This is a genomic window from Leptolyngbya sp. AS-A5, from assembly GCF_039962495.1.
Classification (GTDB): domain Bacteria; phylum Cyanobacteriota; class Cyanobacteriia; order Leptolyngbyales; family Leptolyngbyaceae; genus Leptolyngbya.
Map to the genome: position 1 here is coordinate 285,026 of NZ_JAMPLL010000001.1, position 57,671 is coordinate 342,696.

General features: G+C 49.1%; 54 protein-coding genes (1 of these 54 cut by a window edge). 36 read left to right on the forward strand and 18 right to left on the reverse strand.

Annotation, left to right across the window (positions count from 1 at the left end):
- The first annotated feature begins 69 nt into the window (after positions 1 to 69).
- The gene (locus tag NC980_RS01475; protein WP_190378904.1) at positions 70 to 294 is read left to right on the forward strand and encodes a Calvin cycle protein CP12; all 225 of its coding nucleotides are present in this window, start codon (positions 70 to 72) and stop codon (positions 292 to 294) included.
- A gap of 100 nt (positions 295 to 394) precedes the next feature.
- Positions 395 to 1,207, forward strand: coding sequence for an ATP-dependent sacrificial sulfur transferase LarE (gene larE / locus NC980_RS01480; RefSeq protein WP_190378700.1), 813 nt, complete (start codon positions 395 to 397; stop codon positions 1,205 to 1,207).
- A 354-nt stretch (positions 1,208 to 1,561) separates the two neighbouring features.
- Here the strand turns inward: larE and NC980_RS01485 are convergent, their stop codons facing one another.
- Entirely contained in the window at positions 1,562 to 1,852 is a 291-nt protein-coding gene (locus NC980_RS01485) for a protealysin inhibitor emfourin (RefSeq protein WP_190378701.1), read from the reverse strand.
- Between the two features lie 22 nt (positions 1,853 to 1,874).
- Positions 1,875 to 2,945, reverse strand: coding sequence for a M4 family metallopeptidase (locus NC980_RS01490; protein WP_190378702.1), 1,071 nt, complete (start codon positions 2,943 to 2,945; stop codon positions 1,875 to 1,877).
- Positions 2,946 to 3,511: 566 nt separating this feature from the next.
- Between NC980_RS01490 and NC980_RS01495 the strand changes: the two genes are divergently transcribed.
- Both NC980_RS01495 and NC980_RS01500 read left to right on the forward strand, forming a co-directional pair.
- A complete protein-coding gene (locus NC980_RS01495) occupies positions 3,512 to 6,916 on the forward strand; it encodes a phycobilisome rod-core linker polypeptide (RefSeq protein ID WP_190378703.1) in 3,405 nt (1,134 codons plus the stop codon).
- A 92-nt stretch (positions 6,917 to 7,008) separates the two neighbouring features.
- Positions 7,009 to 7,263 carry a hypothetical protein gene (locus NC980_RS01500; protein WP_190378704.1) on the forward strand — a complete coding sequence of 85 codons (255 nt, stop codon included), beginning with the start codon at positions 7,009 to 7,011 and terminating at the stop codon, positions 7,261 to 7,263.
- Between the two features lie 35 nt (positions 7,264 to 7,298).
- On the opposite strand, the gene NC980_RS01505 is transcribed toward NC980_RS01500, so the two are convergent.
- Together NC980_RS01505 and miaE are read right to left on the reverse strand one after the other, a co-directional pair.
- Entirely contained in the window at positions 7,299 to 7,775 is a 477-nt protein-coding gene (locus NC980_RS01505) for a GNAT family N-acetyltransferase (protein WP_190378705.1), read from the reverse strand.
- A complete protein-coding gene (gene miaE / locus NC980_RS01510; RefSeq protein ID WP_190378706.1) occupies positions 7,775 to 8,371 on the reverse strand; it encodes a tRNA isopentenyl-2-thiomethyl-A-37 hydroxylase MiaE in 597 nt (198 codons plus the stop codon). Before miaE ends, NC980_RS01505 begins: the two co-directional genes overlap by 1 nt.
- Before the next feature lie 9 nt (positions 8,372 to 8,380).
- Between miaE and NC980_RS01515 the strand changes: the two genes are divergently transcribed.
- The gene (locus tag NC980_RS01515; RefSeq protein WP_190378707.1) at positions 8,381 to 9,244 is read left to right on the forward strand and encodes a DMT family transporter; all 864 of its coding nucleotides are present in this window, start codon (positions 8,381 to 8,383) and stop codon (positions 9,242 to 9,244) included.
- A 136-nt stretch (positions 9,245 to 9,380) separates the two neighbouring features.
- Complete coding sequence (locus NC980_RS01520) at positions 9,381 to 10,319, forward strand: phosphodiester glycosidase family protein (protein WP_199298676.1); 939 nt, start codon at positions 9,381 to 9,383, stop codon at positions 10,317 to 10,319.
- A 386-nt stretch (positions 10,320 to 10,705) separates the two neighbouring features.
- Here the strand turns inward: NC980_RS01520 and NC980_RS01525 are convergent, their stop codons facing one another.
- The 3 genes from NC980_RS01525 to NC980_RS01535 form a co-directional block, all read right to left on the reverse strand.
- Entirely contained in the window at positions 10,706 to 10,924 is a 219-nt protein-coding gene (locus NC980_RS01525; RefSeq protein WP_190378708.1) for a DUF4926 domain-containing protein, read from the reverse strand.
- Positions 10,921 to 11,256: a DUF6883 domain-containing protein gene (locus NC980_RS01530; protein WP_190378709.1), complete on the reverse strand. Its 336-nt coding sequence runs from the start codon at positions 11,254 to 11,256 to the stop codon at positions 10,921 to 10,923. The genes NC980_RS01525 and NC980_RS01530 overlap by 4 nt, the downstream gene beginning before the upstream one ends.
- Before the next feature lie 135 nt (positions 11,257 to 11,391).
- Positions 11,392 to 12,309: an endonuclease NucS domain-containing protein gene (locus tag NC980_RS01535; protein WP_190378710.1), complete on the reverse strand. Its 918-nt coding sequence runs from the start codon at positions 12,307 to 12,309 to the stop codon at positions 11,392 to 11,394.
- Positions 12,310 to 12,943: 634 nt separating this feature from the next.
- Here NC980_RS01535 and rplC point away from each other — a divergent pair.
- From rplC to NC980_RS01650, 23 genes are all read left to right on the forward strand, one after another.
- A complete protein-coding gene (gene rplC / locus NC980_RS01540) occupies positions 12,944 to 13,582 on the forward strand; it encodes a 50S ribosomal protein L3 (protein WP_190378711.1) in 639 nt (212 codons plus the stop codon).
- Between the two features lie 3 nt (positions 13,583 to 13,585).
- Positions 13,586 to 14,221, forward strand: a complete 636-nt coding sequence (gene rplD / locus NC980_RS01545; RefSeq protein ID WP_190378712.1) for a 50S ribosomal protein L4 — start codon at positions 13,586 to 13,588, stop codon at positions 14,219 to 14,221.
- Entirely contained in the window at positions 14,211 to 14,510 is a 300-nt protein-coding gene (locus NC980_RS01550) for a 50S ribosomal protein L23 (protein ID WP_190378713.1), read from the forward strand. Before rplD ends, NC980_RS01550 begins: the two co-directional genes overlap by 11 nt.
- A gap of 18 nt (positions 14,511 to 14,528) precedes the next feature.
- Positions 14,529 to 15,392 (forward strand): 50S ribosomal protein L2, encoded by an 864-nt coding sequence (gene rplB, locus NC980_RS01555; RefSeq protein WP_190378714.1) that lies wholly within the window; start codon positions 14,529 to 14,531, stop codon positions 15,390 to 15,392.
- A gap of 20 nt (positions 15,393 to 15,412) precedes the next feature.
- The gene (gene rpsS / locus NC980_RS01560; protein WP_058997466.1) at positions 15,413 to 15,691 is read left to right on the forward strand and encodes a 30S ribosomal protein S19; all 279 of its coding nucleotides are present in this window, start codon (positions 15,413 to 15,415) and stop codon (positions 15,689 to 15,691) included.
- A gap of 5 nt (positions 15,692 to 15,696) precedes the next feature.
- Positions 15,697 to 16,056 carry a 50S ribosomal protein L22 gene (gene rplV / locus NC980_RS01565; protein WP_190378715.1) on the forward strand — a complete coding sequence of 120 codons (360 nt, stop codon included), beginning with the start codon at positions 15,697 to 15,699 and terminating at the stop codon, positions 16,054 to 16,056.
- Positions 16,057 to 16,067: 11 nt separating this feature from the next.
- The gene (gene rpsC, locus NC980_RS01570) at positions 16,068 to 16,820 is read left to right on the forward strand and encodes a 30S ribosomal protein S3 (RefSeq protein WP_190378716.1); all 753 of its coding nucleotides are present in this window, start codon (positions 16,068 to 16,070) and stop codon (positions 16,818 to 16,820) included.
- Positions 16,821 to 16,910: 90 nt separating this feature from the next.
- Entirely contained in the window at positions 16,911 to 17,339 is a 429-nt protein-coding gene (gene rplP, locus NC980_RS01575; protein ID WP_026148407.1) for a 50S ribosomal protein L16, read from the forward strand.
- A 3-nt stretch (positions 17,340 to 17,342) separates the two neighbouring features.
- Positions 17,343 to 17,549, forward strand: coding sequence for a 50S ribosomal protein L29 (gene rpmC / locus NC980_RS01580; protein ID WP_190378717.1), 207 nt, complete (start codon positions 17,343 to 17,345; stop codon positions 17,547 to 17,549).
- 5 nt (positions 17,550 to 17,554) lie between these two features.
- Positions 17,555 to 17,800, forward strand: coding sequence for a 30S ribosomal protein S17 (gene rpsQ / locus NC980_RS01585; protein ID WP_190378718.1), 246 nt, complete (start codon positions 17,555 to 17,557; stop codon positions 17,798 to 17,800).
- A gap of 17 nt (positions 17,801 to 17,817) precedes the next feature.
- Positions 17,818 to 18,183 (forward strand): 50S ribosomal protein L14, encoded by a 366-nt coding sequence (gene rplN, locus NC980_RS01590; RefSeq protein ID WP_058997474.1) that lies wholly within the window; start codon positions 17,818 to 17,820, stop codon positions 18,181 to 18,183.
- A complete protein-coding gene (rplX, locus tag NC980_RS01595) occupies positions 18,184 to 18,534 on the forward strand; it encodes a 50S ribosomal protein L24 (protein WP_199298678.1) in 351 nt (116 codons plus the stop codon).
- Between the two features lie 49 nt (positions 18,535 to 18,583).
- Positions 18,584 to 19,129: a 50S ribosomal protein L5 gene (rplE, locus tag NC980_RS01600; RefSeq protein WP_190378719.1), complete on the forward strand. Its 546-nt coding sequence runs from the start codon at positions 18,584 to 18,586 to the stop codon at positions 19,127 to 19,129.
- Positions 19,130 to 19,153: 24 nt separating this feature from the next.
- Positions 19,154 to 19,555 carry a 30S ribosomal protein S8 gene (gene rpsH, locus NC980_RS01605; RefSeq protein WP_190378720.1) on the forward strand — a complete coding sequence of 134 codons (402 nt, stop codon included), beginning with the start codon at positions 19,154 to 19,156 and terminating at the stop codon, positions 19,553 to 19,555.
- A 19-nt stretch (positions 19,556 to 19,574) separates the two neighbouring features.
- Positions 19,575 to 20,123, forward strand: a complete 549-nt coding sequence (rplF, locus tag NC980_RS01610) for a 50S ribosomal protein L6 (RefSeq protein WP_190378721.1) — start codon at positions 19,575 to 19,577, stop codon at positions 20,121 to 20,123.
- Between the two features lie 3 nt (positions 20,124 to 20,126).
- Positions 20,127 to 20,492, forward strand: coding sequence for a 50S ribosomal protein L18 (rplR, locus tag NC980_RS01615; protein ID WP_190378722.1), 366 nt, complete (start codon positions 20,127 to 20,129; stop codon positions 20,490 to 20,492).
- A gap of 12 nt (positions 20,493 to 20,504) precedes the next feature.
- On the forward strand, positions 20,505 to 21,032 hold the full coding sequence (gene rpsE / locus NC980_RS01620; protein WP_190378723.1) for a 30S ribosomal protein S5: 528 nt from the start codon (positions 20,505 to 20,507) through the stop codon (positions 21,030 to 21,032).
- 13 nt (positions 21,033 to 21,045) lie between these two features.
- On the forward strand, positions 21,046 to 21,489 hold the full coding sequence (gene rplO / locus NC980_RS01625) for a 50S ribosomal protein L15 (protein ID WP_190378724.1): 444 nt from the start codon (positions 21,046 to 21,048) through the stop codon (positions 21,487 to 21,489).
- Between the two features lie 94 nt (positions 21,490 to 21,583).
- Entirely contained in the window at positions 21,584 to 21,970 is a 387-nt protein-coding gene (locus tag NC980_RS01630; RefSeq protein WP_190378725.1) for a mCpol domain-containing protein, read from the forward strand.
- Positions 21,967 to 22,479, forward strand: coding sequence for a hypothetical protein (locus NC980_RS01635; RefSeq protein ID WP_190378726.1), 513 nt, complete (start codon positions 21,967 to 21,969; stop codon positions 22,477 to 22,479). Before NC980_RS01630 ends, NC980_RS01635 begins: the two co-directional genes overlap by 4 nt.
- Before the next feature lie 800 nt (positions 22,480 to 23,279).
- Positions 23,280 to 24,230: a MoxR family ATPase gene (locus tag NC980_RS01640; protein ID WP_190378727.1), complete on the forward strand. Its 951-nt coding sequence runs from the start codon at positions 23,280 to 23,282 to the stop codon at positions 24,228 to 24,230.
- A 2-nt stretch (positions 24,231 to 24,232) separates the two neighbouring features.
- A complete protein-coding gene (locus tag NC980_RS01645; RefSeq protein WP_190378728.1) occupies positions 24,233 to 25,537 on the forward strand; it encodes a DUF58 domain-containing protein in 1,305 nt (434 codons plus the stop codon).
- Between the two features lie 61 nt (positions 25,538 to 25,598).
- The gene (locus NC980_RS01650) at positions 25,599 to 26,048 is read left to right on the forward strand and encodes a hypothetical protein (protein WP_190378729.1); all 450 of its coding nucleotides are present in this window, start codon (positions 25,599 to 25,601) and stop codon (positions 26,046 to 26,048) included.
- Position 26,049: 1 nt separating this feature from the next.
- On the opposite strand, the gene dapB is transcribed toward NC980_RS01650, so the two are convergent.
- Positions 26,050 to 26,871, reverse strand: coding sequence for a 4-hydroxy-tetrahydrodipicolinate reductase (gene dapB / locus NC980_RS01655; RefSeq protein ID WP_190378730.1), 822 nt, complete (start codon positions 26,869 to 26,871; stop codon positions 26,050 to 26,052).
- A gap of 99 nt (positions 26,872 to 26,970) precedes the next feature.
- On the opposite strand from dapB, the gene bchI reads away from it, so the two are divergent.
- Positions 26,971 to 28,068: a magnesium chelatase ATPase subunit I gene (bchI, locus tag NC980_RS01660; RefSeq protein ID WP_190378731.1), complete on the forward strand. Its 1,098-nt coding sequence runs from the start codon at positions 26,971 to 26,973 to the stop codon at positions 28,066 to 28,068.
- A 43-nt stretch (positions 28,069 to 28,111) separates the two neighbouring features.
- Here bchI and NC980_RS01665 read toward each other — a convergent pair whose 3' ends face one another.
- Positions 28,112 to 28,651 carry an orange carotenoid protein N-terminal domain-containing protein gene (locus tag NC980_RS01665; protein WP_190378732.1) on the reverse strand — a complete coding sequence of 180 codons (540 nt, stop codon included), beginning with the start codon at positions 28,649 to 28,651 and terminating at the stop codon, positions 28,112 to 28,114.
- Positions 28,652 to 28,837: 186 nt separating this feature from the next.
- On the opposite strand from NC980_RS01665, the gene NC980_RS01670 reads away from it, so the two are divergent.
- Entirely contained in the window at positions 28,838 to 29,206 is a 369-nt protein-coding gene (locus tag NC980_RS01670; protein WP_190378733.1) for a hypothetical protein, read from the forward strand.
- Here NC980_RS01670 and NC980_RS01675 read toward each other — a convergent pair.
- Positions 29,186 to 30,619: a hypothetical protein gene (locus NC980_RS01675; RefSeq protein WP_190378734.1), complete on the reverse strand. Its 1,434-nt coding sequence runs from the start codon at positions 30,617 to 30,619 to the stop codon at positions 29,186 to 29,188. The genes NC980_RS01670 and NC980_RS01675 overlap by 21 nt on opposite strands.
- A 102-nt stretch (positions 30,620 to 30,721) precedes the next feature.
- Positions 30,722 to 31,231: a transcriptional regulator NrdR gene (gene nrdR, locus NC980_RS01680; protein WP_190378735.1), complete on the reverse strand. Its 510-nt coding sequence runs from the start codon at positions 31,229 to 31,231 to the stop codon at positions 30,722 to 30,724.
- Between the two features lie 340 nt (positions 31,232 to 31,571).
- Here nrdR and NC980_RS01685 point away from each other — a divergent pair, with 340 nt between their 5' ends.
- Complete coding sequence (locus NC980_RS01685; RefSeq protein WP_190378736.1) at positions 31,572 to 34,925, forward strand: response regulator; 3,354 nt, start codon at positions 31,572 to 31,574, stop codon at positions 34,923 to 34,925.
- 92 nt (positions 34,926 to 35,017) lie between these two features.
- The gene (locus NC980_RS01690; RefSeq protein ID WP_190378737.1) at positions 35,018 to 36,118 is read left to right on the forward strand and encodes a hypothetical protein; all 1,101 of its coding nucleotides are present in this window, start codon (positions 35,018 to 35,020) and stop codon (positions 36,116 to 36,118) included.
- A gap of 44 nt (positions 36,119 to 36,162) precedes the next feature.
- Here NC980_RS01690 and NC980_RS01695 read toward each other — a convergent pair whose 3' ends face one another.
- Positions 36,163 to 38,727, reverse strand: a complete 2,565-nt coding sequence (locus NC980_RS01695) for a M1 family metallopeptidase (RefSeq protein ID WP_190378738.1) — start codon at positions 38,725 to 38,727, stop codon at positions 36,163 to 36,165.
- A 328-nt stretch (positions 38,728 to 39,055) separates the two neighbouring features.
- On the opposite strand from NC980_RS01695, the gene NC980_RS01700 reads away from it, so the two are divergent.
- A complete protein-coding gene (locus tag NC980_RS01700; RefSeq protein WP_190378739.1) occupies positions 39,056 to 40,258 on the forward strand; it encodes a hypothetical protein in 1,203 nt (400 codons plus the stop codon).
- A 59-nt stretch (positions 40,259 to 40,317) separates the two neighbouring features.
- Here NC980_RS01700 and NC980_RS01705 read toward each other — a convergent pair whose 3' ends face one another.
- The 4 genes from NC980_RS01705 to NC980_RS01720 all read right to left on the reverse strand — a co-directional run bounded on the left by NC980_RS01705 (position 40,318) and on the right by NC980_RS01720 (position 48,251).
- Positions 40,318 to 45,696 carry an ATP-binding sensor histidine kinase gene (locus tag NC980_RS01705; protein ID WP_190378740.1) on the reverse strand — a complete coding sequence of 1,793 codons (5,379 nt, stop codon included), beginning with the start codon at positions 45,694 to 45,696 and terminating at the stop codon, positions 40,318 to 40,320.
- Between the two features lie 107 nt (positions 45,697 to 45,803).
- Positions 45,804 to 46,667 carry a M48 family metallopeptidase gene (locus NC980_RS01710; RefSeq protein WP_190378741.1) on the reverse strand — a complete coding sequence of 288 codons (864 nt, stop codon included), beginning with the start codon at positions 46,665 to 46,667 and terminating at the stop codon, positions 45,804 to 45,806.
- Between the two features lie 85 nt (positions 46,668 to 46,752).
- Complete coding sequence (locus NC980_RS01715; RefSeq protein WP_190378742.1) at positions 46,753 to 47,670, reverse strand: histone deacetylase; 918 nt, start codon at positions 47,668 to 47,670, stop codon at positions 46,753 to 46,755.
- Between the two features lie 203 nt (positions 47,671 to 47,873).
- The gene (locus NC980_RS01720) at positions 47,874 to 48,251 is read right to left on the reverse strand and encodes a BON domain-containing protein (RefSeq protein ID WP_190378743.1); all 378 of its coding nucleotides are present in this window, start codon (positions 48,249 to 48,251) and stop codon (positions 47,874 to 47,876) included.
- Positions 48,252 to 48,489: 238 nt separating this feature from the next.
- On the opposite strand from NC980_RS01720, the gene ilvN reads away from it, so the two are divergent.
- Positions 48,490 to 49,008 carry an acetolactate synthase small subunit gene (ilvN, locus tag NC980_RS01725; protein ID WP_190378744.1) on the forward strand — a complete coding sequence of 173 codons (519 nt, stop codon included), beginning with the start codon at positions 48,490 to 48,492 and terminating at the stop codon, positions 49,006 to 49,008.
- 128 nt (positions 49,009 to 49,136) lie between these two features.
- Here the strand turns inward: ilvN and NC980_RS01730 are convergent, their stop codons facing one another.
- Together NC980_RS01730 and NC980_RS01735 are read right to left on the reverse strand one after the other, a co-directional pair.
- Complete coding sequence (locus tag NC980_RS01730) at positions 49,137 to 53,516, reverse strand: PA14 domain-containing protein (protein WP_190378745.1); 4,380 nt, start codon at positions 53,514 to 53,516, stop codon at positions 49,137 to 49,139.
- A 663-nt stretch (positions 53,517 to 54,179) separates the two neighbouring features.
- On the reverse strand, positions 54,180 to 56,558 hold the full coding sequence (locus NC980_RS01735) for an endonuclease MutS2 (protein ID WP_190378746.1): 2,379 nt from the start codon (positions 56,556 to 56,558) through the stop codon (positions 54,180 to 54,182).
- A 162-nt stretch (positions 56,559 to 56,720) separates the two neighbouring features.
- On the opposite strand from NC980_RS01735, the gene sppA reads away from it, so the two are divergent.
- Positions 56,721 to 57,671: the 5' portion of a signal peptide peptidase SppA gene (gene sppA / locus NC980_RS01740; RefSeq protein ID WP_190378747.1), read on the forward strand. It continues 852 nt past the right edge of the window; the window shows 951 of its 1,803 coding nt (coding positions 1-951); the start codon lies at positions 56,721 to 56,723; its stop codon lies beyond the right edge, outside the window.

Sequence of the window (57,671 nt, forward strand, 5' to 3'; positions counted from 1 at the left end):
AGACAGACGATCGGTTCTACTCTCTCGCACAGAATTCTGTTTTGAAAATTAAGGACGAATCCTATGGCAATGAGCGATATTCAAAAGCAAATCGAAGTCGAGCGTGAGAATGCTCGTAAAGCCTGCGATGTTAGCGGGTCGAATTCGGGCGAGTGTGCTGCGGCATGGGATGCCGTGGAAGAGTTGCAGGCAGAAGCGGCTCACCAACGCCAAACCATAAAGCCGAAAAACTCGCTTGAACAATATTGTGATGACAACCCCGACGCGCTAGAGTGCCGCGTTTACGACGAGTAAGCATTGAAACCGTCTCATCTCTAGAGTAGAAGCAAGCAGCGATCGTTGCTTGCTTTTTTGTGTCATAACGGAGATTACCCCTGATTCCTGGTTCCCTGCAATGTACGAGAAATTAGACCAGTTAAAAGGCTTATTTGTAGACCTCGATCGCGCCTTGATCGCTTATTCCGGCGGGATTGATAGCACCTTAGTCGCGAAGGTCGCGTTTGATGTATTGGGAAATCGTGCGGTGGCGGTGACGGCTGAATCGCCCTCGCTGCTGCCCGAAGATCTCGAAGATGCCAAAATTCAGGCGGCTGAGATCGGAATTGTGCATAAGGTCGTGCAGACGCATGAACTCGATAATCCGAACTATGCGTCGAATCCGGTGAATCGCTGTTATTTCTGCAAGAGTGAATTGCACGATACGCTCAAACCACTGGCTCAGGCGTGGGGTTATCCGTATGTGATTGATGGCGTGAATGCTGATGATTTGCACGATTATCGACCGGGAATTCAAGCGGCAAAAGAGCGGGGCGCACGATCGCCGTTAGCGGAGATTGGGATTAGCAAAGCGGAAGTGCGGGCGATCGCCAAGCATTTAGGCTTGCCGTATTGGGATAAGCCTGCTCAGCCTTGTTTGAGTTCGCGCTTTCCGTATGGCGAAGAGATTACGATCGCGAAACTGCAGCGAGTCGGACGGGCTGAAGTGTATTTGAGAAAGCTTGGCTGGCAGAATATTCGAGTGCGATCGGAGGGTGACACGGCTCGAATTGAAGTGCTGCCGGAACAGGTAAAAGAGTTTGTGATTCAGACCGATTTGCTGAAACTCACCGAAGCGTTTCAGTCTTATGGATTCCTCTATGTGACGCTGGATTTAGAGGGCTACCGGAGCGGCAAATTAAATCAAGTGCTGCAATTTAAGTCGGTCTGAGGAGCGATTGCCACTGCTAATGCAGGAGGTGGGCGATCAAGGTCAGTCATAAAAATACTCGCCGTTGAGCCACAAATACTCAAGCGTGAGCCGTAAATACTCGCCGTTGAGCCATAAATACTCGCCGTTGAGCAATCAACACTCAACGATGAATCATAAATACTCAATGGCGAGCCGTAAATACTCAATGGCGAGCCGTAAATACTTAACGAAGAGTCATAAATACTCAACGAAGAGTCATAAATACTCAACGAAGAGTCATAAATACTCAACGAAGAGTCATAAATACTCAACGATGACAAATCGATCGTGATTCACCATTGCAGCAAACTCTTTCTCTAAACTCATCGCCAATTAACGCGCTCGCGCCTGCACCCATTTCACAACCGATCGCACCGATTCGGGCATATTCGTTTCACTCATCTCGATCGAATGCGTCCGCCCTTCCATCTCGACCGTCAGTACATACTGAAATCGATCGGGCTGTGGAAAAGCTTCCACGACCGAGGTTACTTGAAAGAAATTGGAGGATTGAATCATCTCTTCTAACTCTTTGGCTTCAGATGGGGAGAGATTCTGAGTGTCGATCGTTTTTGTGATCATCAATCCCGCAAAGCCTCCACTTTGTTCAAGCGTGACACGCATCAATCTCTCCCCCTTTCTTTAATTAGCTAACACCAACTGTTTTCCAGGCGTTCTGAACCGCTTTTTGTTCAGCACTGTTTGCACCGTATAGCTCAGCCGCGATCGTCGAAGTGACTCGTGCAGCACTGCGGAAATTAGACGAGGGGCGTAACCGCTCTGTAAGTGCGATGTACCAGATCTTTCCGGCTTTCTCCCACGCGTAACCCCCGATCGCCGTTGCAGTCAAATAGAACGCTCGATTGGGAATGCCGGAATTGATATGCACACCCCCGTTATCCGCTCTGCCTGTGTAGATCTTACTCATGTCCCCAGGTTGCGGATCTTTCCCCAGTACCGGATCGTCGTAAGCGGTTCCAGGAGCTTTCATCGATCGCAGCGCAACTCCATTCACTTTAGAAGTCAGCAAGCCTTCGCCGATTAACCAGTCTGCCTGATCAGCCGTCTGATTCAAAACTCTCTGTTTAATCAAACTGCCAAACACATCCGAGAAAGACTCGTTCAACGCGCCCGATTGTCCTCTGTAAATCAATGCAGCTTCGCTTTGGGTCACACCATGCGTCAGTTCATGCCCAATTACATCGATCGAAATCGTAAACCGATTAAAAAGTTCACCATCTCCATCGCCGTAAACCATCTGGCTGCCGTTCCAGAAGGCGTTATTGTATCGCTCTCCATAATGAACCGTAGAATCTAAGCGCATTCCAAAACCATCGATCGAGTTTCGCTGGAAGATTTCCTCAAAGAAATCGTAAGTCGCTCCTGATCCGTCATACGCTTCATTCACGGCAACATCCTCGACTGCTGCCGCACCTTCACCGCGCACAATTTTCCCCGGCAAGTCGGTATCGTTTTCTGCGGTGTAAATCGTGCGACGTTTTTCGTTAGCGGCAGCCATGAAATGAACGGCTCCCACGGCTTCTCGTCGTCCTCGAAACTGCTCTGAAGCCCGCAAATTCTGTAATGCCCAGTCACGCTGAGCTTCGTTGCCGTTAACGATAATGCGATCGGTGACATGCGGCGGCACAATATGACAAATCGGGCAAAAATCCTTGCGATTGGGACGACAATGGTTTTGACGGCGGGCTTTTTTCATAGGTCGCTCCGGTGATGACAGACTGAATTGTCTTTCTGGTGACAGTTCATCTATCAGCCTATAAACGAGTTCGTTCTTACCCACGGTTTCTTTAGAAATTGTTGGGAAAGGTGTGAGCCAAGCGCGCTTAAATTCTAAACTCTGCTGCGATCTCTATCTTTAGTCAGTCGTTCTTTAGTCAGTCGCACCTTGTTTCTAAACCTCGAAAAACAGAACGATCGTTGATTCCTACAGTGCATCAGAAGCCTGATGCACAATCTGCAACGCTCAAGTTTATGATGCAATTTGTTACAAAACTTATAGTGCTTCTCAGAAAAACAATTCCCGTCTTTTATGATGAGAAAGCACTAAACACGATCGGCTTCGTCACACTTTTTAATAATTCAAGTGTAAGAACCCGAAACGTTTTAATCTAAGAATGAACTGGTTGACCCTGGGCAAATCGTTTAACAGTGCGAAGGCTGATGCGCCTCGGTGCGCTTTGGTTCTCAAGAAATAACGTGCCAGGTGACGCTCTGGTCAGATTTAACACAGTAACGATCCGTAAATGGGAGCTTTAGAATCCAATGAGTGTTAAGGCAAGTGGTGGAAGCTCGGTTGCACGCCCGCAACTATACCAAACCGTACCAGTTGCTACGATTTCACAGGCAGAGCAACAAGACCGCTTTTTGGGGCGGGGCGAACTCGATGAACTCGTGCAGTATTTCAAATCCGGACAAAAACGTCTGGAAATCGCTGAAATCCTGACGCGAAACTCAGAACTGATCGTCTCTCGATCGGCAAACCGCATCTTTACCGGCGGCTCACCGATGGCATTCCTCGAAAAGCCTGCTGAAGAACCTGTGAAAACGGTAGCAGGCACAACGCTGAATACCGAAGAAGGAATGAAACTGGGTACGGTCACTTATGCGGAAGGCTCCGGTGGCGGATTGTTCGGCGGCATTCGGAACTTCTTCTTAACTCCGAGCGCGGGTGCAGTTCCTCCCGGTTTTCGTCCGATTAACGTCGCTCGCTATGGTCCAAGCAACATGGCGAAGTCGTTACGTGACTTAAGCTGGTTCCTACGCTATACGACTTATGCGATCGTCGCCGGAGATCCAAACATTATCTCGGTGAATACCCGCGGCTTGCGCGAGATCATCGAACGCGCCTGCTCGACCGATGCCACGATCGTCGCATTGCAAGAGATGAAAGTTGCCGCGAGTAACTACTTCCGCAACGATGCCGACGCGAAAACGATCGTCGATCAATACTTCGATGTGCTGATCACCGAGTTCAAAGCGCCGACTCCTTCGGATAAAGTGCGTCAGCGTCCCTCGGGAGATCTTCAAGGTCTGCAACTGCCGCAAATCTACTTCAACGCCGCAGAACGCCGTCCGAAGTTCGCGATGAAGCCGGGACTATCAAGCAGCGAAAAGAACGATGTCGTGAAGGCTGCTTATCGTCAAGTCTTTGAACGCGACATTACCCGCGCTTACTCACTAGGGATTTCGGATCTCGAATCCAAAGTGAAAAACGGCGATATTTCGATGAAGGAATTCATCCGCCGCTTAGCAAAATCGCCTCTGTACCGCAAAAATTTCTTTGAACCGTATATTAATAGCCGCGCTTTAGAATTGGCGTTCCGTCATATTCTTGGTCGCGGGCCTTCTTCGCGCGAAGAAGTGCAGAAGTATTTCTCGATCGTCTCGGCTGGAGGTCTAAGCGCCCTCGTCGATGCGCTCGTCGATTCCAAAGAATACAGCGACTACTTCGGCGAAGAAACCGTTCCGTATCTGCGCGGTTTAGGTCAAGAAGCGCAAGAATGCCGCAATTGGGGACCGCAACAAGACCTGTTTAACTACAGCGCTCCGTTCCGCAAGGTGCCACAATTCCTTACGACCTTTGCTTCCTATGACCAACCGCTACCGGATCAGCATCCTTACGGTTCTGGAAACGATCCGCTCGAAATTCAATTCGGTGCAATCTTTCCGAAAGAAACCAAGAACCCCAGCGCCAGCCCTGCTCCATTCGGTAAAGATACTCGCCGGATTCTAATTAATCGCGGTCCGGGTATCAACAACCAAGTGAGCAATCCGAGTGCGCGTGGCGCTGCTCCCGGATCTTTAGGCCCGAAAGTCTTCAAATACGACCAAAGCCCCAGCTTTACGGGATCGTTTGCAAAGAAATCTTCGGGCACAAAGGGCATCAGCACCAAGTTCTCAGAAAGCTCGACCCAAGCGGTGATCAAAGCGGCATATCTGCAAGTCTTCGGTCGCGATGTCTACGAAGGACAACGGCTCAAAGTTGACGAAATCAAGCTGGAAAACGGCGAAATCACCGTCAAAGAGTTCGTGCGTCGTCTGGCAAAATCGCCCCTGTTCCGCAGCTTGTACTGGGAAAAACTGTATGTGACGAAAGCGATCGAATACATCCACCGTCGCTTACTGGGTCGTCCGACTTACGGTCGTCAAGAAATCAACAAATACTTTGATCTCTGCTCGAAGAAAGGCGTTTTTGCCGTCATCGACGCAATTCTTGACACCGAAGAGTACAACAAAACCTTTGGAGAAGATACCGTTCCGTATGAGCGCTATCTCACTCCTGCGGGCCTGTCATCCAGAACCGTTCGTGTAGGTTCGATCCAAGATAAAGGCACGAAGGTCACGAAGGAAGAAACGCCTCGCTTCGTTGAATTGGGCACCGCTAGCGGAATCCGGACACAACCTGATATTGATTTCCGAATCAATCAAGGAGTTAGCAAGAAGCGCGAACAAACCAAAGTGTTCAAGCTGACGCAACTCAACGACAAGACGAATCTCAAGACCGTGATCGGAGCCGCTTATCGTCAAGTGTTCGAGCGCGACATCGCACCTTATGTCGCTCAGAATGAATTTTCTGCTCTCGAAAGTAAGCTTGGCAATGGTGAAATCAACCTAAAAGAATTCATCATCGGCTTAGGAAGCTCCAGCCTGTACATCAAAGAGTTCTACACGCCCTATCCGAACACGAAAGTGATCGAACTGGGAACTAAGCACTTCTTAGGACGTGCCCCACTGGATCAAGCTGAAATTCGCAAATACAACAAGATCCTTGCAGCTCAGGGCTTGAAAGCATTTGTGACCGAAATGGTGAACAGTGCGGAATACGCTGAAGCATTCGGTGAAGACGTAGTTCCTTACAACCGCTTCTTAACCCTGCCTGCGGCGAACTTCCCGAACTCTCAAACCCTGTACAACAAGCTCACCAAGCAAAACAACAAGCTAGAGGTTCCGAGCTTCTCGCCTGCACGATCGCGCATGGATGTGGCACAAATGCCGTTGACCGCAGCCGCGATTGCAGACCTCGCCATCCAAGAGCGCAAGCCTGATGGTAGCCAGCCCCGATTTATTCAACTTGGCAAATCCTACACCAACGGTGACGGTCAGTCAGTTGAAGAAGGAGTCGGAACTAGCCGCCGTAAACCTGCTCGCATCTATCGGATGAATCCGGGCATGACGCAGGGCGAAAGCGAACTGGTAATCAATGCCATCTACGTGCAAGTGATGGATGTGTTCAGCGGACAGGTGCCGAGCCAGTTTAGACGCTCTGACCTTGAAAGTAAACTTCGCAACAGTGAAATCTCTGTGCGTGAGTTCGTCAAGTCTTTGGCAAGCTCAGACATCTATGTCCGTCGCTTCTATGCCCCGTACCCGAATACGAAAGTGATTGAATTCTTGTTCCGTCACTTGCTGGGTCGTGCGCCCGCAACTCAAGGCGAAATCCGCGAGTACAACAAGATCCTGGCGGATCAAGGCTTGAAAGGTGCGGTTGAGGCGATGGTTAATAGTGCAGAATACACGCGCTACTTTGGCGAAGATGTGGTTCCGTACAAGCGCTTCCCCTCGCTGCCTGCTGGAAACTACCTCGGTAGTGTGAAAGCAGATGCGGACTTGGTGAAACAGTCGTGGTCGGATCTGTCGCCCTCGTATGTGACGGGTCGCCTCAGCTAAGTTGATTTGATTGAATGAAAGCAGCCCTCGATCGCTGAGTATGCGATCGAGGGCTGTTTTTATAATTGAAAAACCTTTGTAGAGGTGCGATTATGCCAATTCCAGAGGTTCAAGCCAGCGTAAAATATGTCACGAATGCAGCAGGCGAAAAAACTGATGTGCTAATTCCGGTTGAACTTTGGAAAGAACTGATCAAGCTCCTGCAATTAGAGGAAAGTGGGCTTGATGCGATCGACGAAAACGATGCAAGCGGACAGATTTTAGCTGACCTACAAGAAGCCATTCTTCAAGGAAGAGCGGGAGAGACGTTCCCAATTTCAAAGTTATGGGACGGGATTGATATCTAACGCTGTAATTCGTGAAGCTTGCGTTAGATAAGAAGCTATCTCAAATACTTGACGTAAACTCGATCGCACCGCAAAGTCTCAACTCCGGTACTCGGCTCATATCCATTACGTTCATACAGTTGAACCGCTTCTTTCAAAACGCTGGCAGTCTCTATCCAAATTTGATCGAATTCTTTTTTAGCGATCGCACTTTCCAATTCAGTTAATAAGAACTTTCCTAACCCAACACCTCGTGCTTCGGGCAATAGATACATCTTACGAATCTCGACTGCATTCTGACCGCGTGAAATTGGATAGTAAGCTCCGGTTCCAACCAATTTGTTGTCTCGCTCAATCACCCAAAATTCACCGTTCTGTTTCTGATAGAAATTCTCAACTTCTAATACATCGCGATCGGCTCCCTCTGGTTCTTGCGTCAGTCCATATTCTGCCAACACAGAACCAATCAGATTGAATGCGTTGATTCGATCCGAGAATTGCCAATGCCGAACGAGAAAGTCTTGATACTGCATCAACTATGAATTCTAGGTTGAGGATGTAATATTGATAGAATCTTGCTTTCGATCGCGCCTAATTCCTCTAATCGTTGTGTAATCTGCGACCGCTCAAAATAAGTATCTGCTAACGTCCAATACACGCCATAGTGTCGCGCTTCTGATGCCATCAATGCACGATAGAATTTTGCCAGTTCTTGATCCCCGCAATGTTGCGCCAACAATCCTAAGCGCTCATGACTCCGAGCCTCGATCAGTCCTGACACCAGCAGCGAATCTAACAGCCGATCGGGTTCTTCGCGGCGAATCTGTTTATTCAAGCTAGCTCCGTAAGGCGGTGGGGCAAGTGGCGCAAGAGGGATAGCGCGACGCTCCAAAATTTGGTTTACTTGCTCAAAGTGTTCTAGCTCTTCTTGGGCGATCGCGGTTAACATCCGTACTAATTTCGCACTAGAAGGATAACGGAACATGAGATTTAATGCGACTCCTGCAGCTTTTCGCTCACAGTGAGAATGATCGAGCAGAATTGTGTCCAAGCTTGCGATCGCTTGATGAATCCAAGCTTCAGAAGTTGGCTGCTGTAAAAAGCGAATCGTCGGAAAAGAAGAAACCACGGAACCCTCATGATTTGGTTAGTATTTGCAATTTTAACGGCTTTTTTTGAGTCTTTGAAGGATGTTTCCAGCAAACACAGTCTCAGAAATCTAGATGCTTACATTGTTGCTTGGGTTGCAAATATCTTTGCTGTTATCTTTTTAGTTCCACTATTGTTGCTAACCGGAATTCCAAAGATTGATCCTCAGTTTTGGATAGCCTTGTTAATCGGGGGTAGCTTGAATGTCATTTCCTTTGCCCTCTACATTCGCGCCCTTCAAATTGCAGATTTATCACTGACAGTTCCCTTAGTAACATTGACCCCCCTGTTTCTCTTAGTTACATCGCCGTTGATCGTGCAGGAAAGTTCGACTTCTGCAGATGCGATCGGTATCTTCCTGATTGTTGTTGGCTCATATGTTCTAAACTTACGTGAACGCCGGAATGGTTACTTTGCACCCTTGAGAGCTTTGTTTCGTAATCGAGGTAGCCGCTTTATGTTAATGGTTGCTTTTATCTGGAGCATTACTGCTAACTTCGATAAAGTGGGCGTAGTACATTCTTCGCCATTGTTCTGGTCAGCTGCTTTGTATAGTTATTTAGCAGTGGGAATGTTCCCGATCGCATGGTTTAACTCACGTCGTAAGTTCAATCAAATTCTGCCTAACCTGAAACCATTGATGGTGATTGGATTGTTTCATGCGATCGCCATTACCTTTCAGATGATTGCAGTAACCTACACTTTGGTAACACAAGTCATTGCAGTGAAACGCATGAGCGCTCTAATCAGTGTATTGTTCGGGCATTTTCTGTTTCACGAAAGAGGATTACGAGAACGTCTGACCGGAGCCGCAATCATGGTGTTTGGAGTAATCGTTATCACTTTATTCTAATCCCTCTACATTCATTGAATCTTTTGCGGATTGTCTCTGATAGTATTTGCACTTAGAGAAATTACAGATTTTTAAGTATCTTCTGAAAAATTGATACACAAGGCATGATCATCAAAGTTTCTCATGCAAGCGCTTCATGATTCGTCGATTATCCTCGCTTCCTGGTAGCATTTCAGTTACTGCAACCTGTGCACTATTTACTTGTGCAATGATCTTTCCCCAAGTCTCAACGACTCCACAAGCACCGCATCGCACTATGGCGATCGCCCAGTCTGAACGTCCTCGAATTGCCCACCCAATTTCATTTATCGAAGGCACGATCAAAGGTGTCCCGATTCGACTTGCAACGATCGATCTGAATGATCCCAAAACTTTTATCAGCATTGGACTTGCAAACCAAGCAAGTCAGGCGAATAGTGCACGATCGACTCGTGGAGACGAAGCTTTTCAAGCAATGGTACGCCGTAGCAAAGCTGCGCTAACTATCAATGGAACATTCTTCAGCATGGATGACCAGAAGCGCGTGATGGGAAACATGGTTGCAGGCGGGCGCTTCCTGAAGTTCAGTCCTTGGGAGAACTATGGCACAACATTAGGCATTCGTCGCGGTAATCGTCCTGAGATGATCACAGCCCGCACTGAAGGTAAACCGCACTGGAACCAACACTGGTTCTCGCTCACCGCTGGCCCTCGATTGCTTAAACAAGGCGAGATATCTATCAATCCTCAGCAAGAGGGCTTTAGCGATCCGGCTGTTTCCGGTGTGGCAGTACGATCGGCGATCGGCTTTCCCAAAAACGCGAATCGCCTCTATTTCGTCACATTCCACCAGCCTATTACACTAGAAAAAGAAGCAGTAATTATGCGATCAATTGGTGCTTACGAAGCGATGAATCTCGATGGTGGAACTTCGGTTGCATTAGCAGTCGGCGATCGGATTGTGCAATCTCCGGGACGTGAGCTAACCAATGTGATTACGGTGTATGATTCGCGCTTTTCTGCACCAGAGGGATTGAAGCGATCGTGGTACGACTTTCAGCAAAACAATCAAGTTGCACTACAACCCGGAAAGTAGCAATTTACCAAATTTTTGCCATTTGCAGGACAAATCCAGGCAACTCTGAATCACCGCTCACTGCTTCAGAATGCTCTAAAATTTCAGGTGATCGATCCAAACGATTGGCTTAGCAAACCTCATAAAACGGTTCATCGGTCATCTGCATGATCGTAGGAAAGCTAACAACCAAAGGAAATTGCTCAGTTTGAATCAGCAAAGTTGTCATTTGTCTCGCTCCTGAGCGGTTCAGTGCCTTAACACGATTGTAGTTCTATTGTCGATTTGAGATGTAGGTGAGGAGCGATCGCTCCCCCAACCCCAAACGCTACAAACTGCATGAGCGATCGTGCCTACGAGTTTCAGAAAAGCAATTAAATTGCACCACAGCTTGAAAGGTGAAGGTTTTAGTGAGTAAATGTACCAATCGGTGTAGTGACTGCTTCGATTTGAGATTCACTAACCTCGATTGTATCGTTTGGAATCAATCCTTCTAAGCTATAGCCGTTCTCCTCACCATTTGACATCTCGTAAACTTCAACAACTATGGCAATGCTGCCTTTCTTCACGCCAAACTGTGGCAAATCTTTCTTTAGAGCAACCTGGGTGAATAGCTGAAACTTCATGGTGCTTCCTCCTTTTGATTTGGGAACAAGGTGACAAAGCGAGTTACCCCTGCTTGAACAATCCAAATCGTTGTAACCGCGATCGAGATTTCATTCACTCCTGTCAACTCACCACTAATGCCGTACTTCTGACCATACCGAGTTAAAAGAGTAGGTGTCGCTTCTAAGGGAAGGATTTGCGATCGCAAATCCTGCTCTAGCTGTTGCCAATTTTCTAGAGTGTAGCCTGCTCTGGCAAGAAACTGCGATTTATTATCTTTACGCAGGGGAACTAATAAATATTCTGTGAGCTTTGAAGGTGAGATTACAGCATTGCGATCGAGGTACGGCATTCAGTTGAAAACAATCAAGCTCAAATAATAATCTCATGTCGTTATCGTATCGATGAGAGTTATTAAGCTAACGATCGCTCCCCCAACCCCAAATGCTACAGACTGTTAGAGCGATCGTATCCCCAAGCTGTGCATTCAAATTCGTTCGATCCAATTCTCAAGCGCAATCTCGATGAATAGCTCAAGGTCATCAAGTCGATCGGGATTTTGAATCAGCTTGGCATACTTCCTTGCGCCGTATGAGTCTTGAAAATATTCCCACTCCTGAAGCGCTTTCACCATCAAATGTGGAGACTCCCCTTGAAAATCATACCGCCTATTATTGGGGTAATAGCCCATACGCTCTAGTTTCCTTAAGCTCTCAGTATTCCAAATCAGCATTCGACCAATGCACTTTCTTGTAAGGTGAGGAAGCCACAAAAATAAATTGGATTTGGATCTTGAGCCGCTCAGAGAGCCGAATTTCAATTCTGCACATAAAGCGGTTTTTCCTTTCCCATACACGATCGAGGATGATAGGGAGGTTTCTTTCATTCGCTTGTCAAAGCTTAGAATCTTTTGACGAATCTGCAAAATCCGCTCCCGTCTAGCTTCTTCTACGTCTGATAGTCGATTAATTAACTTTCGAGGAACTGGGGGCAGCGTGTGAGACATTTCTGAGGCTTGGTATGGGATATTAAGATGCCAAACCTGCCTACTGTCCGCATCTTGCAAGCGCCAGTTGAACTTGGACTGTTCGTGCAAAATGTCAAAAGCTAGAAACTTAACAGCTAAAAGACTATATTTTCTATCAATCAGATTGTCTCGATGAAATGATGGTGCGATCGCAATCAAGCGAATAGGCTTCGAGTAGTCTACCTGATCTTGAAAGGGCTTCTCCTGTAGCAAAGCGTGGTAGCAGCGTGTAAGTTGCTGAACGACATAGCGATCCTCATTGTTTTTCAGTTCAAGCACTACAAGTTGATTGTTGTTAGCAAGCGCGAGAATATCGCAGAACTGTTCATTTACAAAATGCTGGCGTTTTAATGGTAGGAAGCCGAATAAATGACTCAAGTTCAGCCAGCCAAACTCTTCTAATTCTGTTTCAGTTTGAAATGTTCAGCCATTTCCTAAACGTTGAAGAGTAAACATTAATGATCAGCATGTCGAATCGATAACTCTACAGTGCCCTTGCTGAGTAAATTGGAATCGCTGCTTCTGTGCTAATCTCGACTCGAAAAATTTGTAGACAGTTTTACCAATCTTGTTCTACACTGTTTAATTGTCGCTAAAATTCAGTTGGGCGAATTTCGGGGAATTTCTGCGAATATTCTTTGCAGATAAGTTTTTTAGAAGTGCGCGATCACCTCTCTGAAACCCCTAGAATCGCAACCTTCAGGCGAGAAAGCTGAAACCATTAGACTTCAGTTCTTTTCGCGAACTGTATTCCGACTCCCGGAAACTGAGTAGCACCTTACTTAAGTCCGATCGGAATTCGCATTCCAGAGCATGACTCAACCTCAGCTTTTTCATGAATGCCTGAAGCACAACGAAACACGCGGAATCCGCTGCCTCTAATCTCCTAGAGGTAAGATTCTTCTGGTCTTCCGACCGTGGACTCCGTTGGAGTGACTGAGACACAAATCGGCGATCGAGGCGAAGCCTGTTCGCTGCATTTGTCATGATGTGTAAACAAGGAGAAAGAACAGTGGCTGTCGGCATTATCGGCACAAAGCTGGGCATGACTCAAGTATTCGACGAGCAACGGAGAGCAATCCCTGTTACCGTCATTCAAGTTGGCCCCTGCCCCGTAACCCAAGTCAAAACCAAAGAAACAGACGGTTATTCCGCCATCCAGATTGGATATGGTGAATGCACCGAGAAGGCATTGAACAAGCCTGAACTGGGTCATCTGAAAAAATCAGATTCGCCACCTCTGCGACATCTGATCGAGTATCGAGTAGACAACGCGGGAGAATACACCCTCGGTCAGCAGTTGAATGCTGACCTGTTTGAGGCAGGTCAAACCGTAGATGTGATTGGAACCAGCATTGGACGCGGTTTCGCGGGTTATCAAAAGCGCAACAACTTTGCACGAGGCCCGATGTCTCACGGTTCTAAAAACCACCGTGAGCCGGGTTCAACCGGAGCGGGAACGACTCCCGGACGGGTCTACCCAGGAAAGCGGATGGCAGGTCGCTTAGGCGGAACTCAGACCACCGTTCGGAAGCTGACTGTTGTGCGTGTGGACACAGAACGCAACGTCATTCTGATTAAAGGGGCAGTGCCCGGAAAGCCCGGAGCGCTTGTGCAAATCCTGCCCGCTAAGACCGTTGGGGGTAAGTAAAACATGGCAGACTTTACAGTAAAAGATTGGGACGGGACTGAAGCGGGAACCGCAGCGATCGATCTCAAAACCGCAAGACCCGAAAGCGCTGCTGGCATTTTGCACCGCGCCGTGATTCGTCAATTGGCGAATGCTCGTCAGGGAAATGCTTCGACTAAAACCCGTGCAGAAGTTCGGGGGGGTGGTCGCAAGCCTTGGAGACAGAAAGGAACCGGACGTGCTCGTGCAGGTTCAAACCGTTCTCCACTGTGGAGAGGTGGCGGTGTAATCTTTGGCCCGAAACCCAGAGATTATTCGATCAAGATGAACCGCAAAGAGCGAAGACTCGCGCTGAGAACTGCTTTCCAAGGACGGGCGGAAGACTTGATCGTGGTGCAGGATTTTGCAGATAAGCTGCCTCGCCCGAAGACCAAAGAGCTTGTTCAAGCATTATCGCGATGGGGCGTTGAAGCGGGATCGAAAGTTTTGATGATCGTGGCTGAGCGAGACGAGAACGTTTATCTCTCCGCTCGGAACGTGGAGCGACTGAGATTGATTTCAGCGAATAACCTCAATGTTTATGATTTGCTCCATGCAGATCACATTGTTGCGACTTCCGCAGCACTTGAGAAAATCCAGGAGGTGTACGGTGAAGACTGATCCCCGCAACTTAGCTGATATCATTCGTCGCCCATTGATTACCGAAAAAGCGACACGGTTGCTCGAACTGAACCAATACACCTTTGAAGTTCAGCCGAAAGCCTCGAAGCCCGAAATTAGAGCCGCGATCGAATACTTATTCGACGTGAAAGTCACGGGCATCAGCACAATGAATCTTCCTCGCAAGAAGAAGCGCGTCGGTAAGTACATTGGCTTCAAGCCGCAGTACAAAAAAGCGATCGTCACCCTGGCTGAAGGCGACACGATCACTCTGTTCCCCGAAGTATAACCACCCAGAGAGCAAACTATGGGCATCCGAAATTTTCGACCCTATACCCCTGGCACTCGTCAACGCAGTGTCCCTGATTTCGCAGAAATCACCAAGTCGGAACCCGAAAAGTCTTTGGTGGTGTACAAGCACCGCAATAAAGGACGGAACAATCGGGGTGTTGTCACCTGTCGTCACCGGGGCGGCGGTCACAAGAAACTGTACCGAATCATTGACTTCAAGCGTGATAAACGCAATGTTGTCGCGACGGTTGCGGCGATCGAATACGATCCGAACCGCAACGCTCGAATTGCATTGTTGTTCTACGCTGATGGTGAAAAGCGTTATATCCTGCATCCAGTTGGATTGACGGTTGGCACAAAGGTGCAAGCAGGCAACGATGCCCCGATCGAAGTTGGTAACGCTTTACCGCTCGAAAAGATCCCGCTCGGTACGATCGTTCATAACGTCGAACTGCAAGCCGGTAAAGGCGGACAAATCGTTCGGGCTGCTGGAGCTGCCGCGCAAGTTGCCGCAAAAGAAGGCGATTACGTCACCCTGAAGCTACCTTCGACTGAAGTTCGGATGGTGCGGAAAGAGTGTTACGCCACGATCGGACAAGTCGGCAATACCGATCACCGCAACCAAACGCTCGGAAAAGCTGGACGCAAACGTCATTTGGGTCGCCGCCCGGAAGTGCGTGGTAGTGTGATGAACCCCGTAGATCACCCGCATGGTGGTGGTGAAGGTCGGGCCCCGATCGGTCGATCGGGACCGGTGACACCGTGGGGTAAACCTGCGTTGGGTGCGAAGACTCGCAACAAGAAGAAACTCAGTAGCGCCCTGATCGTGCGTCGTCGTCGTAAGACTTCTAAACGCGGACGTGGCGGACGCGAATCGTAAGTTAGAGAGGACGAAAAACGATGGCACGTTCATTGAAAAAAGGGCCTTTCATTGCTGACCACTTGATGAAAAAAGTGGAAAATGCAAGAGCAAAAGGCGACACTCAGGTAATCAAAACCTGGTCACGCGCATCCACCATTCTGCCGCAAATGATCGGCATGACTTTTGGAGTTCACAACGGGAAAGTTCACGTTCCCGTATACGTGAGCGAACAAATGGTCGGTCACAAGCTGGGTGAATTTGCGCCTACCCGGACTTACCGGGGACATGGCGGCGGCGATAAGAAATCGCGGAGGTAGGAACAATGGCGACACAAACACCAGGAGAAGTCAAAGCGGTAGCCCGCTACATTCGGATGTCACCGTTCAAGGTGCGCCGAGTGCTGGATCAAATTCGCGGACGTTCCTATCGGGAAGCGCTGATTATCCTCGAATTCATGCCGTATCGTGCTTGTGAACCTGTTCTCAAGGTTCTACGATCGGCAGCCGCAAACGCAGAACATAATGAAGGCTTAAATCGTGCCAGTCTAGTCGTAAGTCAAGCCTACGCTGACCAAGGACCTGTTCTGAAGCGGTTTAGACCGAGAGCGCAAGGGCGGGCATATCAAATCCGCAAACCGACGTGCCACATCACGATCGGCGTTGCGCCGGGCGCAGATTCATAAGGGAGAACAACATGGGACAGAAGATTAACCCCAATGGTTTTCGGCTCGGTGTGATCAAAGAACACCGATCGCGCTGGTTTGCTGATGCCGATCGTTATCCCGATCTGCTTCAGGAAGACCACAAGATTCGGCATTTCTTCACCAAGAATCCGAAGAACTTGGATAACCTGAAAAAGCCGGGGATTTCGGAAATCCGTATTGAACGCAAAGCCGACCAGATTGATTTAGAAATCCGCACGTCTCGCCCTGGCGTGGTCGTCGGTCGTGGTGGCGCTGGAATCGAAGTGCTGAGAGCGAACCTCCAGCAAGCGTTAGGCGCAAACGATCGACAAATCCGCATTAACGTGGTGGAAGTCGCTCGTGTGGATGCTGATGCCATGCTGATTGGCGAGTACATCGCAGAACAGCTAGAGCGTCGGGTTTCCTTCCGGCGCGTCGTGCGCCAAGCGATCCAGCGTGCTCAACGTGCAGGCATCGAAGGCATCAAAATCCAAGTGAGCGGTCGCCTGAATGGGGCTGAAATTGCCCGTCCAGAGTGGACTCGCGAAGGTCGTGTTCCCCTACACACCCTCAGAGCCGACATCGATTATGCTTACACGACTGCCCAAACGATCTACGGAACGTTAGGCATCAAAATTTGGGTGTTCAAAGGAGAAATCCTGCCCGGACAAGAGCGTGAAGCTGAAGTTGTCGCGCCGAACCAACAACCGCGTCGTCGTCAACAGCGTCGTCAGCGATTTGAAGATCGATCGAACGAAGGGTAGGAACAGTAGGGAGTAGGGGGACGAGAGAACATTGAAACATCTCGCTCCCCACTCCCCACCTCCCCACTCCCCACATACAGGTATCGACCAATGTTAAGCCCAAGAAGAACAAAATTCCGTAAGCAACAGCGCGGTCGGATGCGAGGATTGGCGACACGCGGAAGTCAACTGAACTTCGGTGACTTTGGCTTACAAGCCCTAGAGCCAACCTGGATCACATCGCGCCAAATCGAAGCTAGCCGTCGTGCAATGACGCGCTACATTCGCCGGGGTGGACAAATCTGGATTCGAATTTTCCCCGACAAGCCCGTCACCGCTCGTGCCGCAGAAACCCGGATGGGTTCTGGTAAAGGTGCGCCCGAATACTGGGTTGCCGTGGTGAAGCCTGGTCGGATTATGTTTGAAATCGCTGGAGTCCCGGAAGAAACTGCTCGTGAAGCCATGCGCCTCGCCCAGTACAAACTCCCGATCAAAACGAAATTCATCACCCGTCAGCAAGTCGTTGAGGAGGAATCATAAATCATGGCACTTCCGAAAATTGCAGATGCTCGATCGCTAAACGACGAAGAACTTTCGGATCAGATTCTTTCTGTCAAGAAAGAGTTATTCCAACTCCGAATGCAGCAAGGAACTCGTCAACTCGAAAAACCGCATCAATTCAAACACCTCAAGCATCGCCTCGCGCAGCTCCTGACGGTGGAACGTGAAAGACAGTTGAAAGGTGAATAAGTCCAATGGCAGTTAAAGAAAGAGTTGGCTTAGTTGTCAGCGACAAAATGGACAAAACGGTGGTCGTGGCTGTGGAAAACCGCACCGCGCACCCAAAATACGGAAAAATCGTCGTCCGGACAAAGCGCTACAAAGCACATGATGAAGAAAACAAGTGCAAACAAGGCGATCGCGTCCGGATTCAGGAAACTCGCCCCTTGAGCCGCACCAAACGCTGGTCTGTGCTTGAGATCCTGAGTACTAAAGCCTAACCTATCAGGAGACGGACATGATTCAGCAGGAAAGCTATCTCAATGTGGCAGACAACAGCGGCGCTCGGAAGCTCATGTGCATTCGTGTACTGGGTGGCAACCGTCGCTATGCCGGAGTTGGCGATGTCATTGTTGCTGTTGTGAAGGATGCAATCCCGAACATGGCAGTGAAAAAGTCGGATGTTGTTAAAGCCGTCATTGTTCGCACTCGCAAAACCTTGCGTCGCGATAGTGGCATGAGCATTCGGTTTGATGACAATGCAGCCGTGATTATCAACGCAGACGGCAACCCTAGAGGAACCCGTGTGTTTGGCCCAGTTGCGCGTGAACTCCGCGAAAAGAACTTCACCAAGATTGTTTCTCTAGCGCCGGAGGTGCTGTAAATGGCATTGAAGAAGAAAAAGTCCCCCGTTGCCCTAAAAATGCACGTCAAGGCGGGTGACACGGTACAAGTGATTGCCGGAAACGATAAGGGCAAAGTTGGTGAGATTGTTCGCGCATTTCCTAAACTCAGCAAAGTGATTGTGAGAGGCGTGAACATCAAAACCAAACACATCAAGCCGAAACAAGAAGGCGAATCCGGTCGGATCGAAACGATCGAATTTCCCATCCACAGCTCGAACGTGATGCTGTATTCCGAAAAGCAAAAAGTCGCATCTCGCATTTGCTACACCTTCACCGAAGATGGACGCAAAGTGAGAAAACTCGTCAAAACCGGCGAAATCATTGATTAAGCCTTGCATTCATTTAGCCCCTGACCAAGCCCAGGGAGGAATCTAAACTATGTCCAACAGACTGAAGACCTCGTACGCAGAAAAAGTTGTTCCCAAGTTAACCGAGCAGTTTGGCTATAAGAACATCCACGAAGTTCCCAAAGTCGTCAAGATCACCGTTAACCGGGGTCTGGGCGAAGCGTCACAGAATGCGAAAGCGCTTGAAGCATCTGTCAACGAACTCGCAATCATCACTGGTCAAAAACCCGTCGTTACTCGCGCTAAAAAAGCGATCGCCGGATTCAAAATTCGTCAAGGAATGCCAGTTGGGGTGATGGTGACGCTGAGAGCCGATCGAATGTACAACTTCTTGGATCGTTTGATGAATCTAGCCTTGCCTCGGATTCGGGACTTTCGCGGCATCAGCCCGAAAAGCTTTGACGGACGCGGTAACTACACCCTCGGTCTGAGAGAGCAACTGATCTTCCCCGAGATTGAGTACGACAGCGTCGATCAAATTCGGGGGATGGACATCTCGATCATTACGACTGCAAACACTGATGAAGAAGGACGTGCCCTGCTGAAAGAACTGGGTATGCCGTTCCGAGATAACTAACGCAGTCAAATCACAGAGGCAACTATGGCAGCAAACGACACCATTTCAGATATGCTGACGCGCATTCGGAACGCTAGTCTAGCGCGTCACCAAACGACCGAAGTTCCATCCACCCGCATGACTCGCAGTATTGCTGAGGTATTAGTCGCTGAAGGCTTTATCGCCTCAGTCGAAGAAGTAGGTGAAATTCCCAAGAAAAACCTAGTCTTGGGTCTCAAGTACAAAGGCAAAAATCGCAAACCGATTATCACCGCACTGAAGCGCGTGAGCCGTCCGGGTTTGCGGGTGTACTCGAATCGTAAAGATCTGCCACGTGTCTTAGGCGGCATCGGGATTGCGATCGTTTCCACTTCAAGCGGCATTATGACTGATCGCGAAGCTCGCAAAACGGGTGTTGGCGGTGAAGTCCTTTGCTACGTCTGGTAAGCAGTTGGAGGAATAAACTATGTCTCGAATTGGAAAACGTCCGATTACCCTCCCTGCGAAAGTGACCGTCGCGATTAACGGTCAAGAAGTCGTGGTGAAGGGGCCGAAAGGAGAACTGTCAAGAGTTCTGCCTGCGGGAGTTACGATCGAAACCGAAGGCGATACCGTAACCGTGAATCGGGTCAACGACTCGCGGATGGCGCGTGAACGTCATGGTCTGTGCCGTACTCTGGTTGCCAATATGGTCGAAGGAGTGGCAAATGGATTTCAACGCCGCTTAGAAATTCAAGGGGTCGGCTATCGGGCTGCAGTTCAAGGTAAGAATCTGAACCTCAGCATGGGCTACAGCCATCCGGTACTGATCGAACCGCCAGACGGCATTCAATTCCAAGTCGAAAACAACACTAACGTGATTGTGACCGGAATTGATAAAGAAATCGTCGGCAACACGGCGGCGAAAGTGCGGTCGGTACGCCCACCGGAACCCTACAAGGGTAAGGGAATTCGCTATGCGGGCGAAGCAGTCCGTCGCAAAGTTGGTAAGACGGGTGGTAAAGGGAAGAAATAAGCCATGAGCAAAGTAAGTCGTCGAGAATCTACACGCCTGCGTCACGCTCGGATTCGCCGTCGTGTGTCGGGCACTCCAGAGCGTCCCCGGTTAGCCGTGTTCAAATCGAATCAGCACATCTATGTTCAACTGATCGATGATGTGGCTCAAACCACGATCGCGGCTGCTTCCACCGTCGATCCGGAACTGAAAGAAAAAATCGAATCCGGAGCAAACTGCGCGGCTGCGGCTGAAGTCGGTCGGTTGATTGCCGATCGTGCGAAAGCCAAAGGCATCGAACAAGTGGTGTTCGATCGCGGAGGTAACTTATATCATGGTCGCGTCCAGACCTTAGCGGATGCTGCCCGTGAAGCAGGTCTAAACTTCTAGGAGCAAACATAAATGGCTAAGGCAAAAGGAAAAGAAAAGAAATCTCGCGAAAAGGAATCCGAATTCCAAGAGCGTGTGGTACAGATCCGCCGTGTAACTAAAGTAGTTAAGGGTGGTAAAAAGCTCAGCTTTAGAGCGATCGTGGTAGTTGGAAACGAGAAAGGTCAAGTCGGTGTCGGCGTGGGTAAAGCCAGCGATGTCATCGGTGCGGTGAAGAAGGGTGTCGCAGACGGTAAAAAGCATCTGATCGATGTGCCCCTGACCAAATCTAACTCGATTCCACATCCTGCAACCGCAATGGGCGGCGGCGCTAAAGTGATGATGCGTCCTGCGGCTCCGGGTACTGGGGTAATTGCCGGGGGTGCTGTTCGGACGGTGCTAGAGCTCGCTGGCGTGAAGAACATTCTGGCGAAACAGCTTGGATCAGGCAACCCGCTGAACAATGCGCGTGCTGCGGTGAATGCGTTAGCAGAACTTCGCACACTGTCGGATGTCGCTCAAGAGCGCGGCATTCCGGTTGAACAACTTTACGGCGTTTAGGAGGCACTAGATCATGAGATTAGAAGATGCTGTGCCCCAACCAGGCTCAACCAAGCGGAAGCGTCGCATTGGTCGCGGGATTTCTGCGGGTCAAGGCGCGAGTGGTGGTTTTGGAATGCGGGGTCAAAAGTCTCGATCGGGTCGTCCGACTCGTCCGGGGTTTGAAGGGGGTCAAACGCCTCTGTATCGTCGCTTGCCGAAGTTGAAATACTTCACGGTGATTAATCGGAAGTATTTCACGGTGGTCAATGTGGGCGATTTGGCTGAGTTGGATGCCAATTCTGAAGTGACGTTATCTTCATTGATGGATGCGGGGATTGTGACTCAGGATGATGGTCCGCTGAAGATTTTGGGCGATGGTGAGTTGTCGGTGAGTCTGACTGTGAAAGCAGCAGCGTTTACTGAGGGCGCTAAGTCGAAGATCGAAGCGGCTGGCGGAACTTGCGAAGTCGTCTAAGTTCTTAGTCCGTTAATGAAGAAGACCTGCATCTTTGGTGTGGGTCTTTTTTATCGCATTAGAATCGTAAATATAGTTGAATACGGTAGAAAACATGGTCAAAGACATGCTGATTTGTCTAGGTGATGGCGATAACATTGGCGATGTGATCGACTCATGTTTACTATCCGAAGATCTTGAAAAAGCAAATAAATTTTCATTTCAAGTGAAATCAGCTCTTGAGGACATTGCGAGAATGGCAGTCAACGAGATGAATGCCTCTTTAATATATGTAGCTGGTGACGATATATGTTTTACAGTATCATCCAGTATTCAGATTAAAGATACGTTGATCTCTTATACAAATTTTTTCTTCAGAAATACTGAAAGAACTATGTCGTTTGGGATTGTTAGAATAGCAACAGAGGCGTTGATTGCTCTAAGGAAAGCTAAGGTTTCAGGAAAGGGCTGTGTTCAGATGTTTGGAGGCTATCAGGATTGAAACTGTATATCTTTGTCACAAGTAATAGACCTGATCAGTACCTTAACTCAATTGTGCATTGCATTGAGAAAGGTGCAAGAAGTGTAGTATTTATTCAAGTTAAAGATATTCAGCTTGATCAAGTTCAACTAAATCTACTCCGAACTGATGTTTATACCCTACTTCAAAATCTCTCAGAAGGCTCGTATAAATATCTTGAAGGTAGCCGCAAAGATGCAGTAGTTAATTTAGCTGCTGAATACAACCCTGAAGAACTTGCAAAATTGAAGGCTCGATATAAGCTTCATCTATCTGACAACATTGATTGGAAAGTAGAAAGATTGCAATATTCAGATTTAAGACAGTATATTTCTAAACTTGCAACTAAGGATTCCATCATTGATGTCACATCTGTTTCTAAAGCATATATAGGAGATATTTTTGCTTGCTCTTTGCTTGAAAATATAGTGAATTATGTACTTTTGAGCTACTTGTTAAGCCTAACTTCGATCGACCTTGGAAAACTCTAATTCATGAACTAGAAGAGGGAAAAACCTACCAATATACGAACCTTGTCGAAACTCCAATATTCAAGGCGAGTAGCAATGCAATTTTGATCAGAACAGCACCTCTATTAGTCTCAGTTATTGGAACTATCTTGTTTCTAGCTTTGGCGCTCATCGGAGCTTCTGTGTTTGGTTTCAGTGGAGTGTTTTTACAGGTACTAAGTGTAATCGGAACAGTGTTGGGAATTGTTTCCTACCTGCTTGTTTACTTTCCCGTGAGAGGTAAGTGAGATTGAAGGGAGTGCGATCGGATCGAAATAGGCACTCGCGATCGCTCAATTTCTCGATCGCTTTTCTATAGAACCCATTTGGGATCTTTTACTGTGTTCGCAAGGTCGATGACTTCTCGGTTTCATGATTCGGATAGTCTTTGAACTATGATTTTTCTGCTAGATTTACGAATCTCTCGAAACGGCTTTCTGCTTACCTTATGTGTCAAGAAGAGATCCCAAATGGGTTCTATAGGCTATCCTTGGAACTAACGGGAAAGCGTAAAAACTATGTTGGATGAAACATCGATCGACAACGGTTAACCGCGCTTGAGAAAGAAGTCGCAATACTGAAGCAAAAAGTGACTGATAATTGGCTGGAGCACCTCATCGGCTCCATCTCAGACGAAGAGACTTTTCTGCAAGTGCTCGAATACGGGCGGATCGGGACGCTGATAAACCGAATGATGAGAGACGAAGCTTTGTGCCATCGAAATCCTCTGATTCTCAAATTCTGAACTAATATGGTTTTGCCCTAGTTACCCAGTTCAATCCATGTCCGACCCTCAAGCAACGTTTTCTCAGCTCAGACAAGCCCTCGATCAAATTGTGGTCGGTCAATCTGCATTAGTGCAACAGCTTTTAGTGGCGATGCTGTCTGGGGGACACGTAATTTTAGAGGGAGTTCCGGGAACAGGGAAAACGCTGCTCGTCAAAGTCATGGCACAATTGGTGCGATCGGAGTTTCGTCGCATTCAACTCACGCCAGACATCCTACCATCGGATATCTTGGGAACAAATATTTTTGACTTGAATACTCGCAGCTTTGTGCTAAAAAAAGGCCCTGTATTCACTCAGATTTTGTTAGCTGATGAAATCAATCGAACGCCGCCGAAAACCCAATCTGCACTGCTCGAAGCGATGGAAGAACAGCAGGTGACGCTGGATGGCGAAAGCTTGCCTCTATCTGATTTCTTTTGGGTGATTGCAACACAGAATTCATTGGAATTTGAAGGAACATATCCTTTACCAGAAGCGCAACTCGATCGCTTCCTCTTCAAGCTGATCGTTGCTTATCCCGATGCGGCGGCTGAGAAGAAAATGCTGCTGAATCATCAAGCGGGATTTCAGGCAAAACGACTTGATCTAGACAGAATTAAGCCTTTAGCATCGGTTGAACAGATTTTACAGGCGCGGCAATTGGTACGATCGCTCACTGTTGAAGAGTCAATTCTTGATTACCTACTCTCTGTGGTGCAAAAAACCCGTCAACATCCCGATTTAGTGCTGGGAGCATCGCCACGATCGGCAGTAGCATGGCTGAATGCCAGTAAAGCCCACGCTTGGTTAGCAGGTCGCAACTATGTGGTTCCCGATGATATCAAAGCAGTTGCACCACCCTTGTTACGACATCGATTGATCCTGCGTCCCGAAGCTCAATTAGATGGTGTGAATGTGGATGCAGTGATCAATACAGTTCTCAATCAAGTTCCTGTTCCCCGATAACTATGATTCCTTCGCGCCGAACTTACGGATTGTTGTTACTCGGTGGCGCGATCGCTGCCGTTCTCTTCTTGTTTAACGCGGCATTGTCGATCTCAGCATTGTTATTGTTTGATCTGATTGTTCTCGGGCTATCAATCTGGGATAGTTCACGGGTGAAGTCAAATCAGGTAAAAGTCCAGCGACAAGTGGCATCTCGATTGTCGATCGGGCGAGATAACTTAGTAAGTTTAACAATCGAATCAGGAGCGCGATCGGCAGAAGTACGAATCTATGACAAATATCCGATCGCATTTTCAGCGTCATCAGTACCCTTATCAACCAAGCTTGCACCGAACATCAAACAAGACCTATCCTACACTGTGCATCCTTTTAAGCGGGGAGAATATCACTGGAAAGAAATCCAAGTCCGTCAGCTTAGTCCGTGGCAGTTAGCTTGGCACAATTGGAAGATACCGCAGGATCAGAAAGTTGCAGTTTATCCCGATTTGATTGGACTCCGATCGCTCTCCATTCGCTTAACTCTAGAATCCTCTGGGTCAATTCGTCGTGCTCGTCGATTAGGGATTGGAACTGAGTTTTCTGAACTCCGAGAATATGGTGTTGGCGATGATCCACGCTTTATTGATTGGAAAGCTACTGCACGACGCGGACAGCCTTTAGTCAGAGTCTTAGAACCAGAACAAGAGCAAACTTTGATTATTTTGCTCGATCGAGGTCGGTTGATGACTTCTCAAGTTAAAGGATTAGCGCGGTTTGATTGGGGATTGAATGCCACCTTAGCCCTAGCATTAGCAGGACTGCATCGGGGCGATCGCGTTGGCGTTGGAGTGTTTGATCGACAAGTGCAAACCTGGATTCCACCAGAACGCGGACAAGCTCATCTCAATCATTTGATTGAACGGTTAACTCCAATTCAACCGGAAATCTTAGAGCCAGATTATCTAGGTGCAGTTACAACGTTAGTCAATCAACAAGCGCGACGTGCTTTAGTTGTGGTCATTACCGATATTGTGGATAATACTGCGTCTTCAGAACTGCTTGCAGCATTGGGAAGATTGACACCAAGGTATCTACCGTTTTGTGTGACACTACGCGATCCACAAGTTGATCAGCAAGCGCACACGACTACTGAAGATTTGTCGTCAGCTTATCAAAGAGCTGTTGCACTCGATCTGATAGCTCAGCGTCAAATCGCATTTAGTACATTAAAGCAGCGTGGTGTTTTGGTATTGGATGCACCTGCGAACCAAATTACAAATGAATTGGTCGATCGATATCTCCAACTCAAAGCCAGAAATCAGCTTTAGGGGGAAGTTCGGTGATCGGGCAAAACAGTAGATTCGGAAGTATTGTTAATCTGATCAACCGATGAATCCTCTTAAGCACAAAGAACTATTACGCGGTATTTTTGCCGTTGCTCTGATTATTGTTGGAATCACTCACTTTCTTGCACCCCAAGAGTACGCCAAAATCGTACCGCCCATCTTTCCAGCGTTCACTTCGGTCTATGTAAGTGGAGTCTTTGAGATTTTGGGTGGCATTGGATTGTGTATTCCTTACTTGAGTGTTGCAGCAGCATGGGGACTGATTTCTCTGTTTATTGCAGTCTTTCCTGCCAATATCTATCTCGCATTGCACAGTGAAATCACATTAAACAACATTCCGCATAGTCCTCTGTTTTACTGGCTGAGATTGCCGCTTCAAGCCGTTCTAATTGCTTGGGCATATTGGTACACGCGCAACCCACAAGACCAAAGAGGAGCAGAAGCGATCGCAAACCAATGGCAAAAGATCGATCGCTTAGTCGAGAAGAAATAGATTAAAGAATCCTCTCCAGCCCATACACCAAGGATTTTAGAGGGATCACTTTGCGAATCGAGAGCAGCACTCCCGGCATATAACAAGTGCGATCGGTCGCATCATGCCGCAGCGTATAAATTTGTCCTTGTGCCCCAAAAATAATTTCCTGATGTGCAACCAATCCGGGCAATCGAATGCTATGAATCCGAATTCCCTCATCGGCTTGCGCTCCTCTTGCTCCTGCAATTTTTTCGGTTTCAGAGACGATCGCTTCGTTATAAGTCTTGCCGAGTTCCGCTAACATTTGCGCGGTTTGGACTGCGGTTCCGCTCGGTGCATCGGCTTTCTGATTGTGATGCAGTTCAATAATTTCGACGTGATCGAAGTATTGCGAAGCTTGAATCGCGGCTTGCTGCATCAACACAACGCCGATCGAAAAGTTCGGAACAATTAAACATCCGGTACTCGCTTTATCGGCAAACTCGGCTAAATCCTGAATCTGACCTGCGCTTAATCCGGTTGTGCCGACCACTGGACGGACTCCGTAAGCGATCGCCGATCGCACATTGTTGTAAACTGCATCCGGGTGCGTTACATCCACCACAACGCCCAACTCTTTCTCCTGTGACAGCATCGCCATCATTGACTCATACTCATTCGTCACAGGCACTTCGAGCGCCCCACAGCCGACGATTTCCCCAATATCTTCACCGATATACTTCGGGTTTTTTGCCAGCGCCCCAATTAACGTCATATCTGGCGACTGCGACACCGCTTTGACAATTTCCCGACCCATTTTGCCCGTTGCACCATTCACCACGACTGGAATGCGACCTGCCATCGGCTCACCTTCTAATTCAGCTTCTCTATTCTCCCACTCCCGCTTCGTGTCACAATAGAAAACGCGAATTAAAACTGCTTTACTCTTTCAGGACATCCCGTGACCTTTACGACACAACCGACATCACAAAACGGACGATCGACCGCTACTTCCGCTCGGCGGCGTGCTGTGTTTCCTTTTACGGCGATCGTTGGACAAGAAGAAATGAAATTAGCGCTGTTGCTCAACATCATCGATCCTAAGATCGGTGGGGTGATGATTATGGGCGATCGCGGCACCGGAAAATCCACCACGATTCGGGCCTTAGCAGATTTACTGCCAGAAATTGACGTCGTTGCCGATGATCCGTTTAATAGTCATCCCACCGATCCCGAATTGATGGGTGATGTGGTACGGCAATCGATCGATCAAGGCATCGATGTGCCTGTCGTTAAGAAAAAAGTAATGATGGTCGATTTGCCTCTGGGTGCGACTGAAGATCGCGTCTGCGGCACGATTGACATTGAAAAAGCACTGTCCGAAGGGGTGAAAGCCTTTGAACCAGGACTGTTGGCAAAAGCAAATCGCGGCATTCTCTATGTCGATGAAGTCAACCTGCTCGATGATCACCTCGTCGATGTACTGCTCGACTCCGCTGCTTCTGGCTGGAACACCGTTGAACGCGAAGGCATTTCGATCCGACATCCGGCTCGCTTTGTTCTCGTCGGATCGGGCAACCCGGAAGAAGGGGAACTGCGTCCGCAATTGCTTGATCGCTTCGGAATGCACGCTGAAATCCGCACCGTAAAAGAGCCAGTTCTGCGGGTGCAAATCGTTGAACAGCGTACCGAATTCGATCAAGATCCAGTTCCGTTTCTAGAAAAATATCAGCCCCAACAAACCGATTTGCAGCGTCAGATCGTCGAAGCACAAGAGCGCTTGAAGGCGATCGCGATCGACTATGATCTGCGCGTAAAAATCTCGCAAATGTGTGCTGAGCTCGATGTCGATGGATTGCGTGGCGACATTGTGACCAACCGGGCAGCAAAAGCCTTAGCGGCTCTAGAAGGTCGGACTGAAGTAACCGTCGATGAAATTCGTCGGATTGCGCCGCTTTGTCTGCGTCACCGTCTACGGAAAGACCCAATGGAATCGATCGATTCTGGCTATAAGGTTGAAAAAGTGTTCGATCAAATCTTTGGAGTTGCGGCTGAGTGAAGGAAAAACCGGGTACTTAAAACACCCGGTTTTCTAATGCAAATTACAAACTAGCCGTCTTTCCAGTCTCTGCTTGAGAAGGAATCGGCTCAACTTCCGTATGTCCCATCTCGCTTGCCAACTCCCGCAATAGCGAAATCTGCTGCTCAAACTCAAGCCCTTCTAACCGCTTCAACAGATTACTGATTGCCTCTGAAGCTTGATAATCCGCAGGCATATCCACAACCGCTTCACCCATTGCCACTGCCCACGCAAACCAAACTAATAACTGATTATTTTCCTTCAGCGCCCCATAAGCGCGAGAATACTCCGTGTCTGCCCGATTCACCACATCGCGCATCGCTTGAAGCTGATCTTGGTGCGATAAATTCAGAAAACTGTCGCCCAGCAGAAGCGGCGCTAGTTCAGGTTCTGCTGCTCTTGGAGCCGCAGGCGTAACCGAGTCGCCCATTTTTTCATAAACGTAGTACAGCAGCGCCAGCTTATCATCGGCTCCCAACTGGTTAAAATCTGCGATCGTGCCCTGAATGTCCTGATCTAAATACTCAGATGGATCAACGTTCTGACTTGCAGATTGAGGCATAAAACTTTTTCCATAAATAACGCCACTCAAGACGTATCAAGCTTTACCATCTAAAATCGCCCTCCTCAAGAGCGACTTCACACTCTAACCTCTGATAAACGCTCAGATCTATCTTTTGGGCGTGGCAGGAAATTTTGAAATTTAGTACCGTAGCAACATTGCAAACGCAAGATAGGAGAATTTATTATGTCTGAAATTAATACTCAATCTCAGGACGCTCAACAGGTCTCTGAAGCGATCGCAGCAGGCGATCGTCCTGCGCCTCAAGTGGATGTATCTGCTGACTACGAAGCCGCTCAAGAATTCAGCACCAGCAGCATCGATCAAACCGGTGAGGGCGAAAAAGCCGCAGAAGCAGCAACAGCCCATCAATTTGAAGTGCATTCGGCAGACGAAACCCACCTCACACCCGACGCGCTAAGTTCAGAGCCAACCGGTGATCCAGACCTGTATCGAGACATGGCGAAAGATGTCACGCATAGTTCGGGCGCAACCGGAAATGTAGATGATGACTTGATGAAAAAAGCGATCGAGCTAGGAAAACCGGGTCAATAGCAGACAAACCTTTTGAGACAGGCTGGAACAGGGTTTGTGGTTCGGCGATCGCTGATCCGCTACAAGTTTTACACCCAATGACAAGCTAAGCGCGATCGCGCAAGTGACTCCAATAATCCAGTAGCGCTGAGAGGATCTTTGGGAAGCGTTAGACTTCACCGGGACAATCAGCGCTTTTATTTGATTGAGATTATGAGTGCTAAAGGCAATGCTGACAGCGCACTCCGAGTTCGTGCTTTGTTCGGCTAAATCGGTTCTGAGTGTTAAAGCGTCCCTGAGCGTATCATATCCCGCGGTAACTTCCTGCTGACAAAATGCCAAGGTTCCTAACTGATGAAGTGCCCATGCTTCGATCGCTGCATCACCTAATGCCCATGCTGCCGCTAAACTACACCGCAGCAGTTTCGACCAGCTATCCCACAATTTCGCAATGGCAAACTCGCCTTCAACCGATCGCACCATTTCAATCACTTCTACCGATCGCCGTTGATTTGCGCCCCATTCTACTGCCAGCATCAGTAACTCCCGCTCTTGCAGAATGGCATTAGGCTGAGTCCGAATCCAGTCGAGAACATAGCTCAGAACTCTTTCCATCCAAGCTTCTGAGCTTCGGTGTTGAATTCGTAACCGATAGCGTCCTCGCTCCACTCCGATCAGTTTTAGATCAATCAGCCTGTCTAAATTTGAGTGAGAAACATTTGCGATCGCCGTAATTTGCTTCGCACTGAGCGGAACCCCAACGGTTGCCAACAGTTCAAGAACAGCAATTTCTGCATCAGATCGTTCGCTCAAATCAATCTCAACTGGCTCAGGAACCTGGATTGCCAAATCTGCTTGAGCAAGCCTTCGGTCAGTCGACGCGATCGCAAATCGGCTTTGAGGTAGCCAGCGCTGCAGTTGTTCAAAGTCTGTGGCGGTTAACTTCGAGTGATCTAACAGAATCAAAGCTTGGCGATCGCTCAGTCCTGATCGAATCTCTGCTCTTGATGGCTTCACCTCTGAAGGAACTCGATAAAACTGTTCAAAAATCGTCTGTAGCAGATCCCCGATCGGATCAAGCTGGTCTAAATATAAAATTCCATGCGGATAAGCTTGTTGCAATTCAGGTTGGTGAGCTAACGATCGCAGTAGCGCCACCTTTCCAAAGCCTCTGCCGCAAATTTCTATTGATCGCTGCGCTTTGAGCGCTATTAAAGCCTGCGAAATTGTTGCTTCATCTACTGATTCAACCAAAGGCAAAACCAACGCTGGCATCGGCATCAACTCAAAAGTGCGTGTCTCAACCGAAATCGCCTGCAACACGACCCCATATCCAGACCCAATCAAGCATTCGCACTCTTCAAGCAGGAGACGAGCGACAACCGTTTGACTCAATACGGTCTCGATTGTGCTGGAAAAGGCAGAACGAGACATAAACTGCACTAGCTAAATCTGCGATCGAAATGAAAAAAAGAATTTCCCCAAGGCAGATTATAATAAGCCAATCCAGCTAATCTGTCTAGACTGAGCCGAACCTCAATTCAGAGAACTTGATCGCGCTACCGCAAGTCCGATCGAGTCCGTCGAACTCTCTAGGTCTGAGTTCACCCGCGATAAAGTTGCTAAAAACTCTGTAATATTCTCAAACTCACAATATGCAGACGCATAGCGAATACAAGCTGCCTCGCTTAAGGGCTGCAACTCTCGCAACACAAGCTCACTGATTTCACGACTTAAAATCTCTCGATTTGTGCGCTGCTGCAACAATCCTTCGATCGTACTGACAACCATCTCAATTTGGGATGCACTAATTGCCGTTCGCTCACAAATTCGAGTCAACGATCGCACCAGCTTTTCACGATCGAAGCTCTCGCGATTGCCATTCTCCTTCACCACCACGAGCGGCGCGAACTCAACCCGCTCATAGGTCGTAAACCGATGATTGCACTTGAGACATTCACGCCGCCGTCGCACACTTTGACCCCCCTCAGCAGATCGCGACTCTAGCACTCGATTTTCCAAGTTTTGGCAGGCAGGACAACGCATAGATTTTGTCAATAATCATCAAACATATCATACCCCTAGCGTAGCAACTCTGGATATTTTTTTATTTGCGCTATAGGCAGCGCAGCGTAAATAAGTCGCCTTTAGGATGATGTTGCTCGATCGCTCTCCTGCTCTTGATCTAGATCGCAAGAGGCAGCGATCTAGATCACAGGAATTCCGGGCATCACCGTTAGAACGGGTTGAATTCAGGGCAACTTTACTAAAGCGAACACCGTTAGTCCGTTCCTGACTAGCGGTGTTCTAGCCCAAATGCGGTTTCGGCAATGTGACTTCGACATCCCCGATTGGGCGCGTCCCACACTCAGTTGGCAAATGGCGCATGAAATCTCGTGACACTCAGAAGCAAAAATTGCTCGTCGTCGATGATGAACCAGATAATCTCGACCTGCTTTACCGGACTTTCTACCGGGAATTCAAGGTGCTGCGGGCAGAAAACGGCCCCACGGCGCTAGATATCCTCGATCGAGAAGGCGATATCGCGGTCATTATCTCCGATCAACGAATGCCAATGATGAGTGGGACTGAGTTTCTCAGCCTCACCGTTTCAAAGTATCCCGATATCATTCGGATTATCTTGACGGGCTACACCGATGTTGAAGATCTCGTCGAGGCGATCAACTCCGGTAAGGTCTTCAAGTATGTGACCAAGCCGTGGAGCGATACGGAACTGCGCGAAGTCGTCAAAAGCGCGATCGACACTCACACGCTGCTGAAAACCCGTACAGAAGAACTGCGCCGCACTCTCCAGCGCGAATCCCTGCTCAACGCGATTACCAGCACAATCCGCAGCGCTCTCAGCTACGACGAAATCCTACAAACGATCGTCGAAACGATCGGCAAAAACTTCGAGGTCAGCGGCGCGATCGTCTGTCCGTTTCGCGATGGTGAAATTCAAGACCAGACGTTCACTTATTGGAAAGCTGCAACGCCTGCGCCAGATTTAGCGCCGACGATTTGGGAAGCCTATCAGGTCGAATCGATTCCTGACGTGCAGCAGTGCGATCGCATTCAAGAGGTTCCCGATCGCCAAGAAGCTTATGCAGCAGCAGAAATTCACTCGACCTTAATGGTTCCCTTGATTTGCCAGCAAGAACTGATTGCGATTCTCGCGCTCCACGAGTGCGGCAAAAGTCGCACTTGGCAACCCGAAGAAATTGATCTCATTCACACGGTTGCAGATCAGGCAGCACTTGCGCTTTCGCAGGCGTACAACTATGAACAAGTCCGCGCTCTGGCAAAACGAGAAGCGTTAATCAACACGATCACGACCGCAATACGATCGAGCCTTGATCCCCAAGATATCTTTGCCGCGATTACACAACAGCTTGGGCAGGGATTGCAGGTTGATGGCTGTGCCTTATCGCTCTGGACAGAAGATGCTGCCTTTGTGCAATGTGTGGGACTGCATGATTCGAGTTGGCAAGACCAAAAGCCATCCGAAGCGCTTCTCCCACAGTCGAGTATCCCCATTGAGGGCAACCCCGTTTTAAAACAACTGATTGCGACGCAGCAACCCGTTGTTCTGAGCGACTTAAATGAGCATAGTGAATTCAACACCTCAGACTTCCACACTCCAGCGCGGGCGCTGCTTGTCGTTCCGTTGATTACCGACGGCAAGATTATCGGCAGCATTTCGCTGCGGCAAAACTCTCGATCGCGCCACTGGCAAGCCTCAGAAATCCAACTCGCGCAATCGGTAGCCGCCCAAGCTGCGATCGCTGTACAGCAATCTCGCCTTTACCAAACCACCCGTCAGCAAGCCGAGAAATTGCTGCAACTCGATCGTGCCAAAACAGAGTTTTTCCAAAATATCTCACACGAGCTTCGGACTCCCTTGACCTTGATGCTCGGCCCGCTTGAAACCGCCGTTTCATCCAGTCAGGGTCTTTCGCTAGAACAATCCACGGTTGCCCTCCGCAACTCGCGTCGCCTGCTGCGGTTGGTCAATCAACTCTTGGATCTTCAGCGCCTAGATGCGGGAAGAATGCAGCCCAAGTTTCAACCCTGTAACTTAGCGGAGTTTGTCAGACAAATTGTTGAAACCTTCCGTCCGTACTGTGAGAAAAAAGGACTGCATCTGGTGACGCAGTTAGAGCCTTGTTCGCAGGTTTATCTAGACCTCGAAAAATTTGACAAGGTGCTGTACAACTTGCTTTCGAATGCAATGAAGTTTACTCCCACAGGAGAGAGCATCACCGTCGCTTTAGAGGCGATCGAGGATCACTGCTGCTTAAGGGTGCGAGACACGGGAATTGGGATTCGCGAGGATCAACTGCCGCACTTGTTTGAGCGGTTCCGTCAGGCGGAGGGATCTGAAAATCGCAGCTTTGAAGGAACAGGACTGGGACTTGCACTGGTAAAAGAACTGGTGGAACTTCACAACGGAGAAATCAACGTAGAATCAGCGTATGAGCAGGGAACCACCTTCACGATCGAGTTGAAATTGGGAGCCGATCATCTGCCGCCCGATCAGGTCGTTGATGCCCAGTCTGATGTGCAGACGAGCCGAGCCGCGATCGAACTTGCTGATTTAGACGTTGAACTGCAAGACGATTGCGACCCTGAACAGCACATCATCGTGCCATCCGTGCATGAGCATCAACCCACCATTCTGGTTGTGGATGATAACCCGGATCTTCGCTCCTATGTTTCTGGCGTACTGAGGAAACAGGGCTACCAAGTTTGGGCTGCCCGCAATGGTGCAGAAGGGTTTGAGCAAGCGAGAACGCATCATCCGTCTTTAATTGTGACCGATCTGATGATGCCGATTGTGTCGGGTCTCGATATGATTCGCATGATTCGAGCGCAAGACGCTCTCAAAGGCACACCGATCATTCTTCTGACTGCTAAAGCCGACGAAGACACGCGAATTCAAGGGGTAGAGCGGGGAGCAGACGCTTATTTAGCGAAGCCGTTTAACGATCGAGAGTTGCTGGCTGAAGTCCGAAACCTCCTTGCGCTGAAAGAGAACGAGCAGCGGATTTCTCGCATTAACACTTATCTGACTGAATCGGTTTTAAGTCGATTCTTGCCGCCAACGCTGGTGAAACGGGCTGCTCAAGGTGATCTCACCCTTGATCTTCGTCCTGAACCCCGGATGATTACGGTACTGTTCAGCGATATTGTCGGATTTACTCAGCTTTCTAATACCCTGCGATCGCGGCGAGTGGCTGAACTTTTGAATGAATATCTGACCGCGATGACGAGCTGCGTGTTTGATAATGGCGGCACGGTTGATAAATTTATGGGCGATGCAATTCTGGCAATCTTTGGTGCGCCGGAAGAGCTGACTCCAAATGAACAAGTCCGCCGAGCGATCGCGACTGCTCGCCAAATGTATCGGACGCTCGATCAACTCAATGCCCACTGGGAAACTCAAGGCATTGATCGCGTCCGTTTCCGCTGCGGCATTCATCAAGGAACGGCAGTGGTGGGAATGTTTGGGGGTGAAGAACGAGCGGATTACACGGCAATTGGGCCCAGCGTGAATATTGCAGCACGTTTGCAAGAGGCGGCAGCTCCGGGGTCGATCCTGATTTCTGCGGCGGTTGCGGACTATGTCGATGAAGACAACATTACTAAGGAAAGCCCGCTGAAGCTTAAGGGAGTAGATGAAACCGTTCTTACTTTTTCAATTAGTCCCTATCCGAATCAGATCCCGATGCGCCATTAACAAGAGCAGGAACTAAATCGCGGCGATCGTAGACGAGAGAGCTAGGATAGGAACGTGGTTTCGATTGCTTTCCGTGTGGGTGAGAGTTGGGCATGGGATTTTCTGGTTTAACGGCTCGATCGAAAGCGCAAGATTCTCCGGTACTCTGGCTGTCTTTCTTAGCTGGATCGCTTGTGGTGCATCTTGCAGCAATTTTGATTGGGCGCTGGTATTTTTCTCAAACGGCAAGCCCTCCGGCTGGAATGGCTCAGGCTCCCTTAGATTTTGTGGAAATTGATCCGAATGCGCCGCCGCTCAAGCAGCCGCAACGAACTGTGCCTTCAAGCCCACAACCCCAAACACAAGCAAAAGCAGCGCCGCCTCAAACTTTGCCGGCGGAGCCAGCCCAACCACCAAACTCAATTCAGAGTCTCGCCCGTCAGTCTGCACCTGAGCGATCGCGCGATCCACTTGCTCCTAGCTCTGCCCCGCTGAATCCGTCAGCCGGAGCGCCGAGTCGAACGCGGAGAGCGGTGAAATCCTCACAGTCTGGACAATCTCCAGCCGAGCGATCGACTTCTGGGCAGAATTCGACGGATTCACCTCGATCAACGACCAACCCGAACCCGACGACAAATTCAGGCAGCGGTAATTCTCAGTCTTCTACTCCATCCCCAGGAACGTCGTCTCCTTCTACGTCCCCTCCTGCATCCCAACCCCAAACTCCTGACACTACTAAACCGGAAAATCCAGGGGGTGCTGCAACAGGAAACCCAACATCGCCATCGGGAGCTGGGGAGCCATTGTCGATCGCGACGGGCATCCGAGGTGAAGTCTATGGAACACTTCAGGAAGATACTTATCGACCTGAACAATATGCAAGAGGTACCGTTGCACTAAAATCGGCGGCTCTACCTGAAATCAAAGTGGAGTTTCCAAGCAAGCTTCCGGTCAATGCTCTAGATTTGCGGTTGGGTCTTGTTATCAACTCAGAGGGACAGGTTGTAGCAGCAGATGTGCGAGAGGATAGCCCAACGCTGAAGCAAAATCCGAATCTGAATGATCCAAGAGTGCGAGCAGATATTCAGTCGATCGTGAACGGTCTTGTGCTTCAAGCAAACGCAGACGGAAGTTTGGCGTTTAATGTCAATCTGGAATCTAAACAAGTAGATGCCTACCGAATTATGAATATTCGGCTCAATATCAATCAGTGAGGTTCACAGCTCCTGCTTAGAGATGCAAGAGCTGTGGTGTTTGATTAACCTTTTGCTTTTGCCTCCAAATTTTCGAGACGGCTCTTGAGGTCTTGATTTTCTTTTTTGAGCTGATCAAGTTCCTCGCGGAGTTGTTTAACTGCCTTGTCAGACCCCGCATTTTTCTGCACGGTTTGAATTGACTCTTCGGCAATGCGACGAACGCGACCATCAGGAGTTTGATCAGCAAGCGATTGTAATAGCCCGATCGCTTTAGTCGTCTCCATCTGTCCCAGTGCAACAGCAACAGCGACTTGAGTGAGGAAGAACGTTTCGCGAGAAAGCGCTTTCAGCCGTTCTAGAATCCGCTCTAAATTGATGTTGTCTTGTCCGGTAGAGATTGTGCCAAGAGCGCGAATTGCTGCAAGACGGAGCGGTTGTGGCACTCCGGGCTGTGTGTACTCCAGAATTAAGTTCAGTGCGGCTTCTAAGGCCTTAAGCTGGCTCAAAGCCCCGATCGCGCCTGCTCTGACGACTTCGTTCCAGCCTTGTCGCTGTTTGAGAACCGAATCGATCAGTTTTAGGGTTTGTTCTTCGGATGCGTTGCTGAGTCCTGATGCGGCAACTTTTCCAAAGCTTCGCAGGGCAGTCGCTTCGACATAGTAGCTGGCATCGCCGGCTTCGACGATCACGCCTAATGCGGCATAGCTTTCTGGTGTCGCAATCTGCGCGAGACTCCCGACGATCGCTCGTCTCACTCGCGCATCTGAATCATTTAATCCTGCGATGACGGCTTCAACGGCTTGATCGAGTTTAATGCTGGCAAGATTTTCGGCAACTTCGGCACGGACTCCCCAGAAGCGATCGTTCTTCAACGAGTCGGATAAAGTTTTTACTGCTTCGAGCCCACCTTTTTTGGCGATCGCCTGCGCTGCATAGATGCGCGAGACTGGATCAGGATCGGACTGTAATTGGGCTTTGAGTTCGGGGAGTGGATACTCTAGCTCAACCGTTTTGAGGTGATAGTTATCGACATCAAAGCTAATGAAATCGGGTTTCTTCTCTAGCGGGAAGTAGAAGCTTTGTTCCTTCTCGTGAACCCGAACTGTAAAAGTTTTTTGATCAACCTTGCCCTCATTCACGAAGCTAATGCCGATCGGAATTCTCAGATCAAACAATTCTGATTGCGATTGTGTCACCGTAATCTTTGCAAGGTTGCTATCTGAATCCCAACTATAGCCAATCTTGAAATCAGGATGTCCACCACGATAGACATACTGATCAAACAGGAAGGTGAGATTCCGTCCGGTGGCTTTTTCGATCGCTCGTAACAAGTCGATCGTTTCAACTGTGCGGTGAGCATTGTCATTGAGAAAAGTTGCGATCGAGCGATAAAACAACTCATCGCCTAACTGGGCTCGCATCATGTGATAAACACAAGAGCCTTTCTCGTAGATGTGACGATCGTAAAGCTCGATCGCTTCCCGGTAAACGTGCGTCACGAGCGATCGACGATAGCGGGAAGCATCCTCATCAAGATACTGTCGTGCTTGACCGAGCAAGTAATACAGCGCTTCTTCTCGTCCGTACTCTTCCTCTGTCCACATCACTTCTGCATAAGAAGCCATGCCTTCTTTCACCCAAGCGTGTGACCAATGCTTGATCACCACCAAATCACCGAACCATTGATGCGCCAGTTCATGAGCAACTAGGGATTCAGTGTTGCGATTGTCGATCGCGGCCCGTTCGTCGAGCAAACAGCGATCTGTTAATAGTGTGGTTGAAGTATTTTCCATGCCGCCGAAGATAAAATCATCGACGCAGACCTGAGCATATTTCGGAAACGCATACGGATAGCCATATTTCTGACTGTAGAACTCGATCATCCGAGGCGTTTTTCCCATACTGAGACGGGCTTGATCTTCTCGCCCTTTCTCCACATAGTACGTTACAGCTTTACCGTGCCATTGATCACGCAGTTCGGCAAAGTCCCCGATCGCCAACGTCATCAGATAGGTTGGATGAATTTCCTTTTGATGCCAGTGATAAATCTGCGTATCGCCGCGATCTTCTGTCGCGATCAGTTCACCATTCGATACAGCAATCAACGGCTTCGGAATCTCGACTCGAATTTCTGAAGTCGCTAACTGTCCAGGATAGTCAAAGCAGGGAAACCAGAAGCGCGAATCTTCATCTTCGCCCTGCGTCCAGACTTGGGTTGGTTTATTGGGATAGTCTGGAGTCGGCGCGATGAAATAGATGCCTCGCTGCGGTTTCTCAACGTGATAGGCGATCGCTAAGTCAATCTTTTCACCGCTCTTTGTGGATTGCTTGAGGTGAATCTGTAGCTGTTCGCCATCGTAGTCAAACGGCTGGGGCACATCATTAATTTTGACCGATGCAATGTTTAGATTCACCGCATCTAAGGTTAAGCGATCGATACCATTGCGAATCGGATTGAGCCGAATCGTGCAGGTTCCCTGGTAGCTTTGATTTGGAATATCGAGAACTAGATCGAGAAAAATATGCTCTACTTGACCCGGACGATCGGGATTGTAGTGAGGACGTGCGCCCGGTAGCTCGAATGATTTGTATCCATTTTCCGTATCTGTGGAGAATTGGCTCAGCATGGTCTATTTTCGCTTCTACGATTTTAAGTTTAGCGATAGTTTGCTCAAACGGAGGATTCCACGCACGATCAACACTCAAATCGATGTAATCAGTGTTACCCTGCTAGGGGGTACACTCAATACAATCCAAAGGCAGTCCAAAAGCAGTCCAAAGCGCTTCGTATTGAATTACAAATCATTGGAACTTTGCTCCACTCAGAAGGGACAAAACTCTCGTTCCTGTCCTATTTGCGAACCACTCCAAAAACTGACACATGCTTCGCTTGTTTTTCCCGAAGCGGTATAAGTACGGCGTGTAGCCACTAATGTATCTACCGAAACCAATTTCATGAAAGCAAAGTTCACCCAAGCGCCTCAAGCTGATGCTGCCCGGCTGACTCCCCTCCCGACTGAAACTCCTCAGAACGATCGCATCGATCAACTTGCCGAGCAACTTAAAACAGAGCTTGAAACTGAGCTAAAGCTCTCCGGCGCGACGATCGCACAAATCGCCCATCGCATCGCGACCGAAGTGGATCGCATTTGCAGCAAGAGTGATCGGATTCAAGCTTCTGGACAGGTTAATTCTTGGCAACTGACGCTCGGACGCTACCGCATTCAAAAATGTGTACGGTTTTATCAGCTTGGTTCTCAACGGGGTCGGGTCGAACTGCATAGCAGTCTCAGCACGATGGTTTACCGCCCGATCGCGCCTGCTCATTTACAATTGACTTTTCAAGCCCGCTACACCTTAATTGAAGACTTTCTTCAAGGCTTTTACACCGAAGCACTGAGAGCCTGCCGTCGTGAAAACGAACTACCAGAAAACTATCGACCGCGCACCCGCTTAGAACTTGCAGAATATATGGCATTTACAGAGCAGTACGCGAAACGGCGCATTACCTTACCGGCGAAACAAAATCAACAATTAATCATTCTACGCGCCCAGCGATTTGCAAGCCGTCAACCGCAAGAAATTGCCGTTGATATCGAAACTGCGATGGAGACTGCAAAATCAGATGAAGTCGAAGCATATGGGCGCTTTGGTGTGATCCAAATGATTCGTGAGCAGATGGTTTCAGAAAAGGTTGATCTATCGGAATCGGCATTGCGCGATCGTGTGGTCGTTGAACTGATGCGCTATCTCGAATCTCAGGGGCAAAAGGACTGTGTAGACTATCTGACGCTGAAGCTGCAAGATCTGTCAGTTCCAGAGATTGATGAACTGTTAGGGTTAACTCCACGCAAACGGGACTATCTCCAGCAGCGTTTTAAGTACCATGTTGAAAAGTTCACTACCTCTGGCAATTGGAAACTGGTACATGAGTGGTTAGGAGCCGATCTCGATCAGAATTTGGGATTGCCTCCGAATCAGTGGGAGACATTTCTCAATGGACTGTCTGATGAAGAACAGCACTTGCTGCAATTAAAGCGATCGGGAGCGAGTGATCAAGAAATTACTGCAATGCTCAAATGTACTTCAAAGCAACTGCAAAAACGTTGGGGAGGGCTGCTAGATTTGGCACGACAACAGCGCAATCAGGCAAAGTAAATTCGTGAATCGGTAGTGCAATGGGATGGAGAAATCTGTCCCATTTTTTCGTGCAGTTTTTAGCTTAATGCTATTGGAATTGAAATTTTGAACTCGGTGCCTTTGTCGAGTTGCGAGTTAAAGGTCAATGAACCACCATGCTTTTCCACCACAATTTGATAACAAATTGAAAGACCTAATCCGGTTCCTTTGCCTTCTGGTTTGGTGGTGAAAAAGGCTTCAAACAGATGTTGCTGCACTTCTGGCGACATTCCTGCACCATTGTCTGAAATCCGAATGATGGCGTTGTTTTCTTCTATGTGAGTTGCGATCGTAATCGTATTCGGAGCTTTTTCAATCTCTGCATATTGCTTCCCTTGGCTGGAGTCTTCCAAAGCATCGATCGCGTTTGCCAGCAGATTCATAAAGACTTGGTTGAGTTGCGCCGCAAAGCAGCGTACTTCGGGAAGGGGTTCATACTGTTTGATGATTTGGATCGCGGGACGATCGGAACTCGCTTTCAGACGATGCGACAGAATCATCAGCGTTGAATCTAATCCTTTGTGTAAATCCGCAGGCTGTTTCTCGGTGCTATCGCTGCGCGAATAGTTGCGGAGTGAGTGCATAATGTCCCGAATTCGCTCAATTCCCAGCTTCATTGAATCAATCATCTTCGGCAGATCTTCGGCGACAAATTCTAAATCCATCTGATCGATCAACTCCGCGATCTCAGCGTGAGAATTCGGGTAAATTTCCTGATATTTGCGAACTAGCCCGATCAGCTCATCGACATACTGAGTGGCATATTTGAGATTGCCGGAGATAAAGCCAACTGGATTATTGACCTCATGAGCAACTCCCGCGACCAGTTGTCCCAAGCTAGAGATTTTTTCCGTTTGGATGAGTTGAGTTTGAGTCTGCTGAAGTTGGATCAAGGACTGTTCGAGTTGCGAGGCACGATCGCGCTCTCGTGCTTCAGCAATTTGCAGATTTTGGTATAAGGTGGCGTTAGAAATGGCAATGGCCATTTGAGTAGACAACAACGATAGGACTTTCCAGCGATCGCGCGTGAACGCATGAGTTAACTGGCGATGCTCCAGGTAAAAGATGCCGATTAACTGATTTTGATACTGCACAGGAAAACACAAAATTGATTTGGGTCGGTGCTTGAGGATGTAGGCATCCGTTGCAAACGTTGCATCGTTTGTCGCATCGTGAATTAACTGCTTTTCTTGAGTGCGAGCAACATAGTGAATGAGCGGAACCGGAACGGCTTCCTCTAGCAAGATTGGCAGCGATCGGATCAGCGTAATTCCAGAGCGATCGCTGATGCCTTGCGCTACAACGCGCCAACGAGTCTGTTCTTGATCTGCGAAGCGATCTTCATCTCGCAGCAAAATTACTCCGATTTGCGCTCCTGCATTCTCCATCACCACTTGAATCAGCGTTTCGAGCAGTTTATCAAGCTGAATTGCTTGTGAAATCACCTCGGAAGCTTTTAGAATCGTCGCGAGATCAAGAAGCTGGGAGGTGTCGGTACTGCTTGAAGAGAGATGGGAAGCCGAGAAGGTCTGCTCGGTTGGGGTAGCATCAGTGGTGTAGATGAATTTTGAGAGTTGCGGATAGTTGCGCTCTAACTGTACAAGCTTCTCGGTCGCTCCCCAAGCTCGATAAAGATAGTAGGCTTCGAGCAAGAACGCTTGAGCAATCTTTTCTTTGCCATCTGCAATCCAAAACTTGGCAGCTTGCTCATTGATTAAAGCGATATTGGGTGTGAATTCGCTGAGAGTAGCTTGGGCGAGCGCTTGATCGTAGAGAGTGATCGCGCTGCTGCGATCGCCGGAGAGCCGTGCGATTTCTGCTTCGATGAGTTGATACTGATGCAGGAAGTTTTCAGGGCAATGCTCTGCCCAGACTTTCATCTGCTGCTGATTGTTCGATAGTTCTTGCCAGAGTTGTTTTTGCGTGCTGGAGTCGGATTTGGGATATAGAGCAGATAAGATTAAGGAATGATAGAAATTAAAAGCAGCCAGTGAGATGCAGCCTGGAATGTATTGCAGCAAGGGTTTCGCGGCTTGAATACAGTCTAAAGCCTCGCTTGGACGATCGAACAGGTAGAGAACTTGCGCTTTGAAGATTTGATAATAGCAGATGGCTGCGAAACTGGAGTGCGATCGACAGTCTTCTAAGAACTGGCTCTCCTTTAGAGCCGACAAGTTTCCCTGAAGCGTCTGGATGGTAAGCTGACAAGCAAATAGCATCTCTTGAGCTAGCTGATTTTGCGTCTGCTGTACAAACTTATGATAGTCAGGAACCTTTAGGCTCAAGCTCTCTAAATCAATCCCTTGATAAAAACAATTGACCATCTGATGAGCAATGTTATAGCCCGCAAATTGAAGTTCGCCGGATTCCAGTCCTGCTTGATAGCCTTCCATGAATGTGGCTGCATCTTCCTTCAAAGGACGCACCCAATGGTTCACTGATCCACCAATCACAACACAGACTTTGCACTTCTCGGCTTGATCCTTGAAGCGCTCAGCGAGGTTTAAGCTGAGCTGCCCAAATTCATAGCCCGATTGATACTCTCCCAGCATTGCTCCAAGAATTAAGCCATACTCTGAATACCCATAGGTCGATTCTGGAAGCTGCCCATACTTCAATGAGAGATTGACCAGCTTCATCACGACAATCATCCAGAGGACATGATTCGAGAAATACGTGGGCGCACCAAGCGCAACCAGTAGCTTTGCGGCAGTTTTTTGCTCTGGAACGCTAATCTCTTTGCCGTTGAGAATCTCAGAAATCTTTCTACCACTCAGGAGTAGCTTTGCTTGGGCAAGCTCTACTTCTAGAACGGCTTCTAGATCAGTTTCTGGAAATGCGATGTCTAGGAGATCGAGTGCCTTCTGCCCAGCGACGATCGCAGCTTGATACTGGGTTTTCAGCGTGTAGACAACAATCAAAAGTTTGTACAGTTCTGCTTGCTCTAGTGCAGATTTGACATGGATCAGACTACGATCGATGAGATCTTGCGCTGCCTCAAAGTTGCCTAATAGATACTCAACTTCCGCCTGCTCCCTATGCAAGCTCAGCATTAACTCATACTGCTCCGACCAAGCATCACCTAAGATGGTTCTGGCGCTTGTGAAGTATTGTTGTGCTGCACTGTAAGCAGTTGCCTGCTTTGCTTTGTACCCAGCTTGTAGATTTAGGTTTGCAAGTTCAAGCCGTTCTTGCGGAGCCGTAATTAAAGCTTGTCCAATGTTGAAATGCTCTGTTAATTCAAAAATCAGATCATTGCGTCGCTCAACAGGCGATTTTTCGTACAACAATCGCCCAATTTGCAGATGAACCGATTGTTTTTGCGGGTTGCTAATCAGAGCGTAAGCCGCTTGCTGAATGCGATCGTGCAAGAACCGATAGTTTAAGTAGGCTAGATGAGTTGTTGCAGGGTCAATTTCAGGCGCAGAGGTGGGAGCAATCATGCCAAAATCGGCTGCATGACTCAGCAATTGAGTTAGCTCTACTTCAGAGCTTGGGTGAATCAGTGCAAGCGTTTTCAGGTCAAATTGATTACCGATGCAGGCTGCAAGCTGAAGAACTTGCTGAGTGTCATTCGGTAGCTTTTTGAGCTTACGGATTAATAATTCAACAATGTTATCGGTAAAGTCGATCGCCTGAATTTGCTCGATCTCCCAGTGCCAACTTCTACGATCAACATCAAACGAAAGCAGCTTTTCTTGATGCAGTGTTTTGAGTAATTCATTGATAAAAAATGGATTGCCCTCGGTCTTCTGCATCACTAACTCAGTGAGCGATTGCACCGCATCGATCGAACACTGCATGGTATCAGAGATCAACTCAGCAACCTGCTCTGTGTTTAGGGGAGTGAGCACGATCGACTGGAGGTTCACGTTTGCCGATTGCAGTTCTGTACACAACATCATCAGCGGATGAGCAGCATCTACCTCATTGTCTCGGTATGCTCCGATTAAAAAGAAATGCTGCGTTTGCTCATTGGTGAGCATTAGCTTGATCAGTCGCAGAGTTGCGGAGTCTGCCCACTGAAGATCGTCAAGGAAAATCACAAACGGATGGGCAGGCTGGCAAAAGACCTGAATAAAGTTTTGAAATAGACGATCGAAGCGATTTTGGGCTTCAGTCGGCGGGAGAACGGCAACTGCAGGCTGAGCATCAATTATCCATTCAAGTTCTGGAATCACGTCGATGATCACTTGCGCCTGTGTTCCTAATGCAGCAAGTAGCTGTTCGCGCCAGCGCTGTAATTCTGTTTCAGGTTCGCTGAGCAGTTGCCGCATCAGCGATTGGAATGCGACCACGATTGCAGAATACGGAATGTTGCGCTGCAACTGATCGAACTTGCCGGAGATAAAATAGCCGCGCCGCTGCACGATCGGCTTGTACACTTCCTGCACTAGCGAAGATTTACCAATGCCGGAATATCCCGTGACCAGCAAGAACTCACCGTTTGCCGTCTGTGGCACTGCAACGCGATCGAAGGCTTCAAGCAGCGTTTTAACTTCTCGGTTGCGTCCATAAAGCTTTGCAGGAATCTGAAACCGATCGCATAAATCCTGCTGCGCTAACACAAACGCTTCGATTTTCCCGTCTTGTTCGTACTGTTGCTGACAGCGTTCTAAATCATGTTTCAGACCAATCGCGCTTTGATATCGATCTTCTGCAGTTTTTGCCATTAGCTTCAGCACGATCGCAGACAGCATTTCTGGCACGTCAAAATTTAGCTCAGTGGGTGAGATTGGCTGTCTTGCTAGGTGACAATAGACCAGTTCTAACGGATCATGCGACTCAAAAGGTAGACGCTGTGTTAGAAGTTGATAGAACGTGACTCCAAGCGAATAGAAATCAGTGCGATAGTCGATTTCTCGATTCATTCGCCCGGTTTGCTCTGGAGATAGATAAGCTAGTGTTCCTTCTAGGCGAGCTGGATTGATTAGAGGCTGGGTTTCTGCTTGCAGAACTGTTGCAATGCTAAAGTCAGTAATTTTAACTTGTTTGGTTTCTGGATTGATTAGTAGATTTGCCGGTTTAATATCTTTATGAATGATGTTGTGTTGATGCAGTTGAGCGAGAATTTGTGCGACTTGGATCGCGATCGCCAAAAACTCGCTTAAGCTCGGTGCATGGTGTTCGTAATATTGCTTGAGTGAAACTGCACCAAAATCCTCTAGCACCAGTGCTAAAGCAGTTCCATAATTCTCGATACAGTAAGAGCGAACGACTCCGGGCAAATTGAGCCGCTCCGATAGGGTAAATTGCTTGCGAAAGATTGCCAGTTCTCTGGATGTCGGATACTGACCTTTGAGAAACTTAATAGCAACAGGATGCTGATCGCGCGATCGATACCCTCGATATACGACAGTTTTTGTACTTTCGTAGATCTTTTCGTTCAGTTGGTATCCAGGAAGTACAGGTAACATTTCGCACTTGCTTCAGTCTCAATGGGTTTAGACTGCCCACGAATTCAACCAAAGCAACGGCTCCTTAACTCCTTCAATTTCTTCAATTGAAGAATGAGCGAAGTGGCCTACCAATTACGCCATCCGCCTCTACTTGCTTCTTTGGTTCGCTCAGCAATCAAGGACTGGTATTCTTGCGAGCTTGCCCAGCGATCGATTTCTCGCGCTCTTAAAACCGGAACGGGGTGCGACAACTGTACAGTTTGCAGTTGTTTGAGCATTTCTCCCATCTCGGTTTTGCTGATATCGTCGTAGGCACGAGCTTGAGCGATGAACGCATCTAGGTTTAATTGCTTCACCAAACTGGGTGATCCGCCTGTGAGCTTCATCATCACTGACATTGTGATTCTTGGATCTTGAGTGGCGAGCAGGGCGGCACGATCGCAGGTAAATTCGGCACAGCGTACCCAATTCATGATTTGAGCCTGCAAGCCTTGGGTAATCACACCGCCGATCGGGAAAGGTAGCTGACCGGCTGCGAGGACTAGTACATTGGCAAGTGTCAGATAGACACTGTGATCACACTTAAGATGTCCGAGTTCGTGAGCAATCACGGCTTGAATTTCTTCGGGCGTGAGCAATTCGATTAGCGAAGTGTGCATCACGATAAACGGCTGCCTGCCCCGCATGGCGAAGGTGTAGGCGTTGGGAACAGGATGCTGACGCACGTAAAGCTGAGGTGCTTCGAGATCGAGAATGCGGCTGGCTTCGATCAAGAGCTTGTGCAGATCCGGCAACTGCTGTTCGCTCACGAGAATGCTGGAGGCGATATTTTCTAGGTAAAAGAATTGCTCTGCTACCGGGCCTAATAATGTGCGGATTGCAAGATCCAGTCCTGGCAACTGCTTCAGGGCGTTCGTTGCTTCTAGGTCGAGGGGATGGCGGAACTGGTCGGCTTTTAGCCCGATGAGCGTTGACTTGGGAAAGGACATAAGCCACCGTGAGAATACAGACTGTTGCTGATTCAGTATAGCGATTCCGCTGTCATCCCTGTCAAAACAGTAGGGGGGCGTTCCTCTATGATTGCAAACAAGCCCCGATCGTTGCCACAACCGATCGTCCTAATGTGGGATAGTCATATCCGCCCTCTAAGCCAAACACAATCCGTCGGGTAACTCCCAAGCAATATTGCGTAAACAATTGGTAGTCCTCTGGTTTCAGCGAAATTCCTGACAATGGATCAGCATGATTTGCATCATACCCCGCACTGATAATCAGTAGATCTGGCTGAAACTCACTGAGAAATGGAATCACTTTTTGCTCAAACAGCGGTTGATAGTCTTCGATCGTGCTTCCGGGTGCGATCGGCAAATTCAGGACATTCTGATGTAAGCCTGTTTCTGAAGAATGACCTGTACCCGGATACTGCGGCGACTCATGCAGCGAACAAAACCGGATTTTGGGATTAGTTTCAACGATCGCTTGTGTGCCATTCCCGTGATGCACATCCCAATCGAGAATACAGACGCGCTCTAGTCCCTGTGCCAAAGCAGCGTAAGCGGCGATCGCAGCATTGCTAAATAAACAAAATCCCATTCCTTCATCCGCAACGGCGTGATGTCCGGGTGGACGCGCTATCACAAAACAGGGTTCGCCGGATGCGATCGCGGTTTCTACTCCATCAATCCAAGCATTGACCGCCAGCATCGCTACTTCAAAACTGCGCGGACAGATGATCGTATCGCCATCAATATAGCCGCCACCCCGATTCGCCAAGAGTCGAACTTGATCAAGATAGCAGCGATCGTGAATCAACTGCATTAGGGGCAGGGGTGATCGGGCTTCAACGGGAGTGGGCGACTTCCAATCGAGTTGATTTGCCCAAGGTACAGATTTAAGCGCAGCCCGAATCGCAGTCAACCGTCCAGCATTTTCAGGATGAAAATCGCCCGTATCATGCAGCAGAAACTCATCGGAATAGATCACCGGAAACATAGGCGCGATCGGAAATGGAGAGCAAGATTTTAATATAGCAATCTTAGAAGAGCGATCGGCTTAGCCTCTATAGCGATCCGGTTTGAGCTGTGAACGCTAAAAGGAGTAGGAGACACCCCGCTCTCCACTCCCTACGCTCCACCCCACAAGAAAAAAACCTCCAACCGTCGAGAGCTGGAGGTCTTCTTGATTCAACGCATCAATTACCCCACTTGAACCTGGTTTGTATCCACTGCCGTTGCACCATTGACGTTATTTGCAACGCTCACCATTTTGTTCAACACATCCTGGCTTGGAACACTGCCTTTTAACACCACAGTCGTTCCCAACTGCGCCACCCAAAGCGTATTGATATCATCTAGCTGACTATCTTGATCAAACGCCAAAGCGACCCGCTTCGCCAAACCGCTTTGATCATACTCGCCATTCAAACCAACTCGCTCTGGTGGAATCGTGTCTCCGGGAGAGACTTGAGCCTCTGGAGGCGCAGAAGCTGCTGCGTCTGGCGCAGGCTGACCGCTGACCGCTTGCTCCGGATTCTGAGGCTTCTCCATGCCAAAAAGTCTTTGTAACCAACCCATAACAATTCTGACTCCAAATATCACGATACACAGTGGAATTGAACGATCGAGCCACTGCAATATTCATCGCTCCAGAGAAGGATTGCAGCGGAATACAGAACGCAATTCAACTAATTTCTGCTGTATCGACAAAAATTTTCTAACTCAGATTTTTTCGGAAATTCTTCGACTTCTGGCTGGACAAGACCGAACCAATGTCGCACGATAGAAGGAACTAAATGTTACTAGGAATACAGCAATGAAGCATACGCTCTCGGTTTTGGTAGAAGATGAAGCCGGAGTTCTGACTCGGATCGCAGGATTGTTCGCCCGACGTGGATTTAATATTGAAAGTCTGGCTGTGGGTCCGGCTGAGCAAATCGGCGTTTCGCGGATCACGATGGTGGTGCCGGGAGACGATCGCGTGATCGAACAGTTGACCAAGCAGCTTTATAAGCTGATCAATGTGATTAAAGTTCAAGACATCACAGAAGTTCCCTGTGTCGAACGCGAACTCATGCTGCTGAAGGTGAATGCAGGCAGTTCGACGCGATCGGAAATTGTCGAACTGGCGCAAATTTTCCGGGCGCGAGTGGTGGATGTGGCAGAAGATTCACTCACGTTAGAGGTCGTTGGCGATCCCGGAAAAATAGTGGCGATCGTGCAGGTACTACAAAAATTTGGGCTGCGCGAGATTGCTCGCACTGGTAAAATCGCGCTCAGCCGCGAATCTGGCGTGAATACAGAATTTCTCAAATCGCTTGAAGCGAAAGTGTAAATCCGAAAGAGCAATCAACAAAAAAGAGCAATCAACAAAGCAGGGCTAGATCTCTCCAGCCCTGCTTTGTTGTCTGGGATCAAGCGAGGTTAAGCCTGCGACAGACCTGCCGCAGACTTACATCACTACTACACCGGAATCCAGCGACCGACTTCACCTGATACCAAGCTTGCATAGTACAGGTTACCGTCAGCACCCGTTCTGATTTGTCCCAAGCCAAACATGAACTCAGCAAATCGTCGCTGATCCACCACTGCACCCGATGAATCAAAGGACAGCGCATCGACTGTTCCCTTACTCATGTCCGTGATGATCAAGTTACCGTTGTAGAAGTCGCCAACGTTGATGGCGTTACCACCGCCACCATAGTGTCGGTACGAATAAAGCGGATTTGTCACCGTCTCACCCCCGCCATTCGCCATGAACGCTTGAACGCTGGGGAGTCTATCATAGCCACCTGCTCTGTCAGGACCTTCATACGCTACCCAGCCAAAGTTCTCGCCGCCTCGTCCGGTGTTGACTTCCTCCCATTGCGCCCAGCCGACATCGCCAATGTAGGTTTGTCCATTGGTCGGGTTAATCGTGAAGCGGAACGGATTTCGCAAGCCATACTGCCAGATCTTCGATCGATTACTTTGGGCATTGCCATCAAAGAATGGATTCGAGGATGGCGCAGCTCCTGTAATCGGATCAATCCGCAGAATCTTACCGGACAAGTTGTCGAGCGTTAAGCTGCGGAAGGCTCGTGGATCGACATCATTGTAGGAAGCACCGTCGCCGTTACTCACATACAAGTAACCATCGTTACCAAATCTCACTGTGCCAACTGTATGCGATTCACTATCGATAATCAGGAAATCCTGAACGTAGTTGCCATTTGCATCTCGACCTGATTCCGGGATAGAGAAGTTGTTGGTGCCGTTATCGCCCGGATTGCTGATGTACTGCCAAACGCTATTTCGACCTAAGATGACTTCTTCGCTGCGCCGATCGATCGATACCACTCCGTTGTTGATGGTTGCCGTAAATCGTCCTAACCGTGCTGTCCGGTTGCCCACTGCATCCGGTCGCTCTAATTCAGGGACAAAGCCTGATCTGCGGGTTTCGGGCGGATCATACGAGTACAGCAAATAAACATACGGGCTGCCATTGAAGAACTCTGGATGTACGGCAAGACCGAGCAAGCCACGATCGCGGGGACTGTTGACAATATCGGAAATATCAACGGCTGGGGTTTGTTGCAGCACCCCATTGCGAGCCACACGGACGACACCATTCTTCTGAGCGACGAACATATATTCACCGCCCGGTGTCCAATCGAATGCGGTCGGCTGCAAGAGTCCTGAAATCACGGTTTGACGATCGACGTTGCCGAAATCGTTATCTGCAATCGACAGAGTTGCGGTGCCCTGAGTGCCCAAGCTGCCGGAGAACGGATTGCTTAGGGTGAGATTGACGGTTTCGTTGCGTTCGCTGTCACCGTCATCGCGGATTGCGATTGTGAAGGTCTTACTGGTTTCACCTGGTGCAAAGGAGAGGGTGCCAGCTGTTGCAGTGTAATCTGAGCCAGCCGTTGCAGTCCCATTGCTGGTAGCGTAGCTAATGCTGCCAGCCGTCGAGGTAGACCCACTGCGCTGAACGGTGATGGTTGCCGTTCCCGCGTTTTCGTTTTCGTTGAAGACCGCCGCGCTAAATGTATAGCTAGTCGGCGCGTCATTATCAATGATCGTAATCAGCGAGGTGCGGTTAATCCCCAGTGCTGCACCCGAAGTTTCTCCTAACCCAAAGCCGAAACTTTCGGTGCCTTCTTCAATGTTGTCATCGAGAATCGGGATGGTTACCGTTTTGCTGGTTTCTCCCGCTGCAAACGTGAGTTGACCTGCGGTGGCAGTGAAGTCTGTTCCCGCTCTGGCGCTCGCTTCTCCAGTGGTGTAGCGCACCGTTGCGACCCCATCGCTACCGCTGACTCGATCGATGCGGATCGAAACGGTTCCGGCATCTTCGTTCACGGTGACGCTGTTCGTTCCGATGACGAGTGTACCGGGATTGGTCGAGAAGACATTGCTGTAAAGCTGCGATTGCGGAATGATTTGACGGGCTTGATTGGCGCTAAACCAGCCGAGCTGTGCGACTGCATCGTAGCCGTTCTCGAAATACTCCATCACAATGTCATAGCGCTGTCCGGCTTGAAGCGCGATCGTGCCGGTGCGCTCAGTTGCGGATTGATCCGCAAAGCTGTCGATAATGAGTTGACCATTCACAGACAGCCGTACCCCATCATCAGTGGTGGTGAAGAAGGTGTATGTATCGTTGTGAAGAGGCTGAACTTGACCCGTCCAACGGACTGAGAAGGTGTCAGGAGCAATGTTGGGGTCAGGTGAACTTTCTGCCCAGTTAAAGTTGATGTTGGCATCAGTCCGAGCAAATTTGAAGGCTGTGAAGTCGATGTTGTCGAAGTATTCGCCTCGTAAACCGTTGCCTGTGCCAGTGGGCGGAGGAGTTGGAGTGGTGGGCGGAGGTGTGGGGGTTGTAGTAGTAGAGCTAAACAGTTGAGACTGTGGAATGATTTGCTGTGTAAAGCCAGGTACTGACCAACCGAGGAACGCCGCCGCCGCACCGCGATTCTCGAAATACTCCATGCGGATGTCGTAGCGCTGTCCTGCAACTAGCGCGATCGACCCTGTACGCTCTGTCACTGACTGATCCGCAAAGCTGTTGATCACCAGTTGATTGTTGACAAACAGGCGGACTCCATCATCAGTGGTGGTGAAGAATTGATAGGTTCCAGATGTAGGTGCGAGCACCTGACCTGTCCAACGTACCGAGAAAGTGTCATCTCCGATGCCTGCGGCGGGTGAGCCTTGTGACCAGTCAAAGTTCACCGTAGCATCAGTGCGCGTCAGGATGCGATTGGTGAAGTCAATGTTGTCGAAGTATTCGCCCAGTAGACCATTACCGGTGCCAGCGGGCGGAGGAGTTGGAGTGGTGGGCGGAGGAGTTGGAGTGGTGGGAGCAGTGCTAAACAGTTGAGACTGCGGAATGATTTGCTTCGTAATGCCTGGTCCTGACCAACCGAGGAACGCCGCAGCCGCAATGCTATTCTCGAAATACTCCATGCGGATGTCGTAGCGCTGTCCTGCAACTAGCGCGATCGACCCTGTACGCTCTGTCACTGACTGATCCGCAAAGCTGTTGATCACCAGTTGATTGTTGACAAACAGGCGGACTCCATCATCAGTGGTGGTGAAGAATTGATAGGTTCCAGACGTGGGTGCGAGCACCTGACCGGTCCAGCGGACTGAGAAGGTATCAGAGGCAATGCCAGTCGCGGGTGAGCCTTGTGCCCAGTCAAAGTTCACTGTGGCATCAGTGCGCGTCAGGATGCGATTGGTGAAGTCGATGTTGTCGAAGTATTCGCCCAGTAGACCATTACCGGTGCCAGCGGGTGGAGGAGTTGGAGGTGTGGGGGTTGTTGTGGTAGAGCTAAACAGTTGAGACTGCGGAATGATTTGCTTCGTAATGCCTGGCCCTGACCAACCGAGGAGCGCCGAGGCATCATAGCCATTCTCGAAATACTCCATGCGGATGTCGTAGCGCTGCCCTGCAACTAGGGTGATCGACCCTGTACGTTCCGTCGGCGGCTGATCTACGAAGCTGTTGATTACGAGCTGGTCATTGACAAACAGGCGGACTCCATCATCAGTGGTGGTGAAGAATTGATAGGTTCCAGACGTGGGTGCGAGCACCTGACCGGTCCAGCGGACTGAGAAGGTATCAGAGGCAATGCCAGTCGCGGGTGAGCCTTGTGCCCAGTCAAAGTTCACTGTGGCATCAGTGCGCGTCAGGATGCGGTTGGTGAAGTCGATGTTGTCGAAGTACTCACCCTGTAGTCCGTTACCATCCGCAAGAATGCTTGTGTACTGAGCGAGTAAATTGGAATCAAACGGTAAAGCCGCCTCGATTGTCGAGGTGGACGCTTCAAGTATCCAGTTCCCACCGCGATCTGCACTTCCAGTTCCATCTGTTGAAGCAGCAACATCAGCCCCAGTGAGTTCGCTTAGAACTGTAATCAGCGAAGTATTGCCATCTGCAACATTACAACCGTACAGCAGGATATCTGCATCGGTAGACAGAGCATTTGACCAACTTCTCAGCTTGTCGCTGTAGCTAGAGATCGTACCGAGGTCAAGAGCCGCCTTGCCGAGTTCAATACTGCTAATGCTGCCGTGAGAGAGGATGTGAACACTATCTAAGTTTTGATATCCAGCGAGGACTCCGCTGATTTGGTCGATTCCGTCTGTATTGGCATTGAGCAATACGACCTGTGTCCCACTGATTACGCTGGCAGCGAGACTCTGAGCATTTTCAACGGCTGAATCGATGAATACCAAGCGATTCGACGAACTCGATCGCGCCGTTTCCAGATTGGCGGAGTCGAACGGGGAACCACTAGGAGATTGAGGATAACTTAAGTCTAAGAGATTTGACGAATTAGAAGAACTCTGCATTTCGCTTCATACGTGAAAACGACAGGACTGGCGGGCCCGACCCGGCACGAGAGCGCGATCGCGATGCTCGTTACCTAAATTCAGGCAGGTAAAACTCAGCCAACTCATTCGAGCGGCTTTGCAACCTACACACACATAAGGCGGGTCGCGACGAGAACAAGATGAATCAATCGAGTATCAGGAGCGGTCAATCGAGTATGTTGAACACTACAGCGCTAGATTTCAGGTCTAGATGGCTATGGTGTTCGATGCGCGTGAGACCCACAGAAAATGCGTGAACTGATCTACAAGAGATCAATTCGCGTGGGAGAGTCGGCGCTAATGTGCCGCTGTCTCAAATCCTGCTGGCGAAGCTAGACTCGCTCAGTGCATCACGAAATGCTGGTTTGTAGGATTGTTTTGATATTTGCGCCCCTCGAAACTAACATTGTTTCGGAAAATACTTAAGTGCTTATACGTGACTTTAACGAAATTTCAAGAGGATATTCTGTTTTGTAAGAATTACAAGTAGTCAGTGCGAAGCGCTATCGCCTGAGATGCCTTGTTTTGGTAATCTATGGCCGCAATATCTTATCTTCATGATGAAAGCATCAAGAAAAATCGATCGACATGAAGAAACCGGGAAATTACACAGACTCCCGGTTTAAAGTAAAAGCTGACTACTTAGATCGGGTAGGCGATCGTGACTCCGCTTCCGCCATCAGCGCGATCAGCGAGTTCAAAGCGATCAACCCGTGGGTGACGTTTGAGAAACTCGTGGACACCCTGCCGCAGCTTGCCTGTTCCATGTCCGTGAATAATCCAGATCGGAGTTTGCGCTTCTGAGATTGCTTTATCGAGCACGATTTCGGCATCGGCGACACGACTGCCGCGAATATCGAAGGTATTGCGATCGGTGCGAATGACCGGGGCAGGAGCAGCAGGCGGGGGAGGCGGAGCGGCTTTTGGTTTCGGTTCGGGCTTCGGTTCGGGTTTGGCGACTTTTTCACCGGTGAGTGATTCGATGTCGCCGATCGGAAGTGTCATCTTCATCAAGCCAAACCGCACGACTAATTCGTCGTCGCCTGCGAGTTCCAGCACTTCGGCGGTTTGACCCAAGCGGGGAATGCGGACGCGATCGCCGATTTGGGGACGATATCCGGGTTTCGGTTTTTGCAGTTGCTGGCGAGAGGGCAGATGCTTCTGAGCTAAGTGATTGAGCGATTCTGTCGCCTGCTGAGCCTCTTGAGCCGTCGCGCTGCCTTTTTGAAGATTGCGAATCACTTTAGCGATTTCACCTTTCGCTTGGGCGATCGCGTCTTGAACGGCGCGTTCTTGGGCTTGCTGTAAGTCGCGTTCTCGATCGCGCAGGCTTGCCGCTTTTGCTGAGACTTCTGCATAGAAGCGTTCGGCTTGCTGCAAGAGTTGTGCGGCTTCTTTGGCTTTGGTTTCTTGAGCGCGGCGCTGTGATTCGAGTCCTGCGATCACTTGGTTGACATCTTCAGCTGCACCCCCGACTTGGGTTTGAGCAGACTCAATAATCTCTGGCTTCATGCCCAAGCGCCGAGCGATCGTTAAGGCGTTCGATCGTCCGGGAATGCCCCAGAGCAATCGATAAGTCGGAGAAAGGAAGACATCATCGAACTCAACCGAAGCATTTTCAAAGCGATCGTCTTCGTATTTCAAGGCTTTGAGTTCGCCGAAGTGGGTCGTGGCGATCGATAGCTTTGCGTGGTCAGCGAGGTAGTTCAGCAACGCGATCGCGAGTGCGCTACCTTCGGTTGGATCGGTTCCGGCTCCCACTTCATCGAGCAAAACGAGTGAGTTTGAAGATTCTGTTAAGGCTTCGATAATGCGGCTAATGCGGCGAATGTGTCCGGAGAAGGTAGAAAGGCTCTGTTCTAGGGATTGTTCGTCACCGATATCGGCTAGAACTTGCTCGAACCAGGGTAGTTCAACAGGTTCACGCGCCGGCACAAACAAGCCAGCTTTCGCCATCAACATGGCTAAGCCCATTGTTTTGAGCGTGACGGTTTTTCCGCCTGTGTTGGGGCCGGTAATCGCTACCACTCGGATTTGCGGCTGAATCACTAAGTCAACCGGAATCACCGATCGACCTTGTTCTTGCTGCTGCTGCCAGACGAGCAAGGGATGCCTTAACTGTCGCAGCACGATCGCCTCGTTGGTAAATCGCGGCGGGTTCGCTTTCAGCCAGTAGCTATAGCGCGATCGAGCGGCAGCTAAATCGAGTGCGGTACAGATTGCGAGTAACCGTTCGAGGTCATCTTTGGCGATCGCAACTTGTTCCGTCAAGACGCGTCGAACCGCTTCTTCTTCGGTTTGTTCTTGTCGCAGGAGTTGACGCAGTTGATTATTGAGCGGCACAGTCGGATGTGGTTCCACATATAACGTTGCACCGCTCATCGACACATCATGCACAATGCCAGAGATCACATCTTTGTGCGTTGCCTTTACAGGAATCACAAATCGCCCATCGCGCTGAGTGATTACTTGTTCCTGAACCGCACTGGCTTGTCGCTGCATAGTTCGTTGCAGCATTTCGTACACGCGATCGCGCACTTGTTTTTGCTTCGATCGAATCTCTGCTAGCTTCGGGCTGGCACGTTCGCTGACTTTACCGTCATCATTAATGCAGCGATAAATCTCCTGCTCAATTTCTGGATAAGTCCGGAGTTCTGCCACTAATTCAGTCAGAATCGGAAAATCGTCTTGACTATCGATCGTGCGCCTGAGCGTCCTGGCACCCGAAAGCGTCGTTGAGATCGACAACAGTTCCACGCCTGAAAGAATTCCATTGAGTGCGGCTCTTTCCAGCGCATCTCCAATGTCCTCAATGCCCTCGAAGCTCAATCCGTTTGCGAGCTGCGATTCTAGAGTGTAAACTTCTTCAGTTTGAGCGAGTAGACGTTCGGTTTCAGCTTGAGTGGTCGGAATTTTGAGCGCCCGAAGCGCGATCGCTCCTAATTTTGTCGAAGCAAAGGTCGCCAGATGCTGACACAGGCGCGACCATTCTAATAGTTCTAAAGTCTCAGTTTGAATCAAGGTTAGGAATCAAGAGAACAAAGGCTGCACTTCTTTATTCTAGAAGGTTCTGATTGAACGATCGCGGCTCCAAGGGCTTTGATAACTTGATTCCGTAATCTTCTGATTCTTAAAAAGAGATGTAGCATAGAGTGGCGACATTTCCGATGCTTCTCTAAAGATATGCGTGACTTTCTCAAACAGACCCTCGCCACATTGCTTGCGCTGTTCATTTTCCTGGGCGTGAGTGTGGGTGGTCTTTTGCTGCTGCTGATCTCACTCTCGATGCTAGCAAGCCGCGACACAACTCCCACGGTTCGAGATAAGTCGGTGCTCGTCTTCGATATGGCACAAACGATCACAGATGCGCCTGCAAGTTCTAGCACCCGTGAAGTGTTAAACGATGCAATTTCTGGAACTCGCCCGAATACGGTGAGCTTGCGATCGGTACTCGACTCGATCGACGAAGCCGCCAAAGATAGTCGAATTGTCGGAGTTTATCTCAGTGGTAGCAATGGAAGTAGCGACACAGGTTACGCGACGCTGCGGGAAGTCCGCCAAGCTTTAGAGCGCTTCAAAGCAAGCGGCAAAAAGATCTTTGCTTACGATGTCGATTGGCAAGAGCGCGAATATTATCTCGGTTCGATCGCCGATACGATCGCGGTGAATCCAGTCGGCAGTGTCGAACTGAATGGACTCAGTTCTGAAGGAGTTTATTTTGCTAGAGCCTTACAGAAATTTGGCATTGGATTTCAAGTGACGCGAGTCGGAAAGTTCAAGTCTGCGGTCGAACCCTTTTTACAAAACCGTCGAAGCGCTGCCGATCGAGAACAAACGCGCAAATTACTCTCAGATATTTGGACGGAGTTTCTCAGCACTACAGGTAAATCTAGAAGCCTTGCTCCTAAGCAACTGCAAGCGATCGCCGATCTCTCTGGGCAAGTTAAGCCACAGGATGCAGTGAAAGCAAAACTGGTCGATCGAGTTGCCTACGCTGATGAAATGACTGCGGAGTTGAAAAAGCTCACGGGACAAGATGACGACACCAAATCATTTCGGCAAGTGAGCTTAAAAACCTATGCTCAAGTCGCGGAAAACAAGCGCGACTCGAAAACGAGCCGAAATCAAATCGCA

What these genes read in the sequence shown, in the direction of transcription:
- NC980_RS01685 (WP_190378736.1), top strand. Translation starts at nt 31,572, where the DNA reads ATGAAATCTCGTGACACTCAGAAGCAAAAATTGCTCGTCGTCGATGAT.
- NC980_RS01715 (WP_190378742.1), bottom strand. Translation starts at nt 47,670, where the DNA reads ATGTTTCCGGTGATCTATTCCGATGAGTTTCTGCTGCATGATACGGGC.
- NC980_RS01700 (WP_190378739.1), top strand. Translation starts at nt 39,056, where the DNA reads ATGAAAGCAAAGTTCACCCAAGCGCCTCAAGCTGATGCTGCCCGGCTG.
- NC980_RS01495 (WP_190378703.1), top strand. Translation starts at nt 3,512, where the DNA reads ATGAGTGTTAAGGCAAGTGGTGGAAGCTCGGTTGCACGCCCGCAACTA.
- rpsE (WP_190378723.1), top strand. Translation starts at nt 20,505, where the DNA reads ATGGCTAAGGCAAAAGGAAAAGAAAAGAAATCTCGCGAAAAGGAATCC.
- NC980_RS01650 (WP_190378729.1), top strand. Translation starts at nt 25,599, where the DNA reads ATGAATCCTCTTAAGCACAAAGAACTATTACGCGGTATTTTTGCCGTT.
- nrdR (WP_190378735.1), bottom strand. Translation starts at nt 31,231, where the DNA reads ATGCGTTGTCCTGCCTGCCAAAACTTGGAAAATCGAGTGCTAGAGTCG.
- NC980_RS01520 (WP_199298676.1), top strand. Translation starts at nt 9,381, where the DNA reads ATGATTCGTCGATTATCCTCGCTTCCTGGTAGCATTTCAGTTACTGCA.
- rpsS (WP_058997466.1), top strand. Translation starts at nt 15,413, where the DNA reads ATGGCACGTTCATTGAAAAAAGGGCCTTTCATTGCTGACCACTTGATG.
- rplR (WP_190378722.1), top strand. Translation starts at nt 20,127, where the DNA reads ATGAGCAAAGTAAGTCGTCGAGAATCTACACGCCTGCGTCACGCTCGG.
- NC980_RS01630 (WP_190378725.1), top strand. Translation starts at nt 21,584, where the DNA reads ATGGTCAAAGACATGCTGATTTGTCTAGGTGATGGCGATAACATTGGC.
- NC980_RS01530 (WP_190378709.1), bottom strand. Translation starts at nt 11,256, where the DNA reads ATGCCGTACCTCGATCGCAATGCTGTAATCTCACCTTCAAAGCTCACA.
- rpsC (WP_190378716.1), top strand. Translation starts at nt 16,068, where the DNA reads ATGGGACAGAAGATTAACCCCAATGGTTTTCGGCTCGGTGTGATCAAA.
- NC980_RS01690 (WP_190378737.1), top strand. Translation starts at nt 35,018, where the DNA reads ATGGGATTTTCTGGTTTAACGGCTCGATCGAAAGCGCAAGATTCTCCG.
- NC980_RS01500 (WP_190378704.1), top strand. Translation starts at nt 7,009, where the DNA reads ATGCCAATTCCAGAGGTTCAAGCCAGCGTAAAATATGTCACGAATGCA.
- rplB (WP_190378714.1), top strand. Translation starts at nt 14,529, where the DNA reads ATGGGCATCCGAAATTTTCGACCCTATACCCCTGGCACTCGTCAACGC.
- NC980_RS01695 (WP_190378738.1), bottom strand. Translation starts at nt 38,727, where the DNA reads ATGCTGAGCCAATTCTCCACAGATACGGAAAATGGATACAAATCATTC.
- rplO (WP_190378724.1), top strand. Translation starts at nt 21,046, where the DNA reads ATGAGATTAGAAGATGCTGTGCCCCAACCAGGCTCAACCAAGCGGAAG.
- NC980_RS01475 (WP_190378904.1), top strand. Translation starts at nt 70, where the DNA reads ATGAGCGATATTCAAAAGCAAATCGAAGTCGAGCGTGAGAATGCTCGT.
- rplV (WP_190378715.1), top strand. Translation starts at nt 15,697, where the DNA reads ATGGCGACACAAACACCAGGAGAAGTCAAAGCGGTAGCCCGCTACATT.
- dapB (WP_190378730.1), bottom strand. Translation starts at nt 26,871, where the DNA reads ATGGCAGGTCGCATTCCAGTCGTGGTGAATGGTGCAACGGGCAAAATG.
- NC980_RS01640 (WP_190378727.1), top strand. Translation starts at nt 23,280, where the DNA reads ATGTCCGACCCTCAAGCAACGTTTTCTCAGCTCAGACAAGCCCTCGAT.
- rplE (WP_190378719.1), top strand. Translation starts at nt 18,584, where the DNA reads ATGTCCAACAGACTGAAGACCTCGTACGCAGAAAAAGTTGTTCCCAAG.
- rpmC (WP_190378717.1), top strand. Translation starts at nt 17,343, where the DNA reads ATGGCACTTCCGAAAATTGCAGATGCTCGATCGCTAAACGACGAAGAA.
- NC980_RS01730 (WP_190378745.1), bottom strand. Translation starts at nt 53,516, where the DNA reads ATGCAGAGTTCTTCTAATTCGTCAAATCTCTTAGACTTAAGTTATCCT.
- rplP (WP_026148407.1), top strand. Translation starts at nt 16,911, where the DNA reads ATGTTAAGCCCAAGAAGAACAAAATTCCGTAAGCAACAGCGCGGTCGG.
- NC980_RS01485 (WP_190378701.1), bottom strand. Translation starts at nt 1,852, where the DNA reads ATGCGTGTCACGCTTGAACAAAGTGGAGGCTTTGCGGGATTGATGATC.
- NC980_RS01710 (WP_190378741.1), bottom strand. Translation starts at nt 46,667, where the DNA reads ATGTCCTTTCCCAAGTCAACGCTCATCGGGCTAAAAGCCGACCAGTTC.
- rpsH (WP_190378720.1), top strand. Translation starts at nt 19,154, where the DNA reads ATGGCAGCAAACGACACCATTTCAGATATGCTGACGCGCATTCGGAAC.
- rplX (WP_199298678.1), top strand. Translation starts at nt 18,184, where the DNA reads ATGGCATTGAAGAAGAAAAAGTCCCCCGTTGCCCTAAAAATGCACGTC.
- NC980_RS01665 (WP_190378732.1), bottom strand. Translation starts at nt 28,651, where the DNA reads ATGCCTCAATCTGCAAGTCAGAACGTTGATCCATCTGAGTATTTAGAT.
- NC980_RS01525 (WP_190378708.1), bottom strand. Translation starts at nt 10,924, where the DNA reads ATGAAGTTTCAGCTATTCACCCAGGTTGCTCTAAAGAAAGATTTGCCA.
- NC980_RS01505 (WP_190378705.1), bottom strand. Translation starts at nt 7,775, where the DNA reads ATGCAGTATCAAGACTTTCTCGTTCGGCATTGGCAATTCTCGGATCGA.
- NC980_RS01490 (WP_190378702.1), bottom strand. Translation starts at nt 2,945, where the DNA reads ATGAAAAAAGCCCGCCGTCAAAACCATTGTCGTCCCAATCGCAAGGAT.
- rplF (WP_190378721.1), top strand. Translation starts at nt 19,575, where the DNA reads ATGTCTCGAATTGGAAAACGTCCGATTACCCTCCCTGCGAAAGTGACC.
- NC980_RS01670 (WP_190378733.1), top strand. Translation starts at nt 28,838, where the DNA reads ATGTCTGAAATTAATACTCAATCTCAGGACGCTCAACAGGTCTCTGAA.
- rplN (WP_058997474.1), top strand. Translation starts at nt 17,818, where the DNA reads ATGATTCAGCAGGAAAGCTATCTCAATGTGGCAGACAACAGCGGCGCT.
- NC980_RS01675 (WP_190378734.1), bottom strand. Translation starts at nt 30,619, where the DNA reads ATGTCTCGTTCTGCCTTTTCCAGCACAATCGAGACCGTATTGAGTCAA.
- rpsQ (WP_190378718.1), top strand. Translation starts at nt 17,555, where the DNA reads ATGGCAGTTAAAGAAAGAGTTGGCTTAGTTGTCAGCGACAAAATGGAC.
- NC980_RS01705 (WP_190378740.1), bottom strand. Translation starts at nt 45,696, where the DNA reads ATGTTACCTGTACTTCCTGGATACCAACTGAACGAAAAGATCTACGAA.
- rplD (WP_190378712.1), top strand. Translation starts at nt 13,586, where the DNA reads ATGGCAGACTTTACAGTAAAAGATTGGGACGGGACTGAAGCGGGAACC.
- larE (WP_190378700.1), top strand. Translation starts at nt 395, where the DNA reads ATGTACGAGAAATTAGACCAGTTAAAAGGCTTATTTGTAGACCTCGAT.
- NC980_RS01515 (WP_190378707.1), top strand. Translation starts at nt 8,381, where the DNA reads ATGATTTGGTTAGTATTTGCAATTTTAACGGCTTTTTTTGAGTCTTTG.
- NC980_RS01645 (WP_190378728.1), top strand. Translation starts at nt 24,233, where the DNA reads ATGATTCCTTCGCGCCGAACTTACGGATTGTTGTTACTCGGTGGCGCG.
- ilvN (WP_190378744.1), top strand. Translation starts at nt 48,490, where the DNA reads ATGAAGCATACGCTCTCGGTTTTGGTAGAAGATGAAGCCGGAGTTCTG.
- NC980_RS01720 (WP_190378743.1), bottom strand. Translation starts at nt 48,251, where the DNA reads ATGGGTTGGTTACAAAGACTTTTTGGCATGGAGAAGCCTCAGAATCCG.